55 protein-coding genes (2 of these 55 running past the window's edge) are annotated in these 56,343 nt (G+C 69.1%); 33 read left to right on the top strand and 22 right to left on the bottom strand.

The features are described from left to right. Positions 1-264, top strand: the 3' end of a protein-coding gene (locus tag F0P95_RS05810) for a LysR family transcriptional regulator (protein WP_182336030.1). 645 nt of this gene lie to the left of the window's left edge; the window shows 264 of its 909 coding nt (coding positions 646-909); the start codon falls outside the window, past its left edge; the stop codon is at positions 262-264. Here F0P95_RS05810 and F0P95_RS05805 read toward each other — a convergent pair. Further along, positions 256-3,189, bottom strand: a complete 2,934-nt coding sequence (locus tag F0P95_RS05805; RefSeq protein ID WP_232528837.1) for a bifunctional diguanylate cyclase/phosphodiesterase — start codon at positions 3,187-3,189, stop codon at positions 256-258. The two genes, F0P95_RS05810 and F0P95_RS05805, sit on opposite strands and share 9 nt — an antisense overlap. 305 nt (positions 3,190-3,494) lie before the next feature. Between F0P95_RS05805 and F0P95_RS05800 the strand changes: the two genes are divergently transcribed. Next, on the top strand, positions 3,495-5,594 hold the full coding sequence (locus tag F0P95_RS05800; protein WP_182336028.1) for a M13 family metallopeptidase: 2,100 nt from the start codon (positions 3,495-3,497) through the stop codon (positions 5,592-5,594). A gap of 84 nt (positions 5,595-5,678) precedes the next feature. On the opposite strand, the gene F0P95_RS05795 is transcribed toward F0P95_RS05800, so the two are convergent. Continuing rightward, entirely contained in the window at positions 5,679-6,602 is a 924-nt protein-coding gene (locus tag F0P95_RS05795) for an oxygenase MpaB family protein (protein WP_182336027.1), read from the bottom strand. A gap of 328 nt (positions 6,603-6,930) precedes the next feature. Between F0P95_RS05795 and F0P95_RS05790 the strand changes: the two genes are divergently transcribed. Continuing rightward, a complete protein-coding gene (locus F0P95_RS05790; RefSeq protein WP_054661868.1) occupies positions 6,931-7,533 on the top strand; it encodes a hypothetical protein in 603 nt (200 codons plus the stop codon). Between the two features lie 36 nt (positions 7,534-7,569). Here F0P95_RS05790 and F0P95_RS05785 read toward each other — a convergent pair whose 3' ends face one another. From F0P95_RS05785 to F0P95_RS05745, 9 genes are all read right to left on the bottom strand, one after another. Continuing rightward, entirely contained in the window at positions 7,570-7,914 is a 345-nt protein-coding gene (locus F0P95_RS05785; RefSeq protein ID WP_182336026.1) for a hypothetical protein, read from the bottom strand. Between the two features lie 33 nt (positions 7,915-7,947). Continuing rightward, the gene (locus tag F0P95_RS05780; protein ID WP_182336025.1) at positions 7,948-8,721 is read right to left on the bottom strand and encodes a LytR/AlgR family response regulator transcription factor; all 774 of its coding nucleotides are present in this window, start codon (positions 8,719-8,721) and stop codon (positions 7,948-7,950) included. Continuing rightward, positions 8,711-10,000: a sensor histidine kinase gene (locus F0P95_RS05775; RefSeq protein WP_182336024.1), complete on the bottom strand. Its 1,290-nt coding sequence runs from the start codon at positions 9,998-10,000 to the stop codon at positions 8,711-8,713. The genes F0P95_RS05780 and F0P95_RS05775 overlap by 11 nt, the downstream gene beginning before the upstream one ends. A 208-nt stretch (positions 10,001-10,208) precedes the next feature. Next, complete coding sequence (locus F0P95_RS05770; RefSeq protein WP_425515913.1) at positions 10,209-11,864, bottom strand: M28 family metallopeptidase; 1,656 nt, start codon at positions 11,862-11,864, stop codon at positions 10,209-10,211. Between the two features lie 126 nt (positions 11,865-11,990). After that, entirely contained in the window at positions 11,991-13,244 is a 1,254-nt protein-coding gene (locus F0P95_RS05765; RefSeq protein ID WP_232528835.1) for an RNA polymerase sigma factor, read from the bottom strand. A gap of 50 nt (positions 13,245-13,294) precedes the next feature. Continuing rightward, positions 13,295-13,651 (bottom strand): DUF1428 domain-containing protein, encoded by a 357-nt coding sequence (locus tag F0P95_RS05760; RefSeq protein WP_182336022.1) that lies wholly within the window; start codon positions 13,649-13,651, stop codon positions 13,295-13,297. Between the two features lie 61 nt (positions 13,652-13,712). After that, positions 13,713-14,117 (bottom strand): VOC family protein, encoded by a 405-nt coding sequence (locus tag F0P95_RS05755; RefSeq protein ID WP_425515912.1) that lies wholly within the window; start codon positions 14,115-14,117, stop codon positions 13,713-13,715. Positions 14,118-14,119: 2 nt separating this feature from the next. Continuing rightward, positions 14,120-14,557 carry a VOC family protein gene (locus F0P95_RS05750; RefSeq protein ID WP_182336021.1) on the bottom strand — a complete coding sequence of 146 codons (438 nt, stop codon included), beginning with the start codon at positions 14,555-14,557 and terminating at the stop codon, positions 14,120-14,122. A 22-nt stretch (positions 14,558-14,579) separates the two neighbouring features. Beyond that, the gene (locus F0P95_RS05745; RefSeq protein WP_182336820.1) at positions 14,580-15,011 is read right to left on the bottom strand and encodes a YciI family protein; all 432 of its coding nucleotides are present in this window, start codon (positions 15,009-15,011) and stop codon (positions 14,580-14,582) included. Between the two features lie 167 nt (positions 15,012-15,178). On the opposite strand from F0P95_RS05745, the gene F0P95_RS05740 reads away from it, so the two are divergent. Together F0P95_RS05740 and F0P95_RS05735 are read left to right on the top strand one after the other, a co-directional pair. Beyond that, positions 15,179-15,550 carry a YciI family protein gene (locus F0P95_RS05740; RefSeq protein ID WP_054661844.1) on the top strand — a complete coding sequence of 124 codons (372 nt, stop codon included), beginning with the start codon at positions 15,179-15,181 and terminating at the stop codon, positions 15,548-15,550. 295 nt (positions 15,551-15,845) lie between these two features. Then, positions 15,846-18,950, top strand: a complete 3,105-nt coding sequence (locus F0P95_RS05735) for a TonB-dependent receptor (protein ID WP_182336020.1) — start codon at positions 15,846-15,848, stop codon at positions 18,948-18,950. A 161-nt stretch (positions 18,951-19,111) separates the two neighbouring features. Here F0P95_RS05735 and F0P95_RS05730 read toward each other — a convergent pair whose 3' ends face one another. Then, positions 19,112-21,214: an NHL repeat-containing protein gene (locus F0P95_RS05730; protein WP_182336019.1), complete on the bottom strand. Its 2,103-nt coding sequence runs from the start codon at positions 21,212-21,214 to the stop codon at positions 19,112-19,114. Positions 21,215-21,307: 93 nt separating this feature from the next. On the opposite strand from F0P95_RS05730, the gene F0P95_RS05725 reads away from it, so the two are divergent. Further along, the gene (locus F0P95_RS05725) at positions 21,308-21,772 is read left to right on the top strand and encodes a hypothetical protein (RefSeq protein WP_182336018.1); all 465 of its coding nucleotides are present in this window, start codon (positions 21,308-21,310) and stop codon (positions 21,770-21,772) included. A 42-nt stretch (positions 21,773-21,814) separates the two neighbouring features. Here the strand turns inward: F0P95_RS05725 and F0P95_RS05720 are convergent, their stop codons facing one another. Then, positions 21,815-22,888, bottom strand: coding sequence for a chitinase (locus tag F0P95_RS05720; protein ID WP_182336017.1), 1,074 nt, complete (start codon positions 22,886-22,888; stop codon positions 21,815-21,817). Positions 22,889-23,133: 245 nt separating this feature from the next. Next, positions 23,134-24,030 (bottom strand): hypothetical protein, encoded by an 897-nt coding sequence (locus tag F0P95_RS05715; RefSeq protein ID WP_182336016.1) that lies wholly within the window; start codon positions 24,028-24,030, stop codon positions 23,134-23,136. Between the two features lie 219 nt (positions 24,031-24,249). Between F0P95_RS05715 and F0P95_RS05710 the strand changes: the two genes are divergently transcribed. Beyond that, positions 24,250-25,092, top strand: coding sequence for a class I SAM-dependent methyltransferase (locus F0P95_RS05710; protein WP_182336015.1), 843 nt, complete (start codon positions 24,250-24,252; stop codon positions 25,090-25,092). Between the two features lie 10 nt (positions 25,093-25,102). Here the strand turns inward: F0P95_RS05710 and F0P95_RS05705 are convergent, their stop codons facing one another. Continuing rightward, entirely contained in the window at positions 25,103-27,772 is a 2,670-nt protein-coding gene (locus tag F0P95_RS05705) for a bifunctional diguanylate cyclase/phosphodiesterase (RefSeq protein WP_182336014.1), read from the bottom strand. Positions 27,773-28,433: 661 nt separating this feature from the next. On the opposite strand from F0P95_RS05705, the gene F0P95_RS05700 reads away from it, so the two are divergent. After that, positions 28,434-28,679 carry a hypothetical protein gene (locus F0P95_RS05700; protein WP_182336013.1) on the top strand — a complete coding sequence of 82 codons (246 nt, stop codon included), beginning with the start codon at positions 28,434-28,436 and terminating at the stop codon, positions 28,677-28,679. Positions 28,680-28,934: 255 nt separating this feature from the next. Beyond that, positions 28,935-29,222, top strand: coding sequence for a hypothetical protein (locus F0P95_RS05695; protein WP_182336012.1), 288 nt, complete (start codon positions 28,935-28,937; stop codon positions 29,220-29,222). Positions 29,223-29,241: 19 nt separating this feature from the next. On the opposite strand, the gene F0P95_RS05690 is transcribed toward F0P95_RS05695, so the two are convergent. From F0P95_RS05690 to F0P95_RS05675, 4 genes are all read right to left on the bottom strand, one after another. Beyond that, the gene (locus tag F0P95_RS05690; RefSeq protein WP_198422025.1) at positions 29,242-30,525 is read right to left on the bottom strand and encodes a sensor domain-containing diguanylate cyclase; all 1,284 of its coding nucleotides are present in this window, start codon (positions 30,523-30,525) and stop codon (positions 29,242-29,244) included. Then, a complete protein-coding gene (locus F0P95_RS05685; RefSeq protein WP_182336011.1) occupies positions 30,522-31,286 on the bottom strand; it encodes an EAL domain-containing protein in 765 nt (254 codons plus the stop codon). The genes F0P95_RS05690 and F0P95_RS05685 overlap by 4 nt, the downstream gene beginning before the upstream one ends. An 84-nt stretch (positions 31,287-31,370) precedes the next feature. Then, positions 31,371-32,036 (bottom strand): Rossmann-fold NAD(P)-binding domain-containing protein, encoded by a 666-nt coding sequence (locus F0P95_RS05680; protein ID WP_182336010.1) that lies wholly within the window; start codon positions 32,034-32,036, stop codon positions 31,371-31,373. 11 nt (positions 32,037-32,047) lie between these two features. Then, entirely contained in the window at positions 32,048-32,179 is a 132-nt protein-coding gene (locus tag F0P95_RS05675; protein WP_198422024.1) for a DUF2256 domain-containing protein, read from the bottom strand. A 209-nt stretch (positions 32,180-32,388) separates the two neighbouring features. On the opposite strand from F0P95_RS05675, the gene F0P95_RS05670 reads away from it, so the two are divergent. The 4 genes from F0P95_RS05670 to folE all read left to right on the top strand — a co-directional run bounded on the left by F0P95_RS05670 (position 32,389) and on the right by folE (position 36,078). Then, entirely contained in the window at positions 32,389-32,976 is a 588-nt protein-coding gene (locus F0P95_RS05670; RefSeq protein ID WP_232528833.1) for a lipocalin family protein, read from the top strand. After that, positions 32,973-33,725 carry a hypothetical protein gene (locus F0P95_RS05665; RefSeq protein WP_182336009.1) on the top strand — a complete coding sequence of 251 codons (753 nt, stop codon included), beginning with the start codon at positions 32,973-32,975 and terminating at the stop codon, positions 33,723-33,725. Before F0P95_RS05670 ends, F0P95_RS05665 begins: the two co-directional genes overlap by 4 nt. Continuing rightward, positions 33,680-35,251, top strand: a complete 1,572-nt coding sequence (locus F0P95_RS05660) for a cryptochrome/photolyase family protein (protein WP_182336814.1) — start codon at positions 33,680-33,682, stop codon at positions 35,249-35,251. Before F0P95_RS05665 ends, F0P95_RS05660 begins: the two co-directional genes overlap by 46 nt. A gap of 107 nt (positions 35,252-35,358) precedes the next feature. Beyond that, positions 35,359-36,078 (top strand): GTP cyclohydrolase I, encoded by a 720-nt coding sequence (folE, locus tag F0P95_RS05655; RefSeq protein WP_182336008.1) that lies wholly within the window; start codon positions 35,359-35,361, stop codon positions 36,076-36,078. A gap of 62 nt (positions 36,079-36,140) precedes the next feature. Here the strand turns inward: folE and F0P95_RS05650 are convergent, their stop codons facing one another. Both F0P95_RS05650 and F0P95_RS05645 read right to left on the bottom strand, forming a co-directional pair. After that, positions 36,141-36,809 carry a ChrR family anti-sigma-E factor gene (locus tag F0P95_RS05650; RefSeq protein WP_182336007.1) on the bottom strand — a complete coding sequence of 223 codons (669 nt, stop codon included), beginning with the start codon at positions 36,807-36,809 and terminating at the stop codon, positions 36,141-36,143. After that, on the bottom strand, positions 36,806-37,444 hold the full coding sequence (locus tag F0P95_RS05645) for a sigma-70 family RNA polymerase sigma factor (protein WP_182336812.1): 639 nt from the start codon (positions 37,442-37,444) through the stop codon (positions 36,806-36,808). The genes F0P95_RS05650 and F0P95_RS05645 overlap by 4 nt, the downstream gene beginning before the upstream one ends. Before the next feature lie 141 nt (positions 37,445-37,585). On the opposite strand from F0P95_RS05645, the gene F0P95_RS05640 reads away from it, so the two are divergent. From F0P95_RS05640 to F0P95_RS05545, 20 genes are all read left to right on the top strand, one after another. Next, complete coding sequence (locus tag F0P95_RS05640; RefSeq protein WP_182336006.1) at positions 37,586-38,551, top strand: acyl-CoA desaturase; 966 nt, start codon at positions 37,586-37,588, stop codon at positions 38,549-38,551. Between the two features lies 1 nt (position 38,552). After that, complete coding sequence (locus F0P95_RS05635; RefSeq protein WP_182336005.1) at positions 38,553-39,800, top strand: NAD(P)/FAD-dependent oxidoreductase; 1,248 nt, start codon at positions 38,553-38,555, stop codon at positions 39,798-39,800. After that, a complete protein-coding gene (locus tag F0P95_RS05630; RefSeq protein WP_182336004.1) occupies positions 39,797-40,573 on the top strand; it encodes a DUF1365 domain-containing protein in 777 nt (258 codons plus the stop codon). The genes F0P95_RS05635 and F0P95_RS05630 overlap by 4 nt, the downstream gene beginning before the upstream one ends. Then, entirely contained in the window at positions 40,570-41,823 is a 1,254-nt protein-coding gene (locus F0P95_RS05625; RefSeq protein WP_425515911.1) for a class I SAM-dependent methyltransferase, read from the top strand. The genes F0P95_RS05630 and F0P95_RS05625 overlap by 4 nt, the downstream gene beginning before the upstream one ends. Then, a complete protein-coding gene (locus F0P95_RS05620) occupies positions 41,820-42,353 on the top strand; it encodes a DUF2878 domain-containing protein (protein WP_182336003.1) in 534 nt (177 codons plus the stop codon). Before F0P95_RS05625 ends, F0P95_RS05620 begins: the two co-directional genes overlap by 4 nt. Next, complete coding sequence (locus F0P95_RS05615) at positions 42,350-43,123, top strand: DUF1295 domain-containing protein (RefSeq protein ID WP_182336002.1); 774 nt, start codon at positions 42,350-42,352, stop codon at positions 43,121-43,123. Before F0P95_RS05620 ends, F0P95_RS05615 begins: the two co-directional genes overlap by 4 nt. A 22-nt stretch (positions 43,124-43,145) precedes the next feature. Then, on the top strand, positions 43,146-44,225 hold the full coding sequence (locus F0P95_RS05610; RefSeq protein ID WP_182336001.1) for an SAM-dependent methyltransferase: 1,080 nt from the start codon (positions 43,146-43,148) through the stop codon (positions 44,223-44,225). A 410-nt stretch (positions 44,226-44,635) separates the two neighbouring features. Beyond that, the gene (locus F0P95_RS05605; protein WP_182336000.1) at positions 44,636-45,424 is read left to right on the top strand and encodes a hypothetical protein; all 789 of its coding nucleotides are present in this window, start codon (positions 44,636-44,638) and stop codon (positions 45,422-45,424) included. Positions 45,425-45,563: 139 nt separating this feature from the next. Then, a complete protein-coding gene (locus F0P95_RS05600) occupies positions 45,564-46,127 on the top strand; it encodes a fasciclin domain-containing protein (RefSeq protein WP_182335999.1) in 564 nt (187 codons plus the stop codon). 293 nt (positions 46,128-46,420) lie between these two features. Further along, complete coding sequence (locus tag F0P95_RS05595) at positions 46,421-47,137, top strand: NAD(P)-dependent oxidoreductase (protein WP_182335998.1); 717 nt, start codon at positions 46,421-46,423, stop codon at positions 47,135-47,137. A 420-nt stretch (positions 47,138-47,557) separates the two neighbouring features. After that, positions 47,558-47,854 carry a hypothetical protein gene (locus F0P95_RS05590; RefSeq protein WP_054661773.1) on the top strand — a complete coding sequence of 99 codons (297 nt, stop codon included), beginning with the start codon at positions 47,558-47,560 and terminating at the stop codon, positions 47,852-47,854. A 245-nt stretch (positions 47,855-48,099) separates the two neighbouring features. Further along, positions 48,100-49,191 carry a sensor histidine kinase gene (locus tag F0P95_RS05585; RefSeq protein ID WP_182335997.1) on the top strand — a complete coding sequence of 364 codons (1,092 nt, stop codon included), beginning with the start codon at positions 48,100-48,102 and terminating at the stop codon, positions 49,189-49,191. After that, complete coding sequence (locus F0P95_RS05580; RefSeq protein WP_182335996.1) at positions 49,182-49,928, top strand: LytR/AlgR family response regulator transcription factor; 747 nt, start codon at positions 49,182-49,184, stop codon at positions 49,926-49,928. Before F0P95_RS05585 ends, F0P95_RS05580 begins: the two co-directional genes overlap by 10 nt. A 652-nt stretch (positions 49,929-50,580) precedes the next feature. Next, complete coding sequence (locus F0P95_RS05575; RefSeq protein ID WP_182335995.1) at positions 50,581-50,772, top strand: hypothetical protein; 192 nt, start codon at positions 50,581-50,583, stop codon at positions 50,770-50,772. A gap of 766 nt (positions 50,773-51,538) precedes the next feature. Continuing rightward, positions 51,539-52,384 carry an HNH endonuclease gene (locus tag F0P95_RS17480; protein ID WP_232528824.1) on the top strand — a complete coding sequence of 282 codons (846 nt, stop codon included), beginning with the start codon at positions 51,539-51,541 and terminating at the stop codon, positions 52,382-52,384. A gap of 4 nt (positions 52,385-52,388) precedes the next feature. After that, positions 52,389-53,210 carry a GIY-YIG nuclease family protein gene (locus F0P95_RS05565; protein ID WP_182335994.1) on the top strand — a complete coding sequence of 274 codons (822 nt, stop codon included), beginning with the start codon at positions 52,389-52,391 and terminating at the stop codon, positions 53,208-53,210. 95 nt (positions 53,211-53,305) lie between these two features. Then, positions 53,306-53,854: a hypothetical protein gene (locus F0P95_RS05560; RefSeq protein WP_182335993.1), complete on the top strand. Its 549-nt coding sequence runs from the start codon at positions 53,306-53,308 to the stop codon at positions 53,852-53,854. Positions 53,855-54,012: 158 nt separating this feature from the next. Next, positions 54,013-54,261, top strand: coding sequence for a helix-turn-helix transcriptional regulator (locus F0P95_RS05555; protein ID WP_182335992.1), 249 nt, complete (start codon positions 54,013-54,015; stop codon positions 54,259-54,261). A 117-nt stretch (positions 54,262-54,378) separates the two neighbouring features. After that, positions 54,379-54,672 carry a hypothetical protein gene (locus F0P95_RS05550; protein ID WP_182335991.1) on the top strand — a complete coding sequence of 98 codons (294 nt, stop codon included), beginning with the start codon at positions 54,379-54,381 and terminating at the stop codon, positions 54,670-54,672. Continuing rightward, positions 54,669-56,129, top strand: coding sequence for a YfjI family protein (locus F0P95_RS05545; RefSeq protein ID WP_182335990.1), 1,461 nt, complete (start codon positions 54,669-54,671; stop codon positions 56,127-56,129). Before F0P95_RS05550 ends, F0P95_RS05545 begins: the two co-directional genes overlap by 4 nt. Before the next feature lie 212 nt (positions 56,130-56,341). Here F0P95_RS05545 and F0P95_RS05540 read toward each other — a convergent pair whose 3' ends face one another. After that, on the bottom strand, positions 56,342-56,343 hold a 2-nt sliver of the coding sequence (locus F0P95_RS05540) for a MobA/MobL family protein (protein WP_182335989.1). Its footprint extends 721 nt past the window's final position; only 2 of the gene's 723 nt are visible here; its start codon lies beyond the right edge, outside the window; the stop codon is cut by the window's right edge — 2 of its three bases fall inside, at positions 56,342-56,343.

Here is a 56,343-nt window from a genome sequence, read left to right as displayed (position 1 = left end):
GCGCGCATGCGCGCCAACAACGGCGAGGTGCTGCGCGAAGCCGCCATCGCCGGCATGGGCATCATCGCGCAGCCGGATTTCATCGTCGCCCAGGCCCTGGCCGATGGCCGCCTGGTGCCGGTGCTGGCGGACTGGCGGCTGCCGCCGGTCGGCATCCATGCGCTCTACGCCAGCCGCAGCCACCTGGCGCCGAAGGTGCGCAGCTTCATCGACTACCTGGTGGAACGGCTCGGCGCGGACGCGGCCGGCCCCGGCTCAGGCTGAGTCGGGCGCCAGGGCCAGCAGCGCCAGCAGTTCGCGCAGCGGCATCGGCCGGCCCAGCAGGTAGCCCTGCACCTGGTCGCAGCCGTGCGCCACCAGCCAGTCGAGCTGGCCTTCGGTCTCCACGCCCTCGGCGATCACCACCAACCCCATGCTGTGCCCCAGCGACAACAGCGCGCGGCAGATGGCCGCGTTGCGCGGGTTGCGTTCCACGTCGGCGACGAACGCACGGTCGATCTTCAGCGAATCCAGCGCCAGGTGCTGCAGGTAGGACATGCTGGAAAAACCGGTACCGAAGTCGTCCAGGGCCACCGCGATGCCATTGGCGCTCAGGCTCTCGAGCACCTGCATCGCCTGCGCCGGGTTGCGCATCAGGCTGCTCTCGGTCAGCTCCATCTGCAGCGCGCCCGGCGGCAGCCCGTACTCGGCGGCGGCGTGGGTGAATTCGCCGACCAGGTCGCTGTTGAACAACTGCACCGCCGAGACGTTGACCGCGACCGGCAGCCCGGCCCAGCCATTGTCGGCCAGCACGCGGCCGGCGCGCGCGGCCGCGCGGATCACCCAGCGGCCCAGCGCGATGATCTGGCCGGTGTCCTCGCACAACTGGATGAAGTCCGACGGCGGGATGAAGCTGCCGTCGGGCTGAGGCCAGCGCAGCAGTGCCTCCAGCAGCGCCGGCGAGCCATCGGCGGCATGCCGGATCGGCTGGAAATACAGTTCGAATTCGTCGCGCTCGATGGCCAGGTGGATGCGTCCGGCCAGTTGCAGGCGGTCGGCGTGGCGCTGTGCCAGCGCGTGATCGAAACGCAGCACGACCACCCCGTTCTCGCGGGCGGCATGGGCCGCCTGCGCCGCGCGCCCGAGCACCAGGTCGGCGCTCGCGCCGTCGCCGGGGTTGCCGGCCACGCCGATGCGCGGCTCCAGCTGGTGGAAGGAATCGGGGCCGCGCACCGGTTCGGACACCGCCTCGCGCAGCGCCTCCAGCGCGCGTTGCGGATCGTGCCCGTCGGCCACCGCCAGCACGAAATCCTCGGCCGGCTGGTAGGCCAGCAGGCCGTAGCGCGCGCCCAGCGCATCGAGCCGGGCAACCATCGCCTGCAGGACCTCGTCGCCGGCTTCGCGGCCCAGCGTGTCGGTGACCATCTGCAGCCCGCGCAGTTGCGCATGCAGGATGGTGTAGCCGGCGCCTCCGGCGTCCAGCCGCTCGGCCAGCGCTTCGATCGTCAGCAGGCCGGTGCCGGGGTGGTGGCTGGCACGCCAGGCCAGGTCGCGCTCGTAGGCCAGCCGCTGACTGACGTCCTCGGCCAGCGCCAGGCAGGCCGGGCGACCATCGAACTCCAGCCGCGCCAGGTGCGCCAGTACCTCGAACCGACTGCCGTCGCGACGCCGGTGCACGCGTACCCGCGGCGGCGGCGAACTGCCGTCCCGGGACTCCTCCAGCGTGCGCTGGATTTCTTCCCTGGCTTCCTCCGGGCGTATGTCGAGGATGGTCATGGCGAGGAACTCCTCGCGGCTGTAGCCGTACTGCTCGATCGCGGCCTGGTTCACTTCCAGGAACTGCAGCGTGTCCAGGTCGAAGATCCAGAACGGCGCGGGATTGCGGTCGAACACCAGGCGGAACTGGTGCTCGGCACGCTGTACCCGGGCTTCGCTGCGGACCCGCTCGGTGATGTCGGTGACCGCGCCGGTCATGCGCGGATGCGGCCCCAGCCCCTGCACGCGCTCGCCACGCGCCGACAGCCAGCGCACCGAGCCGTCGTGCAGCACCAGGCGGAACAGCGCGTTCACCGCACGCCCGGCCTCCGTCGCCTGCTGGACCTGCTGGCGCAGCCACGGGCGGTCTTCCTCGTGCACGTGGTCGTAGAACTCTTCCAGCCGCGCCTGCCGTACCGGCAGCGCGAACATCCGCCGGGTCAGCGCCGACCAGTGCAGGGTGCCGTCCTTGCGGTCGATCGACCACGTCCCCACCCTGCCGACCTGGTGCGCCAACGCCAGCTCCGCCGCGCCGGCGCGTAGTTCGTCGGCCAGCCGCGCCTGGCGCAGCGCCCCCCGGCGCATGCTGGCGTACAGGTACGCGAACCCGCACAGGTACAGCAGGTAGATGCCGGAGGCGACGTAGAAATAGGTGCGCCACGGCGCCATGACCTCGTCGTAGGACAGGCCGGCGAACAGGATCAGCGGGTAATCGTGCGGCACGCTCACCGCGACGACCCGGCGCACGCCGTCCATCGGACTGGTCGCCACCCCCAGCGCCTGCACCTGGTCGGCGCCGGGCAGCGGGCGCAGCGGCCGTGGCAGCGGCCGCTCCACCGCCGACGGATCCAGGCTGTGCGCCAGCAGCGCGCCCTGGCGGCTGCTGATCGAGACAACGCCGCTGCGGCCGGTATCCAGGCCACTGACCACCCGCTGGAACACCGCCAGGCGCACCCGCGCCAGCAGCCACTGGCCGGGCTGCACCGGCACCGCGGTCAACAGCACCATGCCGCCGCCGGGTAGCGCCTCCAGTCCCCCTACGTACAGCTCGCCGGCCAGCACGCGGTTCTCCGGCACCACCCACTGCGCGAGCGTCGGATCGCCGCGGCCTTCGCCGACCGGCATGCCGGCGTCGTCGACAACGGTGATCGCGGCCAGGTCGGTATTGCGTTCGAGCGTGCCGCGCACGCTGGCCGCCAGCAGCGCCGGCGCCCGCTCCGGCACCTGCCGGTAGTACTCGCGGCCGTCGCGGGCGGCGCCACGCAGCGCACGTTCCATCGTGGTCAGTTCCGCCCGCAGCAGGCGGTCGCTGCCGGTCGCCAGTGCCATGCTCTGGCGCTGCGCGGCCTGCAGGCGGCTGCCGCGGTCGTTCCACAACATGATCGCCAGGGTCGCCGCCAGCAGCAGCGCGATCACGGCGCCGAACACGGCGACCTGGCGCAGGGGCTGGCTCATGCCCCGGGGCACCGGCATCTTCCCTGCGTCAGCATTCGCTCTGCGTGCATGGTCTCGTTCGTTGTCCGCCGTGCCATCGGAAACCGCCGGCCGCCCGCGGCCAGCCGCTTCACTGGCGCAGCGCCGCACGCACGCAATGCGACGACCGTCCTCCCACGGAAGCCGCTATCGATGTCCGTTCGACAGCATGCAGTACAAACGCCCCCGACGGGAAGACTTGGCATGCGACAAGTGCCGGAATCGGCAAGGCGCCACCGCAGGCGTGGCACTAGACTGCGCACTCCATCCCAGAATCCGGAGCCAACATGGCCCTGCAACGTTCGATCCTCGCACTCGCTCTCGGGTCCGCGCTGTCGCTGAGCGGCTGCGGCGGCGACAAGGCTCCCGCCGGACAGGCCACCAGCGCCGCCGCGCCGGCTGCCGTGGCCAAGGCGCAGTTGGGCAGCTTCGGCTTCGACGTCTCCGGCATGGACCGCAGCGTGGCCGCCGGCGACAACTTCTTCGACTTCGCCAACGGCCAGTGGGTGCAGCGCACCGAAATCCCCGCCGACCGTTCCAGCTTCGGCAGCTTCAACATCATCTACGAGAAGACCCTGGGCGATACCCGCGCGATCCTGGAAGAGGCGACCCGCGCCAGCGACGGCGAGGCGCGCAAGATCGGCGACTACTACGCCGCGTTCATGGACGAGGCCGGCATCGAAGCGCGTGGCGTGGCACCGCTGCAGCCGCAGCTGCAGGCCATCGCCGGCATCGCCGACCGGCAGGCGCTGGCGCGGACCCTGGGCGCCAGCCTGCGTGCCGACGTCGACCTGCTCAATGCCACCAATTTCTACACCCCGCACCTGTTCGGCGTCTGGGTGTCGGTGGACCTGCTGCAGCCGGACCGCAACGTGCCCTACCTGGTGCAGGGCGGACTGGGCATGCCCGACCGCGACTTCTACCTGGAAGGCGGGCGCATGGCCGCACTGCGCACGGCCTATGAGGGCTATGTCGCCCGGCTGCTGGAGTTGTCCGGCGACAGCGCCGCGGCGGCCAAGGCCGCGCGCATCGTCGCGCTGGAAACCAGGATCGCGCGCGCGCATGCCACCCAGGAAGAGACCAACGACGTGGAGAAGGGCGCCAATGCCTGGAAACAGTCCGACCTGGCGGCGAAGGCGCCGGGCATGGACTGGACGGCATTCCTGGACGCGGCCGGGCTGTCGGCGCAGCAGGACTTCATCGTCTGGCAGCCCCGGGCAGTGGCCGGGTTGTCGAAGCTGGTCGCCAGCGAGCCGCTGGACACGTGGAAGGAATACCTGGCGTTCCGCGCCCTGGACGAGGCCGCGCCGTACCTGCCCAAGGCGTTCGCCGATGCGCACTTCGCCTTCCACGGCACCGCCATGAGCGGCACCCCGCAGCAGAGCGAGCGCTGGAAGCGCGCGGTCAGCGAGACCAACACCGCCATCGGCGAGGCGGTCGGCAAGCTCTACGTCGAGCGCCATTTCGACGCTGCCACCAAGGCACGCGCGGACGAGATGGCCCGGAACATCATCGCCGCCTTCGCCAAGCGCATCGACGCGCTGGAATGGATGTCGCCGCAGACCAAGGCGCACGCCCAGGCCAAGGTGGCCGGGCTCAAGGTGGGCATGGGCTACCCGGACAAATGGCGCGACTACGGCGCGCTTGAGGTGAAGCGCGACGACGCGCTGGGCAACGCGCAGCGCGCGGCGCTGTTCGAGTACCGGCGCAACATCGCCAAGCTCGGCCAGCCGGTCGACCGCGGCGAATGGGCGATGCTGCCGCAGACCATCAATGCCATGAACGTGCCGCTGGAAAACCGCCTGGTGTTCCCGGCCGCGATCCTGCAGCCGCCGTTCTTCGACGCCGCGGCCGACGATGCGGTGAACTACGGCGCCATCGGCGCGGTGATCGGCCATGAGATCAGCCATGGCTTCGACAACGCCGGCGCGCTGTTCGACGAGACCGGCAGGCTGCACAACTGGTGGACGGCCGAAGACCTGAAGCAGTTCAACGCCGCCGGCGACGCGCTGGCCGCGCAGTTCAGCAGCTACGCGCCGTTCCCGGGCGTGCACGTCAATGGCCGCCTGACCCTGGGCGAGAACATCGCCGACGTGGCCGGGCTGGCGACCGCCCATGATGCCTACCGCATGGCGCAGCAGGGCAAGCCGGCGCAGGACCTGGAAGGCTTCACCCCGGACCAGCGCTTCTTCCTCGGCTTCGCCCAGGCCTGGCGCAGCAAGATGCGCGAGCAGGCGCTGCGCAATTCGCTGCTGACCAACGTGCATGCGCCGGGCCAGTTCCGCACGCTGACCGTGCGCAATCTCGATGCGTGGTATCCGGCATTCGGGGTCAAGGAAGGCCAGGCCCTGTACCTGGCGCCGGACAAGCGGGTCAAGGTCTGGTAACGCCACGCCGGTTGGCGGGCGCAGCGCGGGGTCGGAGCCGGGTCGTGCGGGTGGCGATCCGACCCTGACCCCGGTCTTCGCCGGTCACGCTGGCCAATGCAGCAGCGACTGCGGGTCGCGCCCCATGCGCTGGCAGGCGCGCGCGGCGATGCCGTCGCCCAGCGCGGCGCGGAACAAGGGCGCCGACCCGCGCAGCAGGCGTGCGGCGAGCGCCGCACGTACACGCCGGCCGCGGCGGTCACGGCCGAGCAGCGGCGCTGCCCAGTCCGGCAACAATGCCGCGCCGGCGGCCAGGAACAGGTCGCGCGAGACCCCGGGCAGCGGTACCGGCAGGCGCACGCCCTCGAGCACCGCCAGCACCTCGCGCGAACGCGCGTCCATGTGCAGTTGCGGCTGCCGTGCGGCGAAGTACGCGCGCACCTGTGCCTGGCTCGCCGGTACCGCGCGCGCGCCCAGCGCCTCGGCCACGCGCCGGTATTCGTCGTAGTAGCGGTCGGCGATGGCCTCGGGCACGTCGCGGCAATAGCGGCGGCAGCCCTCGAGGAAGCCATGGGCTTCGGTGACATGCACCCAGGTGAGCAGTTCCGGATCGTCGGCGGCATAGGCGCGGCCATCGGGCAGGGTGCCGGCCACGCGCGCGTGGATCCGCCGCACCCGCTCGACCAGTGCTTCCACCTCCGCCGCCGGCGCGTAGCTGGTGCCGGCCACGAACGCGGTGGTGCGGCGCAGGCGCCCGACCAGGTCCTGGCGGAAATTGGAATGGTCGTAGACGCCGGCCAGCGCGCGCGGGTGCAGCAGCTGCAGCATCAGCGCGCACAGGCCGCCGGCGAGCATGCCCGGGAATTCGGAGTGGATGCGCCAGGTCACGCTGTCGGGGCCGAACCAACCCGGGTCGCCCGGCGGCGCGTCGTAATCGATGCCGCTGCGGTCGCGCGGGAAGGCATCGAGCACCCAGCGCCGGATCTGCGCGGTGGCGGCCGATGCCACGGGGGCGGACAGGAACGACATGCGGACATCGTAGTGGAACGGCCGCGCACGCCGGCCGCGGCCGCGGCGGCGCGCAGCCGGGCACGGCGCCCCCGGGTTGGCCGTCGGCCACCGCGCAAGCCATGTGCACCCGCAGCATGCCGATGCGCTTTCGATTTCCGATTCCGCCACTTGCACGATGACGCGCCGCAAAAAGCCGGGGCCGCGCAGGCGCCCGGCCGCACCGCCGCCCGGCGTCATCGCATCGCGCCCATTGCCAAGCCGCATGAAAGTGCTAGAACTGGAACCGCCAGATCGTTCCACGCCGTATCCGTCGCTCGTTCCAGCCAGTATCTGCAAGGAGCTCCACATGATCGCGTTGTTCAAAGGTTTGGGTTTGTTGCTGCAGGACAATGAGCTGTACCGCAGTCCGTTCGAGAAGCAGGTCGCGCACTGGAAGAATCTCAGCGACGAACAGATACGCGACGAGGTGGCGGTACTGGCCAAGGCCAAGTGCCAGTGGCTGATGGCGTCCATCGTGCTCTGGCAGGCGGCGTCGCTGCTGATCCTCGGGCTGATCACCAACTACCTGTGGCGCGACGATTTCCATATCACCTTCACCCGCGTGGTGATCGTGTTCGGCTCGTGGGTGTCGATCCTGTTCGTGATCTGGTTCATGGCCAACATGTTCGACCATACCGCCGGCTTCGAGCGCTGGATGAAGGCTTTCAACAGCCGCGCGCGGATCAGCTCCGACGCCGACAGCGTGGAAACCGTGGCCGAAGCGCTGGAGATGGCCCGGCACTACCCCGAAGTGCTCGACTACAAGCAGGCGGTGGCGTCCCGGCGCGAACTGCGCCACGAGGACATCCGCATCATGCGCGAGCTGGGCCGCATGCGGCAGCATTCGGAACTGGTCGGCAAGCTCAACCACATCGGCGACGACGGGCTGCGCCTGCAACCGGCGTTCTGATCCCGCTGCCGCCGCATCGCTCCCGCAACGCCGCGCTCAGTCGCGGCGTTGCGCATTGCGCGCGCGCACCTGCTGGCCGAAGCCGGCCGGCAACCCCTGCACGTCGCGCACGCCGCCGACCACCAGGCTGAAATCGTCCAGCGCCTGGCGCTGGCATAGTTCGCCGCCGGGCTGGTCGCGGCAGTGCTCGCGGTAAAGCCGGTAGAAGCAGTTGCCGCTCTCGCTCTGCAGGCACTGGAAGCGGGCGCGGTCGCCGGACACCGTGGTGCGGCTGAGCACCGCCTGTTCGCCGCTGACGCGCACGATCGACGTCTGCCCCTGCGGTTCGCGGTAGCCCAGCATCGCCATCAGGCTGCCGAGCAGGAAAGTCAGGTACTGCATGGCACTTCTCCTTGTACGCCCGCAGGCAGGGACTCACATGCCGCGGAACAGGCTCATGAACGGTTGGCTGACCACCAGCGTCTCGCTGCGGTTCTTCAGCCGCAGTACGCCGCGGCCGCTGTCGTCGCGGCTCACCGCCGCGACCGCTTTCATGTTGACGATGCTGGAACGGTGCACCTGGCGGAAACACTGCGGGTCCAGCACCTGTGCCAGCTCGCGCAGCGAGCTGCGCAGCAGCAGCTCCTCGTCGGCGGTGACCACCGCGGTGTATTTGCTGTCGGCGCGGAAATACAGCACGTCCTCCAGCATCACCAGCCGGGTCTCGCGGCCGTTGCTGGCGGTGATCCAGGCCGGCGGCGGCGCGGCGCCGGCAACGGCCGGGCGCCGCGCCAGCTGGTCCAGCAGCTGGTCCAGCAACTGCCGGTCCGGCACCCCGGCCTGCAACCGCGCGAGCACGCGCTGGCGCGTGGCCAGCAGGCGTTCGTCGGCCACCGGCTTGAGCAGGTAATCGACCGCGCCGCGCTCGAACGCATCGATCGCGTACTGGTCGTAGGCGGTGATGAACACCACCTGGGTGCGCGGACTGAGCGTCTCCAGCGCGCGGGCGACATCGATACCGGTGACGCCGGGCATGCGGATGTCGAGGAAGGCCAGGTCCGGCCGCAGCGTTTCCAGCATCTCCAGCGCGGCGGCGCCATCCTCGCACTCGGCGACGATGCGCAGTTCCGGCCACAGCCGCTGCAACTGCGCGACCAGCGCCTGGCGCAGCAGCGGTTCGTCCTCGGCGACCAGGGCATCAAGTTGCATGGGGCAGCTCCGGTACCTGGGTGGTGGCCGCCGGCACGGCCTGCGCCACGGGCGGCGTGCGCGGCAGGGTGATCGTGGCCGCCGCGCCACTGGGGAAGTTGGAGACCAGGGCGAAGCCGGCCTGCGGCCCGCAGCTCAGGCGCAGGCGTTCGCGCAGGTTCTTCAGGCCGATGCCGGTACCGCCGCCGCTGCTGCCGCCCACGCCCTGGCCGTCGTCGGCGACGGTGAGGTGGACCTGGCCATCGCTCTCGCGCGCCAGCACCCAGATCGTGCCGCCGCCGGGCTTGGGCTCCAGCCCGTGCTTGATCGCGTTCTCCACCAGGGTCTGCAGCGCCATCGACGGCAGCGCGACGTCCTGCAGGGAGTCGGGCACGTCGATCCGCACCACCAGCCGCGCGCCCATGCGGATGCGCAGGATCTCCAGGTAGGCCTGCACCCGTTCCAGCTCCTGCCCGAGGGTCGACAACGACTGGTCGATGCCCGGCAGCGAGCTGCGCAGGTACTGGATGAGATGGCCGAGCATGCGCTCGGCGCGTTCGGGGTCGGTGCGGGTCAGCACCTGGGCGTTGGCCAGGGTGTTGTACAGGAAGTGCGGCTCGACCTGCGCGTGCAGCAGGTTCAGGCGCGCCACGCTCAGCGCCTTCTCGGCCTCGGCGCGCACGGCCGATTCGCGCTCGTCGCGGCGCTGCTGGGCCACGCGCTGGCTCATCGCGCGGCTGACCGCTTCGGCGTTCTCGCGGTTGCTGCCCTCGTCGGCCAGCAGCAGGTCCACCCAGGCACCGGCATCGGGCTCGAACAACAGCGTCACGCTGCTGGTGCCCTGCCCCGGGGTGACCGTGGCCGAGACCCGGTCGTGCCGCACCGCCAGCCATGCCAGCGGGTTCCAGCGCGACGGCGGCGGCGCCTTGCCCGGGTCCGAGCGCGCGATCCGGGCCCGCACCTGCAGGCTGGCGGGCGAGCTTTCCACGTCCACCACCCGCGGCAGCCCGGCGACCACCGATTCGACCAGGGCGAAGGCCTGCGCGGCATCGAACGGCAGTTCGATCCGGCGCTGCAGGCGGCTGGACAGGTTGTCGTGGTCCAGCCGCCCGGCCACCAGCTTGACCCGGCGCAGGTGGCTGGCGATGTTGACCGCGGCCATCGCCAGCGCGCCGATCACCAGCAGCGCGAACACCGTGCCCGGGCCACCGAACAGATGCCCCCAGACGATGGCCAGCGCCACCAGCGCCAGCACCCAGGCCAGCAGGATGCGGAGGCAGAACCACAGGCTGGCGATCATCGCGGCGTTCCCGGCTGGACAGTGCTGGCGAGCATAGGCGCTGGGCCGCGGCAGACAAGCGGCATGCGACGAAACCCGCGATCCGGGCGACGAAGGCCGCCGGCCGCGGCCGGAAACGGGCGCCGCAAACGACGGACGCCGCCCATCATGGGCGGCGTCCGCGGAGCCTCCGCGCCGTTCCCGGCACGAAGGGCGCTGCCGGCGATGCTCAGCGACGCTGGTCGGCGCTGGCGTCGCGGGTGGCGCGGAACGGCTCGCCCGCGCTCCAGTTCGGCCAGGCACGGGAGTTGGCCAGCTGTTCGCCGAGCGTGTACACCACTTCCAGGTCGCGCGCGGCGCCGGCGAAGGTCCAGTCGGGCTGCCATTCGTCGCCCTGCTGGTGGTAGCGCCTGGCGGTGTAGTCGTCGGCGGCCTTCTTGCCGGCCGCCACGCCGCCGTCGATCCAGTCCTGCCCGGCCGAATACGACAGCGCCGGCACGCCGCGCTTGGCGAACGGGAAGTGGTCGGAGCGGAAGAACAGCCCGGCCTCGGGCTTCGGGTCCGGGGTGTAGCGGATGTCCCAGCCCCTGGCCACGTCCTTGAGCTGGTCAAGCAGCTCGAAACGCGCCGAGCCGTAGATGCCGAAATCGCGCGACGGCCCGAACGGCGCCATGCCGTCCATGTTGATCAGCGCGACGGTCTTGCCCAGCGGATACAGCGGGTGGCTGGCGTAGTACTCGGAGCCCAGCAGGCCCTTCTCCTCGGCGGTGACCGCCAGGAACACCACCGAACGCTGCGGGCGCGGCGCCTTGGCGAAGCCGCGGGCCAGTTCCAGCAGCGCCGCGGTGCCGCTGGCGTTGTCCAGCGCGCCGTTGAAGATGCGGTCGCCGCGCGCGTCCGGCTCGCCGACGCCGATATGGTCCCAGTGCGCCGAATAGAGCACGGTCTCGTCCGGGTGGCTGCTGCCTTCCAGGCGCGCGACCACGTTGTGCGAGGTGATGACCTCGGTCTTGACCGCGTAGTCGGCCGAGAACGTCTCGCCCTTCAGTTCCACCGGGCGGAAGTCGCGCGACTGCGCCTGCTTCTTCAGCGCCTCGAAGTCCAGGCCGGCGCGCTTGAACAGGTCCACCGCCAGGTCGCGCTGGATCCAGCCTTCCAGCGGCGGGTGCGCCGCGGCCGGGTTGTCGCGCACCACGTCGAACATGGTGTTGGTGTTGGAACCGGCCACCGTCGCCCAGCCATAGGAGGCCGGTGCGGTCTCGTGCACGATCAGCACGCCCGCCGCACCCTGGCGCGCGCCTTCCTCGTACTTGTAGGTCCAGCGGCCGTAGTAGGTCATGCCCTTGCCATCGAAGTCGCCGGCGCCGCTCTCGAAGTCCGGGTCGTTGATCAGCACCACCGCGATCTTGCCCTTCAGGTCCACGCCCTTGAAGTCGTCCCAGTTGCGCTCCGGAGCCTTGACGCCATAGCCGACGAACACCAGCGGCGCGTCCTTGATCGCCACCGCGCTGTCGCCGTTCATGGCCGCGCGCACGGCGATCTCCCGGCCCTGGGCCAGCACCTGCGGCGTGCCCTTGCTGGACAGCGCCAGCTGCGGGGTACCGACGATGTCGCCCTTGAGCAGCGGCACCGCCTGGGTCCACAGGCGCTTGCCGTCCTTCAGGTCGCCGCCGGGCTGCAGGCCGGCGGCGGCGAACTGGCGGCTCAGGTAGGCGATGGTCTTCTCCTCGCCGGCGGTGGCCGGCGAACGGCCCTCATAGGCGTCGGAGGCCAGCTCCTTCACATCGGCGGAAATCCGCGCGCCGTCGAACTTGGGCGGGGCGGCCATCAATGCGGTGGATACCGACATCGCCAGCAGGCTGATCACGATTCGCTTCACATCCATCTCCAATGGGTCGAACAACCGGTGGAGTGTAGCCAGCGCCGCCGCCCCCCGGGCAGTGCCGTAACGCACGGGCAACGGCCGGTTCCGGCACAGCCGGCCACCGGTGGGCGCGGCACCGCACGGCGGCTACAGGTCTGCCGCGCGGGCGCGCAGCGCCTGGCGTTCGCGGGCGTTGCCGCTCAGCTCGGCGGCACGCTCGAATGCGCTGCGCGCCTCGTCGCGCCGGCCCAGGTGCTCGAGCAGGTCGCCGCGTACCGCCTGCAGCGGTGCATAGTCATCCAGCCTGCGGTCCTGCAGCAGGGCCTCGAGCAGCGGCCAGGCGGCCTGCGGCCCCTGCGCGCGGGCCACCGCCACGGCGCGGTTGAGCTCGACCACCGGCGACGGCATGACCCGCGCCAGCCGCGCATACAGCTGCGCGATGCCGGCCCAGTCGGTCCGGTCGGCGCGCCGCGCCCGCGCATGGCAGGCGGCAATGGCCGCCTGCAGCACATAGGCATCGTCTCCGCCGCCGAGCGCCTGGGCCTTCTCCAGCAACGCCTGGCCACGGTCGATCTGCAGCCAGTCCCAGCGGCTGCGGTCCTGCTCCATCAACAGCACCGCCGCGCCCTGCGCATCGGTGCGCGCCCCCATCCGCGACGCCTGCAGTTCCATCAGCGCCAGCAACCCCAGCACCGGCGCCGAGGCCGGCAGCAGTGCCGCCAGCACCCGGCCCAGGCGCAGCGCTTCCTCGCACAGCGCCGGGCGCATCCAGTCCTCGCCATGGCTGGCGGCGTAGCCTTCGTTGAAGACCAGGTAGACCACTTCCAGCACCGACCGCAGCCGCTGCGGCAGCGCCCGTCGCCGCGGCACCTCGAACGGGATGCCGCGCCCAGCCAGGGTGCGCTTGGCGCGGACGATGCGCTGGGCGATGGTCGGTTCCGGCAGCAGGAACGCACGCGCGATCTCGGCCGTGCTCAGGCCGCACAGCAGGCGCAGGGTCAGCGCCACCCGCGCATCGGCCGGCAGTACCGGGTGACAGGCGACGAACAACAGCCGCAGCAGGTCGTCGCCGATGGCATCTTCCGCTTCGCGCTCGTGGTCGCGCACGACGCTCCCCTGGTGGTCCGGCTCGCAGGCCAGCGCCGCCTGCTTGCCCGCGTGCAGGCGGCGCTGGCGCAGCAGGTCGATCGCCCGGCGCTGGGCGGTGGTCATCAGCCACGCGCCGGGGTTGTCGGGCACGCCCTGCCGCGGCCAGTGCTCGAGCGCGGCGACCAGTGCGTCCTGGGCCAGTTCCTCGGCACTGTCCAGGTCGCCCAGCATCCGCGCCAGGCGCGCGATCAGGCGCGGCGACTCCATGCGCCACACCGTATCGAGCCTGCGCTGGATCTCGCGGGTGTCCATCCGCCCGCGATCACACCATCGCGTCGGCGGGGGCGCAAGCGCGCCGCCCGTCACGCGTCGACGAAGGCCTTGAACCCGCCCCAGAACATGCGCTTGCCGTCGAACGGGACATTGCCGGCGTTCATGCCGGCCAGGCGCGGATCGGCCATCGCCCTGGCGTTGACCCGGTCGCGGTGCGCGCGCGAGCGGTAGACGATGCAGGCGAAGACCACCACTTCGCCGGGCTTGAGCCTGACCGCCTGCGGGAACGAGGTGTGCCTGCCCGGCTTGACGTCATCGGCCACCGCTTCCAGATAGGCCAGCGCGCCGTGCTCCTTCCACACCTTGCTGCCCAGGCGCGCCATGCGCCGGTATTCGGCGAGCCGCTCCTGCGGCACCGGCACCACGAAACCATCGACATAACGCATCGCTGTCTCCTGCATGCAATGAACGGGGGCGGGCGGCCGCGGGCCCGCGGCCGCCCCGGGTTCAGCCGGGTTCGCCGTCCATGTGGGCGATTTCCCACAGGTGGCCATCCAGGTCCTGGAAGCCGCGCTGGTACATGAAGCCGTAGTCGCGCGCCGGCATCGGCTCGTCCGCGCCGGCGGCCAGCGCCTTGTCCAGCAGCGCGTCCACCGCGGCGCGGCTGGGTGCCGACAGGCAGGTGATGACCTCGGTGTGGCTGCGCGCATCGCACAGCGGCCTGGGCGTGAAGCCGCGGAAGAACGGCTCCACCAGCAACATCACGTAGATGGTGTCGCTGATGACCATGCACGCCGCATCCTGGTTGGTGAAGCGCGGTTTGAAGGCATAGCCGAGCGCGGTGAAGAACGCCTTGGACGCGTCCAGGTCGCGTACCGGCAGGTTGACGAAGATCATCTGCGGCGCCGCCATCGTCAGTGGCCTCCGTCCATCGGCTTCATGCAGTTGACCATCCACGGCTTGCCGTAGCGGTCCACCAGCATGCCCCAGCGCCGGGCCCAGAACGTCTCGGCCAACGGCATCTGCACCTGGCCTCCTTCGGCCAGCGCGGCGAACACGCGCTCGGCTTCCTCGACGCTGTCCACGTCGACGTTGATGGTGGTGGCGCACGGCCCCTGGGCAGGCGGGCCGTCGGCGGCCATCAGGATCGCGCCACCGGCCTCCACCTGGCAGTGGGCGACGTGCTCCGGCCGCGGGCTGCATCCGCCGCAGGCGTCGCCCTCCATGTCGGGACCGGGGGGCATGTCGGCGTACTTCATCTCCGATACCACCTTGCCGCCCAGTGCCCTGGCGTAGAACGCCATCGCCTCGTGGGTGTCGCCGTTGAAGCCCAGGAAAGGAATCAGTTTCATCGCATGTGTCCTCGGGGTCGAATCAGTCGTTGCGTTCGATGCGGTCGCGCAGACGTTGCTCCTGCGCGCGCAGTTCCGGAGTGAAGGCCTCGCCGAAGTCCTCGGCCTCGAAGACGGGGCGGATCTCCACCTCCACCGGTGCGGTGCCGTCGGCATCGAACGGTGCGCGTGCGAGCCACTCCACCGCCTCGTCCATGGAACGGACCTGCCACAGCCAGAAGCCGGCGATCAGCTCCCTGGTTTCGGCGAACGGGCCATCGATGAGCTGGCGCCGCGCGCCGTCGAAGCGCACCCGCGCGCCGCGCCGGCTGGGGTGAAGGCCCTCGCCCGCCAGCATGATCCCGGCCTCCACCAGTCGCTCGTTGTAGGCGCCCATCGCCGCCAGCTCGACCTCGGTGGGCATCACCCCGGCCTCGGTATCCGCCGTCGCCTTCACGATCACCATCACTTTCATCGCACTGCCTTCCACGGTTGCGGACCGGACGATCCGCTTCACACCTGGTACGACGAACCGGCGCCGGCAGGATCGACGACGCCGCCGGCCTTTTTTATGAACGCGTTAATGATTGCCGCACCACCGCCCTGCGCCATCATGGGCCCTCATTCCATCCGGCCCCTTCCATGAAATTCCTGCTGCTGATCTACATCGACCCGGAGCTGCTGCAGTCGCTGCCGCAACAGGAGTACGACGCACAGATGCGCCACTGCCTGGTGCACGCCGACGCCCTGCAGGCGCAGGGCACCTTGCTGATGTCGCAGAAGCTGCAGCCACCGGCCAGCGCACGCACCCTGCGCACCCGCGGCGGCCAGGCGCGGGTCACCGACGGCCCCTTCGCCGAGACCCGCGAGATCCTGGCCGGCTTCAACCTGATCGAAGCCGCCGACGCCGGGGAGGCCATGCGCATCGCCCGGCAGTTCCCGTGGGCGGCCTACGGCAGCATCGAGGTGCGCGAAGTGGAGGACCTGCAGGCCGAGCGGGTACGGCTGGGGTAGCCGGGGCCAGAGGCCGCCGCCGACGGATGCCGGACACTGCCGGCGGCTCCCCGTCCTGACCTTCTGTCAAGCCTTTTGGGCAGGATTTCGAGAAAATGAACAGTGACGAAAGTCACATAAATTAAGATCGATACAAATTCAAGTAATTGAAAAACAAAGGAAAATTTTTACTTGCATTCGAAACGACTTCCAAGCCGTTAACTTTTGACCAACCGAGGGTTATTGTCAGTTCACTTGGCATTCGGCTCTTGTTCATCTTCTGGTTTCCCGCCAAGGACTTCCACTGGAGAGAGAAATGGTCAAACGCAAGACGATCCAACGCGCTGCATTGAGCGCGGCACTGAGTGTGTGCATTGCCGGCGGCGCCTATGCACAGAGCACCACCGGCAGTATCCACGGCACGGTTCCCTCGGCTTCGACGGGAACCACGATCGTTCAGATCACCAACAACAGCGGCTTCAACCGCACGGTGACGGCCGACGCCAACGGGCGCTACAACTTCAACGCCCTGCCGGTTGGCAACTACAAGGTCACCGTCCAGCACGACGGGCAGGTGGTCGGCACCCGTGAGGTGACCGTCATCGTCGGTGCCGGTACCGATGCCTCCTTCGCTGGCGCCGGCGGCACCACCTCCACCCTGGAGACGGTCAACGTCACCGCCACTGCGGCTTCCGCCATCGACCTGACCTCCGTCGATACGCGCACCGTGTTCACCGCCGAACAACTGCAGCGCCTGCCGATCAACCGTTCAGCCGAAGCCATCGCCCTGCTCGCGCCCGGCGCGGTAGCCGGTGCAGGCGGCTTCTCGGCACTGTCCGGCCTGGTGTCCTTCGGCGGCTCGGGCGTTTCGGAAAACGCCTATTACATCAACGGTTACTTCACCGGCGAACCGCTCTCCAACCTCGGTGGCTCGGGTCTTCCGTTCTTCGCGATCGCCCAGCAGGAAACCTACACCGGCGGCTACAGCGCCAAGTACGGTCGCTCGGACGGCGGCGTCATCAGCCAGATCGGCAAGCGCGGCACCAACGACTGGGAGTTTGGCGGCGAGATCCGCTGGGCACCCAAGGGGCTCCGCGAGAAGCGCAAGGACCTCTACCTGCCCAATCTCGATCTTCCGGATGGATACGACTACGAGGATCCGGAAATGGCCGGGACGATCTACTCCCGCGGCAAGGGCGAGGAGTCAAGTTCCACCACCTACAGCGCTTACGCCGGTGGCCCGATCGTACGTGACCGCCTGTTCTTCTTCGCCGGCGCGGAAGTCGAGGACAGCAAGACCCTCACCAACCCTGACGCACTGAGTTCGCCGCGATCCACGCATGGCAAGAGCGACGACCACAACATCTACGTCAAGCTGGACTGGAACATCAATGACAACCATATGCTGGAAGCCACCTGGCTGAAGCAGAAGGACGACTACAGCGGCAGCTATTACTCGTACGACATCGATACCGGTACAGAAGGCAACAGGCTGGCCATCGTGCCTACGCCCATCGTCAAGGAAAACGATTACCGCATCTTCAAGTACATCGGCTACCTGAGCGACAACCTGACCCTCAGCGCCACCTATGGCAACAACGAGTTCACCAACCAGCAGATCAATCCGGGCATCCTGCCGGGCATTCCGTATGTAGCCGGCGCCACCAACCAGGATCCGTCGATCACCGGCGGCACGCCGATCCCGAACCGGCAGGGTGGCTACCAGAGCCGTGATGGCAAGAACAAGACCAATGGCCTGCGCGCCGATCTGGAATGGGTGGTCGGCGATCACACCCTCAGCCTGGGCCTGGACAACATCAAGTTCGAAGCCTCCAACGAAGGCACCGCGCAGGTAGCCGATTACTGGGAATACGGTCGCACCAGCAATCCGAACGGCAACCTGTCCGCCGCGCTTGGCGTCGGCGCACCCGGCGGCAACGGTTACTTCGTACGCCAGCTGAAGTACTTCAACAACACCAGCATGTCGCTGGATCAGAAGGCCTGGTACCTCGAGGACCGCTGGCAGATCACCGACAACCTGCTGCTGTCGCTGGGCGTGCGCAACGACCAGTTCACCAACAAGAACGACGCCGGCGAAGTCTACATGGACGCCAAGAACCAGTGGGCCCCACGCCTGGGCTTCAGCTGGGACGTGTTTGGCGACTCCACGCTCAAGGTGTTCGGCAACGCTGGCCGCTACTTCCTGGCGATGCCCAACAACGTGGCCATCCGGGGTGCCTCGGCCTCGACCTACACCTGGGAGTACTTCACCTATACCGGCATCAACAGCGACGGCCTGCCCACCGGCCTGACCGCCGTGCCGGGGGTGAACGGCGGACCGGCGCCGGGTCCCGTATCGTCCAACGGCGAATACGGCACTCCGGTGGACGTGCTGGCGTTCGCGCCGAAGGATCTGAAGAACATGTACCAGGACGAGTACATCCTGGGCTTCGAAAAGCAGATCAGCGAGCGCTGGTTTGCCGGTGCCAAGTTCACCTACCGCGACCTGAAATCGTCGATCGACGACATCTGCGACCCGTACACCCTGCTCGACCACATCGGTGCGGTGGACTATGAAGGCCAGGGCTCGGGCTACAACGCCGAACTGGCCGACGGCCGCCGCGTGTTCGTGAACTACTGCTACATGTTCAACCCGGGTGGCAGCAACACGTTCAGCCTGGCATACCTTGACGCCAACGGCCTGCCGACCGGCGAGCGCACCGACGTCAGGATGACCAGCAAGGACTGGGGCTTCAGCGAAGGTGTCAAACGTACCTACAAGGCCATCGACCTGTTCATCGAGCATCCGTTCGACGGAACCTGGGAAGGCCGCGCGACCTACACCTACTCCAAGAGCCAGGGCAACAACGAAGGCCAGGTGAAGTCCGAATTCGGCCAGACCAACATCTCCAAGACCCAGGATTGGGATGCGTGGCAGATGATGGAGTTCGCCAATGGCTACCTCGCCAACGATCGACGCCATTCGTTGAAGCTGTACGGCAGCTACGCGCTTACCCCGGAGTGGACGGTCGCGGCCAACATGCGCGTGCAGTCGGGTACGCCGATCAGCTGCCTGGGGTGGTACAACCCGGATGGCACGATCGACGAGAATTCCGACGAAGCCGATCCGATCGGCTACGAGGCGGCTTATCACACCTGCTTCGGCAAGGTCGCCACGCCGGGCTCGCAGCGCACGCCGTGGACCCGCAACGTGGACATGAGCGTCACCTGGCGCCCAGAGTTCATGGACAAGCGGCTGGCGCTCAGTCTGCAGGTGTTCAACGTGCTCAACAGCCAGGACCCGACCCAGGTGGACGTGACCTCGGAAACCGGTCCCTACACCGTGTCCAACACCTACCTGCTGCCGATCGCCCGGCAGACGCCGCGCTACGTGATGTTCTCGGCGTCGTACAACTTCTGACGGCGCAGCCGTTGTAAAAGCGCTCTGCAACGTGGAGACGCACTGGACCCCGGCCCCATGGCCGGGGTCTTTTTTTGCCGCGGGCCGGCACCACGCCCGGACGGGAAACCGCCCGCCCGGGCGCGAGCCGGGGCAGGACCCACGCCCAGGACCGTCCTGCCCTATTCCGCGGCCGTTGCGCCGGGAAGAAGGCGCACGTGCAGGTCCCTGCCCGTGGTGGCCTCGTTGCCACTGTGGTCACGCGCCAGGATCCGCACGATGTAGTCGCCATCGGGCAGGTCGCCGACCTGCAGCCGGCCACGGGCAAGGCTGCCATCGCGCACCGTGTTGGTGAGCACGTAGCGGAACCGCGTCGTCGCGCTGCCGTGGACGGTGATGCCGCTGTCTTCGGCATAGGCGACCTTCACCGCCTCGGACTGCGGCGGCATGCGGTTGAACTCGATGTTCATGCGCGGCTGTTCGTGGCCGGGCAGCGGCCGGCCCGCGGCGTCCAGGATCTGGTAGCCCAGCGCATACAGGCCGAGGCGGCGGCGCGGCAGGTTGTCGTCCACCTGGTCCCAGGCCTCGACCACCAGGTGCAGATCGCCGCCGTCGCGCGGCACCAGCAGGCGACCGTCGCGGCGCTCACGCAGCCGCTGGCCCCCGGCATCGACCAGGGCGATGTCGTCGATGCGCGGCGGCACGTGGTCGGCGTAGTTGGCGAAACCCAGCCGCACGGCGTTGCGCTCGTAACCGGAAGGGCCGACCACCAGGTGCACGTGCGCCTGGCTGTTGATGCTGCCCAGCGCATCACCGGGATCGAAGCGGGTACCGCGGCGCACGCGCACCCGCACCAGCCGCCCGTCGTCGTCGCGCACCTGCTGGAAGCGCACCGGGTCCAGCGGGCGGTTGGACGGATCGCGGCCGACCTTCATGTGGATGTAGTCCACGGTATCCAGCGACAGGCCCTCGGCCTGCCCGCCCGGGCTCCAGCTCGCGGCCGGACTGCTGACCTTGGCCGCGGCGATCGCGAGCACGGTCTGGCCGACATCGCCGCGCACGTCGAAGCCTCCATGCAGGTGGTGGCGGCTCTCGCCGCTGAAGTTGCCGCGCACTTCGCCCAGCGTGCCCACGACTTCGTGCCAGCCGTGCTGCGGCGCCAGCGGCCAGCGCCCCTGGTTGCGCGGCAACGGGTTGTCCATGGACGGCCCGACCGGCGCGTCCGCCACCGCCGCGCCCGCCACCGGTGGCCGCAGGTGGTGGATGCGGTAGCCATCGGCATCGCCGAGCAGCAGGCTGCCATCGGGCGCCAGTGCGATGCCCGCCGGGCGCGCGAAACGCTGCGCGTCGCCGGCCACCGCCACCACATGCCCCGCCGGCGACACCTGCACCACGCGGCCGGTGATGCGCTCGCCGACGTAGGCCACGCCGTCGTGGGTGAGCGCCAGCGTCATCGGCCCCCACAGCACGCGCTGGCCATCGGGGCCGCCGATGCGGGTGGCGACCCGGCCCGAGGCATCCACGGTGCGCAGCGCATCGTTGTACAGGTCCGCCACCCACAGCGTGCCGTCGGCGGCCAGCTGGACGTCGGTCGGGGTGTCGAACCGCGCCGCGCCGCCCTGGCCGTCGGTCCAGCCGGGGCGGTCGCCGCCGGCCAGCGTCCACACCCGTCCGTCGGGCTCGATCACGCGGATGCGGTCGTTCCAGGTATCGGCCACGTAGACGCGCCCGGCCGCATCCACCGCCACCCCCATCGGCCCGTCGAAGCGCGCCTGGCGCCCGACCCCGTCGGCGAAGCCGGCCACGCCGTCGCCGGCCAGCGTGCTGACCTCGCCGCGCGGCGTGACCCTGCGGATCGCATGATTGCCGGTGTCGGCGACATACAGGTTGCCGTGCCGGTCCAGCGCCAGCCCGGAAGGCGTATGAAACGCGGCAGCCGCACCGCGGCCGTCGGCGAAGCCCTCACGGCCACCGGCCAACACATGGAAGTCACCGTCCAGCCAGCGATACAGGATGCGGTTGTTGGCGCCCGCGTCGGCCACGTACAGCGTGCCGCCGGTATCCAGTGCCACGCCCCAGGGATCGCTGAAGCGGGTGCGCCGGTCCGGGCCCATCGCATCGCCCTCGACGCCATCGCCCCCCAGCAGGTCGACCTGCGCGCGCCAACCCAGCGGCGTCGGCGTCGGCGCCTGCGCATCCGGCGCGCCGGGCGCCCACAGGTAGCTGGCCGCCAACGCGCCGCCCGTCAGTGCCGCCACGACCATCACCCAATGCCTGCGTTCCATGTATATCCCACCCGCTGCGGACCCGGCACCATAGACGCTCACCGGCCCGCGCGTAACCACCCGTTGCCGGCCATGCCACCCCGGGAGCAGCGCATGAACCTGCAACTGCATCTGCAAGAAGCGGCGATCCGCCTGCAGGCACCCCACGCCGCGGCGGTGCTGCTGCCGTTGTCGCTGGACGATCTGCTGGCTGCGGGACTGTCGCGCTTTCCACCGGGCGAGGTCGCACTGGAGCAGACGATCCAGCGGGTCGAGGACGCGCTGATGCCGGCCATTCCCGCCCTGCGCCAGCCCCGGGCGACAGGGCTGGAATGCGCGGACCCGGTGCTGGCGCCGCTGCTGGCGGCCAGCGGGCGCGCGCCGGGGACGGCGGCCACGGTGTCCATCGACGACGTCGAGGAGGTGTTCAACCGCCTGGCGCGGGTGGCGGCCGGCGTGCCCGCGCACAGCCTCGGCCTGCCCGCGCACCCCGGCTTCGCCGCGGCACTGGTGGTGGTGCGCGAACTGCTGCACCACGTCGGCCTGGCGGCGCTGCGGCTGCTGCCCGCGACGGCCTGAGGCCAAGACACCCCGACCCCAGGTGCCGCGGCGCACCCCCGGTCATTGCCCTGCGCGTGCCTGGCGCAGGTGGGTGCCGACGGGCACCGAGAACGCGCCCTGGTCGGCCACGTCCCAGTTGATCGACCAGGCCATCACGCCCCGGAAGTCCGGGTATGGCCGCGCCGGCTTCAGCGCATCGCAGCCGGTGGCGCGGGTCAGGCAGTCGAAGGCGCGGATGATGGCCGCCGGCGGGGCATGGCCGCTGCCGGCCGCGCGCGGACCCGAAGGCAGGGCCAGCGCCACCTGGTCCGGTCGCAAACCGTGGAAGCGGCCCTTGCCGCCCGCCAGCTCGAAGCCTTCGATCAGCATTCTGGCCGAGCCCACCATCATGTCCACGCTGCCGGCCGGCAGCGGGTCCGCGTGGTAGGGCGTAGGCAGGCCGCCGTTGTTGTAGAGCTGCACGTGCAGCAGGTCCAGTTCGTCGCGCAGCCCGTCGATCAACGGCAGGTAGGCACCCCAGATGCCCTCCATCGACACCCAGCCGCCCTGCACGTAGGGGTGCTCAGGCGCCATCGACACGTACAGGTTCGGATACATGGCGTGCAGGCGCTTGACCGCCGAGACCAGGCGCGCGGCGACCGGCGCGCCGTGCACGACGCCGGCGATCTTCTCCAGGTCGATGTCGATGCCGTCCAGCCCGTACGCATCAATGGCCTGCGCGGTGGTGCGCACGAAGTTGTCCTCGTCGCGCTGGGTGCGCAGCGTCACCGTCCCCAGTTCGCCGCCAAAGGACAGCACCACGATGCCGCCGGCGGCGCGGCGCGCGGCGATGTCGGCGACCAGCCGCGCCCGCTCCAGTCCCGGCGCCGGGTTGAACGCGATCCTGCCCTCGCCCATGTCGTCGGCGAACGCCAGCACGATCACGTCCCAGCTCCCGTCCACCTGCCCCAGCGGCAGCACCCCGGACCCGTTGTCGAAGTTGTGCAGGTAGCCGACCAGTGCATGCCGCGGCAGCGGGTGGCTGTAGCCGGGCGCCACCCCGACCCGCGGCGCGGCCGCCTGCCCGGGCTGCGCCTGGCAGCCGAACGTGGTGAAAAGGGCGAGGGCATACGACAACAGGCTGACCGGCTTCATCGCGATCCCATGCGGTGGTGGAACCCGATTCTAGGCAGCCCCCGGCACGGAAGAACCTTTCAGGAACATCATCCTGCACAGGTTGTCCGCTGATGGCCGGGGAAGTCCTGGCGGTGGCCGGTACAGGCGTGGAACAGGTCTCCGGCAGCTGTCCCGGGGTGGCCGTGGCGGTGGGGGCCGCGACAATGCGCGCCCGCCACCGGCGCCATGCACCGCGCAGCGTTGCCTGCCGCTGGCGCCACCGCTCAGCCGCAGGTCTTCATGCGTCGCTCCGCATCCCACAGCGCGCGACGTGCCAGGTCATAGGCGCTGTCGGCCGCCGACGGCAGCGTGTGTTCGGCTTCGACCGGGTCGGCGCCATGCCGGTAGCGGTACTCCAGCCGCTCCAGCGCGTCCAGGTGCTGCAGCGCGTTGCCGAACCAGCGGCGGCGCACCTCGTCGCCGCAGCGCGGGTAGCGCCGTTCCAGCTCGCCGATGGCGGTCCGGATGCGACGGCTGGCCTCGCCGTCCAGGCCGGGCAGCGGCTCATGGCGGATCGGCGCGGCCTTGTAGGCATCACCGGTGGCCTCGCTGCCGAGGTCGGCGGCGCGTGCGTGCAGCGACGGGTTGAACGCCACGTCCGGCGCGCGCCGTGCCTGTGCCGGCTGGATGTCCTCACCGTAGACCCACTTCTCCCTGCGTGACTGCCGGGTCCCGGCTGCACGCTTCGAGAACAGGCCGGCGGTGGCGCGCTCGCCGACGCCCGTCGCCAGTTCATCACGGTGCTCGAACACCCGCTCGTCGGTGCCGCGCGTGCGGCCGTCGCCGGCAAGTTCGCCGGGCAGGGTGATCCCGCCCTGGCCGTCGTACAGCCGCCGCGACCAGTCCGCGGCAGGGCCCGCAGTGGCCGGTGCGGCGGCGGCAGGCCGGGGCTCCGATGCGTGCGGCGGCGGCAGCGCGGCATGCGCCTGCCCTGCCGGCACCTCGGGTGTGTCCGCCGCCGCCGGCGGCAGCGCCGGCGCCTCGCCGTGGCGCGGCAGCCAGCGCACCTGCAACCGCTGCGCGCGGCCCTTCGGATCGGGCTCGGGCACCTGCCATAGCACGCGCGCGAACAGGCACAGGATCGCCGCGGTCGCCAGGCCGGCACCGACGCGGTGGGACAACGGTTCTCGACCACGTGAATCCTGCATGCCTCTCCATCGCCGGGTATCTGCGCAGGGCCACGCGCGGACCCGCGGTGGTGCGACCATGCCAGCAACAGACCGGTGGCGGCGCGGCAAGTTCCGTGCTCCGGTCCGGGCGCGGCGCCGGCGCGCGACCGGACCGGGTTACGATGGCGCCCCCTTCCGTCACCGGCGCTCGTTCGCGGGCCCGCTCCGCGCATGCCCCACTACTCCGGCCCCCTGCTTACCCGCCCGTTGCTGGACGCCATGCGCGAGGCGCAGCGCGGCGGCAGCGTGGTCTGGAACGGCTCGCTCGACCTGGGCCGCGGCACCGACGAGGTGCGGCTGGAGGCCGATCGCTGGCAGTGGCGCGGCCACGATTATCCCTGGCCGGAACGGCTCAAGGACCGCACCGTGTACTACTGGGACGGTGGGGATTTCGCGCCGGCCTCGCGCTTCGGCAATGGCCTGTACAAGCTGGTGCCGACCGACTGGGGCGTGCCCACCTTCGAGATCGACGGCATCAAGATGCTGGTCAGCGCGCAGTTGTCGCCGATGGAGGACGCGCGCCGCAAGGTCGCCCTGGTCGCGCCGCGCGGCAAGCAGGTGCTCGACACCTGCGGCGGCATGGGCTACTTCGCCGCCTGCTGCCTGGAGGCCGGGGTGACGGCGGTGCGTTCGTTCGAGAAGAGTCCGGAAGTGCTGTGGCTGCGCACCCTCAACCCCTGGTCGCCGGACCCCGGGTCGGACGCAGCGGGCGGACGCCTGACGCTGACGCACGGCGATATCTCGCTGGCCATCGCGTCCATCGCCGATGCCTCGGTGGACGCCGTGCTGCACGATCCGCCGCGCTTCGGCATCGCCGGCGAACTGTATTCGCAGGCGTTCTACGACCACCTGGCGCGGGTGCTGCGTCGTGGCGGCCAGCTGTTCCACTACACCGGCACGCCCAACAGGCTCACCAGCGGCCGCGATGTGCCGCGCGAGGTCGCCACCCGCCTGGCCAGGGCCGGCTTCCGCGCGCGCCCGGAACTGGACGGGGTGTTCGCGGTCCGCAACTGAGCGGCGCGCGTCACCGCACCGGCGGCTGCCCGGCGTTGTCGCGCTGGAACAGCACCCGCTCGGGGCGATGCAGGGCGAAACCCTGCGCGCTGTCCACGCCCAGCTCGCGCAGCAGGTCCAGCGCGCCCAGGTCGTCCACCCACTCGGCCACCACCTTGGCCCCGCGCTGGTGGCCGATGCGGGTGACGGCATCGATGATGGTCCGGCTCATCGGGTCGTGGCCCAGGTCGCGCACGAAACTGCCGTCGATCTTGATCACGTCCACCGGCAGGTTCTTCAGGTAGCCGAACGAGGCCATGCCGGCGCCGAAATCGTCCAGCGCGATGCGGCAGCCGGCCGCGCGCAGGCGCTCGATCACCCGCACCACGCGCAGCAGGTCGCGTACCGCCACGGTCTCGGTGATCTCCAGGCACAGGCGCTGCGGCGGCACGCCATTGCGGGCGATCGCGTCGAGGATGAAATCGGCCAGCCCTTCATCCTCGAGGCTGGCACCGGAAAGGTTGATGGCGCAGCTCTGCAGGCGCTCGCCGCAGGGGTGCAGGGCGTTGAAATTGGCCAGGGCGGTACGGATCACCCAGCGGTCCACCGCCGGCATCAGGCCATAGCGCTCGGCCGCCACCATGAACACGCCCGGCGCGATCACGCTGCCATCGTCGGCGCGCATGCGCAGCAGCAGCTCCACCCGCGTGACCGGCTCGGCGCCGGCCGACAGCGGCACGATCTCCTGGTAGTCCAGCAGCAGGCGGTCCTGCTCCAGCGCACGGCGCAGCTGGCTGGCCCATTCCATCTCGCCCATGCGCCGGGTGGCGTCGGCATCGTCGCGATACACCCGCACGCGGTTGCGGCCGTCTTCCTTGGCCTGGTAACAGGCGGTGTCGGCCCAGGCCAGCAGGTCCTTGAGGGTGCATCCGGGCTGGTCGACCAGCACCAGGCCGATGCTCGCGCTTACCGTGTAGCTGCGCCCCAGCCAGCAGAACGTCGAGCGCTCGATGCAGGCGCGCACCTGCTCGGCCAGCCGGTCGGCCTGCGCCTGGTCCACGCCGAACGCCAGCAGGCCGAACTCGTCGCCCCCCAGGCGCGCCAGCAGGTCGCCATCGCGGATGTGGCGCCGCATCGCCTGCGACAGCTGCACCAGCAACTGGTCGCCGGCGGTGTGCCCGGACAGGTCGTTGATCAGTTTGAACTGGTCCAGGTCGATGTACATCAATGCGAACGACGCGACGCCGGCGGCATCGCGGTCGAGCAGCGCCTGGCGCAGGCAGCGTTCGAACTCGCGGCGGTTGCACAGTCCGGTGAGCTCGTCGTGCGCGGCCTGGTAGCGCAGTCGCTCGGTCATCTCGCGCTGCGTGCTGGTATCGCTGGCCACCATGAGCAGGTGGGGCACATGGTCCATCTCCAGCATCGCGAGCGAGGCGTTTACCCACAGCGCCGCATCGGCGCCGCACACCACGAACGCCTCCTGGCTGCTCCACGTCCCCACCCCGAGCGTGGCAGCGACCGCCTCCCTGCCCTGCACGACATCGGCAAACAGGTCCTCCAGCGGCACCCCGGCGACATTGCCCAGTTGTGACCTGGCCGCGCGGTTGGCATAGGTGATGCGCCCGTCGCGGGCGTCGGCCACCAGCACCAGCGCCGGCAGCATTTCGTTCAGGGCCTGGAAACGGGCTTCGCTCTCGCCGAAGCGGGTACTCATCCGCCGCGCGAGTTCGAGCGCGCGGCGGTGCACGCTCGCCTGCGACCACAGGAACAGGGCCAGCAATACGCTGATCGAGCTGCCACCGATCACGATCAGGCGCAGTTGCGCCCATTCCCCCATCGCCGCACGCGGCCACAGCCGCAGCTCCCACGTGCGTCCGCCGAACTCCATGCGCCGCACCTGCAGCGCCGCCGGATCGGCCGGCAACGGCGCGCTGGCGAACACCCGCGCATGCGCGGGCAGGGCGCCAAGGTCGCGGATCTCCACGTCCATGTGGTCGAGGATGCGGCCGTACAGGGCCTGGCGGACCATCGGCTCCAGGCGCACGCTGACCGCCAGCGCACCCAGTTCGCGCGCACGCCGTTCCTCGACCGTGGTCGGCATGGCACCCGGCGTGTACGCCGGAAGGCGCACGGTGAGGCCCATGTCGCCGGCCTGGCGCTGCCCACGGAACTGCAGCAGCGGGAACGGCGCGGACATGGCCGCCGTGTCGGCGTCGCGCGCGCGCCGCAGTGCCTCCATGTTCTCCGGTTGCCGGGCCACGTCGAAGCCCACCAGGACCTCGTTGCCCTGCAGCGGCGCGACGTACTGGTAGCGGTAGGTGACCTGGCCGTCGACGCCGACTCCCCGCTGCGCGAACGCGATCAGCACGTAGCCATGGATCCACTCCTGCGAACGCAGGTTGCGCTGGTAGCTGTCGAAGGTGTGCTGGTCCAGCTGCGCGGTGCCGGCCAGCAGCACGGTCTGCATCGCCCGCAGGCCCAGCGCGGCACCGGCCAGCGGTTCGCGCAGGCGCGCAGGCGCGGCATCGGCCAGCGAGCGCTGCAGGGCCTGCACCCGGTCGCGCTCGCCCCTCCACTCGCCAAGCGCCATCCAGGCCGTCAGCGCCAGGCCCGTGACCAGCACCAGCAACGCCCACAGCGGCGTGGCGAAGATGTAGCGCGGCAGGTCGCCGCCAGGCGCTACCGGCGCGTCATCGCGCATGTGCGCCCCTGCCGGGAACCGCAAGGGCGCCGCACCGGCGGCCGGTGTCCACCGCACTGCCGTGGACCGTCATCGTCCCGCTGTCGTCCATATGCCCTGCCCCATGTCCGGACCGAATCCCAGTTCGCCGGCGGCAGCAAGCGCCCCCGGCAACGCGCACCACGAACGGCCTTCCCGCCGCACCGCCGGGCGCCAACGCCACCGGCAGGATCCTGAACAACACCCGGGCGATTCTACGCGTCACGGCGTGCACGCGGCCGTCATCGCGCACGCCGCTGGCGGCGAAGGAAAGCCCCATGGCCGCAACCGCGCCCGTGCACATCACTCCGGTACCTTCCGCTTGATGCAACGGCTCGCCGGGCCGTCCCTTTCTCTTAACACCGGCCCCTGTATATCTCGACGCCGGATCACCCCTCCCCACGACCGGCGCCGCCGCACAGGCAGGCCACCGGCCCTACATCCACTGCCGTTGCGGCATGCTGCAGCGCACGGCCGTCCACCTGCAGCGCATGGTCCCGCGCAAGGCAGGCACGTCCCACCAGAACCGAGGCAAGCCCCGTTCCCGTCGCCGGGATCCGGGAGCGTCGCCGCGCGCCCGCGCGACGGCCGAGCACTGCATCGCCACCCAGACCCGGGGCCCGTCGCCCCCAGGAGAGTGCCCTTGAAAGAAGTGAAAACGTTCCTGCTCGGACCGGGGGCGGAATGCCGCCCGGTCACCGTGCTGGCCACCGAGAAAGTGGCGCTGGATACGCTGCTGTGCCATGCCCCCAACGCGGGGGCCGGCGTGCTGGTCGACCTGCATGTGCTGGTGGACACCCAGGGCAACATCGCGCGCCAGATCGACCATGAGGGCCTGCGCTACCGGTTCAGCGGGTCGAACACGACGTGGGTGCTGGTGGTCAGCTGAAGTAGGCCGCAGCGGGCGTGAAATCGCCCTGGCAGCCGTCGACGTCCGGCTAACGAAGGGCATCGGTACCCTGACCCGTGGCGGCAACCGGCCGGCCCCTGCGATGGCGTCAGAGGCCCGGAACAACGTCGGGGGGCGGCGCCCGGGAGGTCCACGTCACCGGGCAGCGCACCGTCCCCCGCGCGATGGATGCCTGCACCTGGCACCGCACCCGTCCGGCCGGGCCGCCGCAAACGCCACGCCAGGACCCTGCCCATGACCAAAGCCGTTCCGAGCCGCCTGCCGCCCCCGTTCCACTGGGTCGAGGAACCCGACCGCAAACGCCTGTGCCTGGGCGGCATCAAGGTGCTTGAAATCTGCAGGCGCAACCTCTGCTGGATCGTCGAGGTATACCTGCACGAGCCCTCGCGCCCGTTGCCGATCATCGCCGTGCGCTCGGCCAGCGCCGGCATGCGCTGGGGCGCGCGCTGGGCCAAGCAGCACCTGCGCATGCTTACCCGGCTGGCGCGCGACCTGGGCGAGCCGGGTCATCCGGCCGGCTGAGCGACGGAAGCGGCGCGGGTCAGGACCTGACCGCGTTGCGGCCCTGGCGCTTTGCGCGGTACATCGCCAGGTCCGCACGCCGCAGCAACTCCGATGCGCTCTCGCCAGCGGCCATTTCGGCAACGCCTGCCGAGACCGAAAGCGAGAACAGGCCCATCTCGTTCACCCGTGCCGCGCCGACCTTCGAGCGCAGGCGCTCGGCAAGCTCCATCGCCTGGGCCAGCGCGACGCCGGGCAGGACGACCAGGAACTCCTCGCCGCCCCAGCGGATGGCGCGGTCCCCGGCGCGCACGCAGGATTTCAGTACCCGGCCCACGCACACCAGCGCATCGTCCCCGGCCTTGTGCCCGTGCACGTCGTTGATGGCCTTGAAATGATCGATGTCGGCCATGATCACGCTCAGCGGCCGCGCCGATGCCTGCGCCTGCCCGACCAGCCGGTAGAGCTGCTCGGCACCGGCGTGGCGGTTGAGCAGGCCGGTCAGCGAGTCGACGGTCGCCATCTCCATCAGCCTGGATTCGCGCTCGACCCGTTCGCTGACATCCTTGCCGGTGCTGATGTAATGCGAAATGCGGCCGCGGCCGTCGCCTACCGGCGCGATGCTCTGTTCGACGTGGATCGGGCGGCCGCTCTTGTGACGATAGGTGAAGGTGGCGCGGAACGGCTTGCCCTCGCGCAGGCACACGCGCAGGTTGCGGTAGAACAGCGGGTCCTGGTGCGACGGGTACAGCATCCGCGCCGACTGGCCGAGGATTTCCTCCTGGGTGTAGCCGGTAAGCCGGGCAAATGCCTCATTGACGAACACGACCCGGGTATCGCGCCCGGTGATCAGGATCGGATCGATCGCGGCATCCAGCGCCTGCAGCAACAGCCGGCGCTCCTGCTCGGCGGCGATCCGCGCGGTGATGTCGTTCTGTACCGAGACGAAATACTCGATCACCCCGGCGGCGTCGCGCACCGGCGAGATGCTCCACTCCACCGTGTAGGCGCGGCCATCGGCCGCATAGTTGACCGTGCTGCCGGTAAACGGCAGCCCCTGGCGCAGGTGCTCGCGCAGCTCACCGATCAGCGCGCGGTCGGTGAGCGGCCCCTGCAGCAGGCGCGGACTGCGGCCGACCAGCTGCTCCGGCCGGTAACCGCTCATCCGGCAGAACGCCGGGTTGGCATAGACGATCAGTGGGCCGCCGTCCTCGACATTGGCGTCGGTGATGAGCACCGCGCTGGTGCTCTGGCTGACCGCATGGACAAGCACCGCCGGACGGGTGGGGCCCAGCAGGTCCAGCATCGGACCGGCATCACTCACGCTGCCCACGGGATCTCGTCCTCATGCGTGATCCGCTCGAACTGCGGCCGTGCGAACCAGTAGCCCTGCATCAGCCCGATGCCCAGATCGGCCAGGCAGCGTGCCTCGTCCGCGGTCTCGATGCCTTCGGCGATCACCTCGATGTCCAGTTGCCGGCACATCGCCACCACACCGGCGACGATCGCGCGCCGCGGCCGGCTCTGGTCGATCGCGCGGATCAGCGCCATGTCCAGCTTGACGATGTCCGGCTGGAAATCGGCCAGCAGGTTGAGCCCGGCAAAGCCGGCGCCGAAGTCGTCGATGGCGGTCTTGAAGCCGATCCGCCGGTACTCGCTCAGGATCTCGGCCAGCCAGTTGCCATCGCTGACCTGCTCGCCCTCGACGGTCTCGAAGATGATCCGCTCGACCGGAAAGCCGTGGCGGCGCGCGGCGCGCAGCGTGGAACGGATGCACAGCTCGGGCCGGTAGATGGCGTTGGGCATGAAGTTGATCGACAGGTGCGAGGGCATCCGCAGCCGCGAAGCGGTCTGGATGACCTTGTCGCGGCAGGCCTGGTCGAACGCATAGCGGTTGGCCGGGGTGATCCGCGACAACACCGAGCCGGCCGGTTCGCCCGCGGTGCCCCGCACCAGGCCTTCATGCGCGAATATCCGCCGCGCATGCACATCCACGATCGGCTGGAACGCGTAGCTGAACTCGAAATCCAGCGGCGGGGCGTCGATGCACAGGGCGCAACCGGCGCGCTTGTCGGTGGAGTTCATGCAGGGTGTTCTTGGCGCCGGTAATCGGGGGAAAAGGATAGCGGCTGCGCGCGAAGCACGGCCAGCGGCGGCGGCAGGCGCCGGTCAGCCGCCACCCGCAGCGATGTCGGCATTGTCGATCACCGCCGGCCGCGGGCCAGTGGCCTGAACCAGGCGCAGCAGGCAATGGCCGATCGCCGCGGTGGTGGTGAATACCCGCGGGCCGGTGCCGCCCAGCAGCGCCAGCAGCGGGTCGCACAGCGCATACAGCCCACGCCGCAGCCGATGCGGCGACACCTCGCCAAGCACCGGGCGGACGATGCCCGGGCGCACGCAGGTGAAAGCCAGCCCACAGCGGGCCACCACCTGCTCGGCCTCGCCCTTGACCCGCAACGGCATCAGCGCGCTGCCGGGATCGGCGCCCTTGCCGGAAATGTAGGCCACGAAGCCGTCGGGATTGGCGCCGGCGTATGCCGCCAGCACCCGCTGCAGCGTGGCCACGGTCGCCTCGCGGTAAGCCGCCTCCGACATGCCCACGGGCAGCGGGCCGGCGCAGTACAGGCAGGCGTCGTGCCGGCGCAGATCGAGCGCGGCCAGCGCCTGCGTGGAAAAGCCGTCGGCCAGCAGCACCTGCACGCGGGGATCGGGCGCTGCCGGCGGGCGCCTGGCCAGCACGCTCACCGCTCCGACCAGGTCCGAGTCCAGCAGCACGCGCTGCACGCCCTGGCCGACCAGGCCGGTGGCGCCCACCAGCAGAATCCGCTTGCCCATGATTTCGTTCCTCAGTTGCGCCCGCGGCAACGCCGCGAACAGTAGCGCACGCTTTCCCAGTCGCGCGCCCACTTGCGCCGCCAGGCGAACGCACGCCCGCAGGTCGCGCACGTGCGCTGCGGCAGGTCGGCCTTCCTGCGCATCCGCGGCATCAGCGCCCCCTCGCTGGCAACGGCGGCCGGGCGGCTGGCGGCGCAGGATCGACCGTCGGTTCAACGACGGGCGGATGCGTGGACATGGAGGTTCACCCGGGGGCGGCGTGGCAGTCACGGTGTTGTACGCAGGCGGCCGGCACCTGGATGCATCCATGGCGGACGCTGCTGCGTAAACCATGGCATCTCCCCGATCGCAGATGCCCACCATGCGCCTTGCCCGGCCCTTCGTCCTGCCGCTGCTGATGGCCGCCCTGCTCGGCGGCTGCGCCCAGGCCAAGCCCGCCCCGATCACGCCGGTGACCTCCGTGGACCTGCCACGCTTCATGGGCCGCTGGTACGTGATCGGGATCATTCCCACGCGCCTGGAGCGCGACAGCCACAACCCGGTGGAAACCTACCGCCTGGACAGCAAGGGGCGGGTATGCACCTGGTACCGCTACCGCCCCGGCGGGTTCCAGGCACCGGTGAAGCTGCTGGCATCCACCGGGCTGGTGCAGCCGGGCACCGGCAATGCCGAATGGAAGGTGCGCTTCTTCGGGCTGTTCAAGGCGCAGTACCTGATCGGCTGGCTGGCGCCCGATTACAGCCAGGTCATGGTGGTGCGCGATGCGCGTGACTACCTGTGGTACATGGCGCGCACGCCCAGCGTGCCGGAGGCCGACTACCAGGCCATGCTGCAGCGCGCGGCGGCACTCGGCTACGACACCACGCGGATCGAACGGGTGCCGCAGCGCTGGCCCGAGACCGGCCAGGACAAGGACACCTTCCACGGAGAATGCCGATGAAATGGCTGGTACTGCTGCTGGCGCTGTCGATGCCGCTGGTGGGATGGCTGTCCAACAGCGGCCTGTTCGGCCCCACCAACGGCGAGATCTCCGCACGCTACCCGACCCTGATCGTCGCCGCCGGCTACGCGTTCGCGATCTGGGGCCCGATCTTCGCCCTGGACGTGGTGTTCGGGCTGGGGCAACTGGTCAGCGCCGAGGACAGCCGGCGCCTGCGCCTCATCCGCCGGTTCACCGCCGCCGGCTTCGCCCTGACCTCGCTGTGGATGGTGGTGTTCACGCGGCAATGGTTCTGGCTGGCGCTGGCGGTCATCTGGCTGAGCCTGGGCTGCCTGCTGGCGGCGGCATGGCTGGCCTCGCACACCCGCCGCCACGTCCGCCAGCCATGGTGGCAGTGGCTGCCGCTGTCGTTGCATGCGGGCTGGGTTTCACTGGCCGTGTTCCTCAACGTCGCCCAGGTGATCGTGGCGTTCGAACTGCTGCCGGTCGAGGACATGCTGCCGTGGACGCTGGCGCTGTTCGGCCTGGCCGCGGTGCTGCTGCTCGGCATGCTGGCCACCCTGCGCGGCAATCCGTGGTACGCCCTGCCCGCGGTGTGGGGGCTGATGGGCGTGTACGTGCGCCAGATCCAGTCGCCCCTGGCCGGTGCCACCGTGGCGGCGCTGGTCGCGCTGGCGCTGGCGGTGCTGCTGGTCGGCGTCGCATTGAAGTACGCACTCTCCGCGCCACTGCCACGGGACCCGGCGTGACCTGCGTGCGGCTGCTGCTGGGCGACCAGCTCAACCCGCGGCATCCGTGGTTCGCCCGCACCGATGCCGACGTGCTGTACGTGCTGATGGAGGTCCGCCAGGAAACCGACTACGTGCTGCACCACGCGCAGAAGATCCTGGCGATCTTCGCGGCGATGCGGCGCTTTGCCGCACAGCTGCGCGCGGCAGGCCACCGGGTCCGCTACCTGGCCATCGACGACGCCGCCAACCTCCAGTCCCTGACCGGCAACCTGGACCGGCTGCTGGCCGTGCACGCGGCCACCACGCTGGAGTACCAGCAACCCGACGAGTGGCGGCTGGATGCGCAGCTGCGCCACTACGCGGCCCGGCAGTCGATCCCGGTGCGCTGCGTGGACAGCGGCCATTTCCTGGCTGGACGCGAGGAGGCGGCATGCTTCTTCGGCAGCCGCGAACGCTGGACCATGGAGCCGTTCTACCGGCACATGCGGCGGCGCCACCACGTACTGCTGGAACCCGACGGCCGGCCCCTGGGAGGACGCTGGAACTTCGATGCGGAGAACCGCAAGCCCTGGCGCGGCGATCCGCCGGAACCGGCGGACACGCGCCCGCGGCACGACCTGCGCGCACTCTGGCAGTGCATCCAGTCCGCCGGCGTCGCCAGTTTCGGCGACCCGCAGGCGCAGGCGCTGCGCTGGCCGCTGGACCGCACCGAAGCGCTGCAGCAGCTGCAGGCCTTCCTCGACCACGGGCTGGCGCATTTCGGCGACTACCAGGATGCGATCAGCGCCCACGCGCCGCGGCTGTTCCATTCGCTGCTGTCGTTCGCGCTGAACGTGAAGATGCTCGACCCGGCCGAAGTGATCGCGGGCGCCGAAGCCGCCGCACGCGACGGCCGCGCGCCGCTGCCCGCGGTGGAAGGCTTCATCCGCCAGATCCTGGGCTGGCGCGAGTACGTGCGCGGGGTGTACTGGGCGCAGATGCCCGGGTACGCGCAGCGCAATGCCTTCGGCCACGACCTGCCGCTGCCGGCCTGGTTCTGGACCGGCGATACGCACATGGCCTGCGTGCGCGGCGCCATCGGCCAGTCGCTGGCCAACGCCCATGCCCACCACATCCAGCGGCTGATGGTGATCGGCAACTTCGCGCTGCTCGCCGGGCTCGACCCGCAGGCGCTGCACCGCTGGTACCTGGGGATCTACATCGACGCCTTCGAATGGGTCGAGCTGCCCAACACCCTGGGCATGAGCCAGTTCGCCGACGGCGGGCTGCTGGCCACCAAGCCGTACGTATCGGCGGCCGCCTACCTGCACCGGATGAGCGACCACTGCGGCCAATGCCGCTACCGGCGGGATCTGCGCACCGGCGCCCGCGCGTGTCCGTTCAACGCGCTGTACTGGGACTTCCTTGCCCGGCATGCGCCGCGCCTGCAGTACAACCCGCGCCTGGCCCTGCCCTACCGGCAACTGGCGCGGATGCCGGCCGGCGAGCGCCAGGCGCTGGCGATGCACGCCGGGCAACTGCGGGCGCGGCTGGACGCGCTGTGATCATCCGCACATCCAAAGCGCCGGCGCCCGCGTAAGCACGACCATGCCCCGGCCCCGGCGGTGTCTGCCGGACCGGGTCTCCCCCGCCCCGTTACCGAGCGCTCCCCATGTCCCAGCAACCGAACACCCCTGCCCTGCTCGACACGCTGCGGCCGCTGCCGGCGTCCGAGCGCGTCCGCCAGCGCCTGCTGCTAGCGGGCCAGCGCTTCCATGCCAACGACAACATCGCCGACTACCTGCATGACGGCGAGCTGGCCGCGATCGAGGACGAAGTCGCCGGCAGGGCGCAGGCGCTTCTGCGCGCGCTGGTGATCGATACCGACAACGACCACAACACCCGCGACACCGGCCGCCGGCTGGCGAAGATGTTCGTGCGCGAACTGTTCGCCGGCCGCTACCAGCCGGCACCGGCGGTGACCGAGTTCCCCAACGCCGAACGCCTGAACGAGCTGCTGATCGTCGGGCCGCTGCGGGTGCGCAGCGCCTGTTCGCATCACCTGTGCCCGATCATCGGCCACGTCTGGATCGGCGTGCTGCCCGATGCCGGCTCCAACCTGATCGGCCTGTCCAAGTACGCGCGGTTGATCGAGTGGATCATGAGCCGGCCGCAGATCCAGGAAGAGGCGGTGAGCCAGATCGCGCATCTGCTCGAACAGCGGCTCAAGCCCGACGGCCTGGCGGTGGTGATGGAAGCCGACCACTACTGCATGCACTGGCGCGGAGTGAAGGACGACGGCTCGAAGATGACCAACAGCGTGATGCGCGGCCGGTTCCTCGACGACCCGGCGCTGCGCCGCGAGTTCCTCTCGCTGCGCCACCGCGGCTGACGCTGCCCAGGGCGCACGCGATGCCGGGCCGGGCGCGGCCCGGCATCCACCCGGCTGCCCGGTTACAGGCCGACCATCGGCTGCATCTTGCGCGCCAGCCAGCCACGGAACCGCAGCGGGCCGTCGAGTGCCGCCACGCAGATGCACGGCACCCCCGGCGAGGTGATCGGCCGGTGCTCGATGTCGCTGTCCAGGTCGGCCATGTCGCCCGGGCCGAAATGACCCAGTTCATCGTCGTAGGCGCCCTGCAGGATCTGGGTCAGCTCGCTGCCGTGATGGCTGTGCAGGGGAATGCTCTTGCCCGGCGCGATCTTGAGCATGACCAGGGTGTCGCCGCTGCTTCCGGCGGCCCGGATCAGATGCACGCCGGGGGCGACCCAGCGCCAGCGCAGCGCTTTCCAGGTCCGCCCGAAGTAGGGGTGCAGTGCCCGCGGCAACAGTTCGGCAGGGCGATGCAGCGGCGTCGGTGCCGGTTCGGCCGCAGCCGCCGGCAGCGGCTGCTGCAGCCGGGCCAGGATGTCCCCGCGCAGCTGCGCCTCGCGCGCCGAGGCCACGGCCGGCTGCTGCTGCTGCAGCAGCGCGCCGCCGACGTGCTCGGCCTGCGCCAGTTGCCGCCGGCAGTGCGGGCAGGCTTCCAGGTGGGTGGCCGCCACCGCCGCCATGGCCGGCGACAGGGCGCCGGCGGCATGGCTGACCAGGGTCGCCGGGTCCAGGTGATGGCGCGGGCTCATGCGGCCCCCTGCACGCTGGACTGCAGTTGCTGGAAGGCACGCCGGATGTACGACTTGACCGTTCCCAGCGGCATGCCCAGCTCGTCGGAGATCTGCTGGTGGGACTTGGCTTCGAAGTAGGACATGCGGATCAGGCGTGCTTGGATGGCGGACAGGCGTTCGATGCGTTCGTTCAGATCGGCGTGGGCCGCATAGCTCTCGGCCGAGGAAAAGCCCGGATCCTCCGTCTCCTCGCACAGCTCCAGGCCGTCATCGGCCTCGATATCCACCGCCGTCCAGTGGTTTTCGCGGCGCAGGCGGTCGATATGCAGGTTGCGCGCAACCCGGAACAGCCAGGTCGACAGGGTACTGCGCGCCGGGTCATAGCTGTCGGCGCGCTGCCACAGGCGCAGCAGCGCCTCCTGCGCCAGCTCCTCGGCCACCATCTCCGGCGCGCCCAGCCCGCGCAGGTACAGCCGCACCCGCGGCGCGAAGTGATCGTAGATGCGCATGAAGCAGCGCTGGTCGCGCTGCACGGCGACGGCCTGCATCTGCGCGGACCAGTAACCGGGATTGCCCTGGTTTGTTTCGGCGATCGACATGACTCTGGCCGCCTCGAAGGGCGACAGGTCTCCAGGGGGGGCGTCCGGGCACATGGTAGGGCAGTTGGCAGGCGGTGCGGGCATCTGCCTGCTTGTACGCGGGCGGCCCCGGTTTGGATGCACGCCGGCCGCCGCCACTGCATCCAATGGACCGGCGATACCGTATAGACAGGCATACCCCGCGGACCCCCGGCAATGCCCCTGCACCAAGCTCCTCCCCCCGCACCGCCCGTCCCCCCCGCACCCGCACGCGTCCTGCGCAGCCTGCGCCTGTGGTTCGACAGCGCCGCCGTGGCGCCGGCCAACGATGCCGATGCCGACCGCATCGACTGGCTGCGCGTGCTGCCGTTCGTGCTGCTGCACCTGGGCTGCGCCGGGGTGATCTGGGTCGGAGTCTCGCCGGTGGCATTGCTGGTGGCCGGGGTGCTGTACGTGGTGCGGATGTTCGCGATCACCGGCTTCTACCACCGCTATTTCTCGCACCGCAGCTTCCGCACCTCGCGCGGGCTGCAGTTCGTGTTCGCGCTGATCGGCGCGGCCAGCGTGCAGCGCGGCCCGTTGTGGTGGGCCGCCCACCACCGCCACCACCACCGCCATGCCGACCAGGCGCAGGACCCGCACTCGCCGCGGCACGGCTTCTGGCGCAGCCACATGGGCTGGTTCATGACCCCACGCGCGTTCGCCACCGACCTGAGCCGGGTGCCGGACCTGGCACGCTACCCGGAACTGCGCTGGCTGGACCGCTACGACGTGGCAGTGCCCGTGACCATGGCCATCGCCCTGTACGCCACCGGCGCGCTGCTGCAGCACCTGTGGCCGGCGCTGGACACCAGCGGCGCGCAGCTGCTGGTGTGGGGGTTCTTCATCTCCACCGTCGTGCTGTTCCATGCCACGGTGACCATCAACTCGCTGTCGCACCGCTTCGGCAGCCGCCGCTTCGCGACCGCCGACGACAGCCGCAACAACTTCCTGCTGGCGCTGCTCACCTTCGGCGAAGGCTGGCACAACAACCACCATTTCTATTCCAGCAGCGCCCGCCAGGGGTTCCGCTGGTGGGAGGTGGACCTGACCTGGTACGGGCTGCGCCTGCTCGCGCTGCTGGGCCTGGTGCGCGACCTCAAGCCGGTACCCGCGTGGGTGCTGGAACGGCGGGAGCGCTGACATGCGCATCGCCGTCGTCGGTTCCGGCATCGCCGGCCTGGCCAGCGCCTGGCTGCTGTCGCAGGCGCACGAGGTGGTGCTGTTCGAGGCCGCCGACTACCTGGGCGGGCACACGCACACCCACGACGTCAGCGTGGACGGCCGCCAGTACGCGGTGGACACCGGCTTCATCGTCCACAACCCGGCCCACTACCCGCTGCTGACCCGGCTGTTGCAGACGCTGGACGTACCCACCCAGCCCACCACCATGAGCTTCTCGGTGCACAACGGGCGCAGCGGACTGGAGTACAACGCCACCTCGCTGGACGCGCTGTTCTGCCAGCGCCGCAACCTGCTCTCGCCGCGCTTCCTGGGCATGGTGCGCGACCTGTTCCGCTTCTACCGCCAGGCGCCGGCGCTGCTCGACGGCGAGGGCCCCGGCCCCGGGCTGGGCGATTGGCTGCAGGCCAACGGCTACGGCGCGGCCTTCCGCGACGAACACCTGGTGCCGATGGCCTCGGCGCTGTGGTCCTCGCCACCGCGGCAGATCCTGCAGTTCCCGGCCCGCTATCTGGTCCAGTTCATGGCCAACCACCAGATGCTGCAGGTCAGCGGGCGCCCGCAGTGGCGGGTGGTGCGCGGCGGCTCGGCGCGGTATGTCGACGCGCTGCGCGCGCGCTGGACGGTGCAGGAGCGGCTGGCGTGCCCAGTGCGGGCCATACACCGCCATGGCGACCGGGTGAGCGTGGACAGCGCCGCCGGCAGTGAGGCGTTCGACCACGTGGTGCTGGCCTGCCACAGCGACCAGGCGCTGGCGCTGCTGGCCGACGCCAGCGACAACGAACAGGCGATCCTCGGCGCGATCGGCTACCAGCCCAACGAAGTGGTGCTGCACACCGACGCGTCGCTGCTGCCGCGCCGGCGCAAGGCATGGGCGGCCTGGAACGCGTTCGTCCCGGGCGATGCCGACGCGCCGTGCACCGTCAGCTACTGCATGAACCTGCTGCAGGGCCTGGATGCCCCCGAGCCGCTGGTGGTCACCCTGAACCGCAGCGAGGCGATCGACCCGGCCCGGGTGCTGCGCCGGCTCGCCTACCAGCACCCGGTGTACACCCCGCAATCGGTGGCCGCGCAGCAGCGCCGTGCCGTCATCCAGGGGCAGAACCGGACCTGGTTCGCCGGCGCCTACTGGGGCTGGGGGTTCCATGAGGACGGCATGCGCAGCGCGGTGGACGTGGCCGCCGGCCTGGGTGTGCGCTGGCCGTCATGAAACCGTCCCTGCACAGCGCGGTTTACGAGGGCGTGGTGCACCACCGCCGCCATCATCCGCGCACGCATGCCTTCAGCTACGCCATCGCCCAGCTGTACCTGGACCTGGACGAACTGGACCAGGTGTTCGCCGGGCGCTGGCTGTGGTCGGTGGGCCGCCGCAACCTGGCCGCGTTCCACCGCGGCGACTTCCTCGGCCCGCCCGCGCGGCCGCTCAAGGAGGCGGTCAAGGACCGGGTGCAGGCGGCCACCGGGCAGCGCCCGGACGGGCCGGTACGGCTGCTCACCCACCTGCGCTATGCCGGTCTGAGCTTCAATCCGGTCAGCTTCTACTACTGCTTCCAGGCCGACGGCCTGACCCTGCACAGCATCGTGGCCGAGATCACCAACACCCCGTGGCGCGAGCGCCATGCCCATGTGCTGCCGCTGGCGCAGGCACGGCAATCCGGACGGCTGGCGGCATGGACGTTCGACAAGACCTTCCACGTGTCCCCGTTCATGGGCATGCAGCGGAACTACGACTGGCGTTTCAGCCTGCCCGAGGCACGGCTGCTGGTGCGGATGGACGTGTCCGACGGCACCCGCCGCGAGTTCGACGCCCACCTGTCGCTGCGCCGCCTGCCACTGGACGGCCGCTCATTGGCCCACGTGCTGTGGCGCTACCCGCTGATGACCGCGCAGGTACTCGGCGCGATCTATTGGCAGGCGCTGCGCCTGTGGCTCAAGCGCACGCCCTTCCACCCCCACCCCAGCGTTTCCGGAGATCCCCCTTGAACAGCATCGTGCAGACCGGTACCGCATCCGGCTTCGGCGTCCTCGACCGCTTCCTGCGCCAGCGCATGCACCAGCAGCTGGCCGGCTTCGGCCACGGCCAGCTGGTCGTCGAAGACCCGCTGGGCACGCTGCGGATCGGCCAGGCCGGCAGCGGCCCGGCCGTCACCCTGCGGGTCCTCGATCCGGGCTTCTACCGCGCACTGGCCACCCATGGCAGTGTCGGTGCCGGCCAGGCCTACATGGACGGGCTGTGGCAATGCAGCGACCTGGTCGGGCTGATCCGCCTGCTGGCGCGCAACCGCGACCTGCTCGACGGCATGGAGACCGGCAGCGCGCGCCTGGGCGGGCTGGCGATGAAGGCGCTGCACGCACTGCGCCGCAATACGCGCGAGGGCAGCCGCCGCAACATCGCCGCCCACTACGACCTGGGCAACGCGTTCTTCGGCCTGTTCCTGTCACCGGACCTGATGTACTCCTCGGCGTGCTGGAGCGGGGCCGACGACACCCTGGAAGCGGCATCGACCCGCAAGCTGGAGCTGATCTGCCGCAAGCTCGCGCTCGGCCCGGACGACCACGTGCTGGAAATCGGCACCGGCTGGGGCGGCTTCGCGCTGCATGCGGCACGCCACCATGGCTGCCGTGTCACCACCACCACCATCTCCCGCGAGCAGCACGACCTGGCCGCCGCGCGCATCGCCGAAGCCGGGCTCGGCGACCGCATCACCCTGCTGCAGTCGGACTACCGCGACCTGCACGGGCAGTACGACAAGCTGGTTTCGATCGAGATGATCGAAGCGGTGGGCGCCGATTTCCAGGACAGCTACTTCGGCCAGATCGGGCGCCTGCTCAAGCCCGACGGGCTGGCGCTGGTGCAGGCGATCACCATCGAGGACCACCGCTACGCGCAGGCGCTGAAGTCGGTCGATTTCATCAAGCGCCACGTGTTCCCCGGCTGCTTCATCCCGTCGATCAGCGCGATGCTGGCCTCCAAGACCCGCAGCAGCAACCTGGCGCTGATCGCGCTGGAGGACTTCGGGCTGTCCTACGCCCGCACACTGCAGGCGTGGCGCGAGCGCTTCCTGGCGCAGTTGCCGGCGGTGCGCGCGCAGGGCTTCGACGAGCGCTTCATCCGCCTGTGGGAGTTCTACCTGGCCTACTGCGAAGGCGGCTTCCGCGAACGTTCGATCGGCGTGGCCCACCTGCTGCTGGCCAAGCCCGGCTGGCGCCCGGCCGACGCGGAGCCGGCATGAACGCGCTGGCGATCGCGCTGGCCTACCAGGCGACCTGGTTCGCAGCGGTGATCGGCGCCGGACGCGGGCTGTGGTGGCCCGGCGTGCTGGCGGCCACGCTGTTCGCGCTGTGGCGGCTGGCGGTCTCGCCGGCGCGTGCACTGGAGCTGCGCCTGCTGCTGGCGGCGCTGGGTATCGGCCTGCTGCTCGAATCCCTGTGGGTGGGCAGCGGGCTGCTGGGCTACGCCGCCTGGCCGTGGGCCGGTCCGCCGGCGTGGATCCTGGCGCTGTGGTGCGCGTTCGCGCTGGTGGTCGTGCCGCTGCTGGGCTACCTGCACCGGCGCCCGTGGCTGGCCGCCGCATTCGGCGCGATAGGCGGGCCGCTGGCGTACCTGGGCGCTGCCAGCGGCTGGCATGCGCTGCGCTTCTCCGAACCGCGCTGGCACGCGCTGCTGGCACTCGGCGCCGGCTGGGCGCTGGCGATGCCGGCGCTGGCCACGCTGGCTTCGCGCGGTCTGCACGGCCATCTACCGGGAGTACACCGCTCATGAACCTTGGCAGCCAACTGCTGGTGATCGGCGCATCCGCCGGCGTGCTGATGGTGTGTGGTTGGCACTGGCAGCGCCGCCACGACAACGCCGGCATCGTCGACGTGTTGTGGGCCGCGGGCCTGGCGGGCGCGGCGCTGTGGCTGGCATTCACCGGCAGCGGCGCCATGTCGGCACGCGTGCTGGTCGGCGTGCTCGGCGCGGTCTGGGCCCTGCGCCTGGCGCTGCATCTGTGGCGGCGCGTGCGCAGCGAGGCCGAGGACGGCCGCTACCGGGCGCTGCGCCGGCACTGGGACGGCGACCAGCGCAGGTTCCTGGCTTTCTTCCTGTTCCAGGCCCTGCTGGTGGTGCTGTTCTCGCTGCCGCTGGCGGCGGTGGTCGCGCATCCGCAGCCTGCGCCGCTGCAGCTCGGCGCCGCGGCGCTGGTATGGGCGGTGTCGGTATTGGGCGAATCGCTGGCCGACGCGCAGTTGGCACGGTTCCGTGCCGACCCCGGCAATCGCGGCCGCACCTGTGACCGCGGCCTGTGGCGCTATTCGCGCCATCCCAACTACTTCTTCGAGTGGCTGCACTGGTGCGCCTGGGCGATCGCCGCGGTCGGCGCCCCGCAGGCCTGGCTGGGCGTGCTCGGGCCGGTGCTGATGTACCTGTTCCTGCGTTTCATCAGCGGCATTCCGTTCACCGAGCAACAGGCCCTGCGCACGCGGGGCGACGACTACCGCGCGTACCAGCGGCGCACGTCGATGTTCTTTCCCTGGTTCCCCAGATCCTGACCGCATTGCCGAGGACCACGCCATGACCACCACCGCCCTGGATCGCAACGAACTGCCGCACGACCAGCCCGCCCCCGGCCTGCTCGGCCTGGCCGAACGCGGCTGGGTACCGGACACCGTCCTGCGTGCCGGCATCCGCCGCCTGTGCGCGCAGCGCCTGCGCGAAGAGCTGGCCGGCGGCGTGGAGGCGCAGTCGCAACGCCAGCGCGAGCGCCTGGCGCAGCTGCGCCATAGCCCACTGGCGATCGAGACCGATGCCGCCAACCGCCAGCACTACGAACTGCCGCCGGCATTCTTCGACCACTGCCTCGGGCCGCGGCTGAAGTACTCCTCCTGCTATTACCCCAATGGCGACGAGACCCTGGAGCAGGCCGAGGAGGCGATGCTGGCGCTGTACGGCGAACGCGCCGGGCTGGCCGACGGCCAGGACATCCTCGAGCTGGGCTGCGGCTGGGGCTCGCTGACCCTGTGGATGGCCGCGCGCTATCCGAACGCGCGGATCACCGCCGTATCCAACTCCAACGGCCAGCGCGCCTTCATCGAGGCCCGGTGCCGGGAGCGCGGACTGCACAACGTGCGCGTGCTCACCCGCGACGTGAACACCCTCGCGCTGCCCGCGGCGGCTTACGACCGCTGCGTCTCGATCGAGATGTTCGAGCACATGCGCAACTACGACAGCCTGCTCGCCCGCATCGGCAGCTGGCTGCGCCCGGGTGGCCGGCTGTTCGTGCACATCTTCGTGCACCGCACCCTGCTGTACCCGTTCGAGACCGAGGGTGCCGACAACTGGATGGGCCGGCATTTCTTCACCGGCGGGCTGATGCCGGCTGCCGACACCCTGCTGCATTTCCAGGGCCCGCTGTCGATCGTGCAGCAGTGGCTGGTGGATGGCACTCACTACCAGCGCACCGCCAACCACTGGCTGCAGCGCCAGGACGAACAGCGCGACGCGGTGATGGCGATCCTGCGCCAGGCCTATGGCGACGCCGCCGGGCTGTGGTTCCAGCGCTGGCGGATGTTCTGGATGGCCTGCGCCGAACTGTTCGGCTACGCCGGCGGGCAACAGTGGATGGTGTCGCACTACCTGTTCGAACGGCGCTGAGCGATACACGCGGATGACGCCGCGAAGATCGGCGTCATCCGCGCACATACTGCGGCCACGCGACATCGATGCGCGCCCGCAGGCCGCCATTCCGCACGCCGTCGCTGCGGCCCGCCTATCGCGGCCGAGCCGTGCCGCACGGCGCCTGGCAATGGCACTCGCACTCGCACTCGCACTCGCACTCGCACTCGTGACGGAGCATGCGCCTGCACATTCCGTATCGCGTGAAGCGCTCGTTGCCGCGCCCACGTGCGCGCAGTCGTCGCGTGTGTACGCCGCGTCAACGCCATCCTCGATTTTCATCGGATTTTCCAGACAGAATCGCGATCTGCGTGCATCCAGGCGCAGGCGTTCTGCGTATCTGAAAACGCATGACCCCGTGCGTTTCCCACTCAGCCTGGAGAGCCCCAATGAAGTCTGCTGCCCTTGTCGTTCTCGCTGCCGGTCTGGCTGCAACCACCACCGTCCACGCGTCCGGCGTCGAAGCCGGCAAATGGAGTTTCTCCGCCTTCGGTGGCGTCGACATGCCGACCAGCGGCGACGTGCACGGTGGTGCCATCGCCCCCGTGCCCGACCTCGGCCCGCTCAACCCCGCGCTGGCCGGCGTCAATGCCGAGCTGCGCATCCAGTCGCGCAGCCATGACCGCATCTACGGCCTGGCCGATACCTATGGCCTGGAAATGGGCTATGGCCTGAGCGACCGCGCCGAACTGTTCGGGCAGGTGCGCTACAGCCACGCCTCGCCCGGTCGCGTGCAGGTCGGCGGCGCGTTCGTGCCGGCACTGGACACCGAACTGCCGGTGTACGGCCGCTTCAGCGCCTACAAGAGCTACGGCGCGGAGTTCGGCTACCGCCGCTTCTTCATGCAGCCAGGCGCGGTGCGTCCGTTCGTCGCCGCGCGCATCGGCGCGACGCATACCGACGCGATCAAGGCCTCCTTCGACATTCCGGCCGCGGCCATCTCCATTCCGGATGCGCGCTTCACCAAGAAGACCTGGTCAGCCTCCGGCGGCATGGACGTGGGCGTGATCATCCCGGTCGGCGAGACCTTCAGCGTCACCGCGCAGGCCGGCGTGCGCTACGTGGACAAGCTCAGTGGCGACGACGCCGACATCGGCGGGCTCGGCCTGGGCGGCATCAACAACGATGCCAAGCGCATCTCGGTGCCGATGAGCGTCGCCGCGCGCTGGGATTTCTGAGCGGCACCGTGTTCCGACCGCCGTGCCATCCACGCCGCCGCGGTGGCGTGGGCGGCACGGCACTGATCGACGAAAACCGCAGCCGACACTGCGTTCACCCCTGCCTCCACGCGGAGGCGATACCCATGAGGACATGACCATGCGTACCCAGATCCAGCGTCTTGCCATTGCCGCCGGCCTCGCGCTTGCCAGTGCCGCCGCCTCTTCCGCCTTCGCCGCGAGCAATCCCGCGGTGGGCGGCGCCGCCATGGATGCGAAGAAGACCATCGTCGAGAACGCTGCAAACGCCAGCGACCTGAGCACCCTGGTGACCGCGCTGAAGGCCGCGGGGCTGGTGGACACGCTCGCCGGCAAGGGCCCCTTCACCGTGTTCGCCCCCACCAACCAGGCGTTCGCCAAGCTGCCCAAGGGTACGGTCGAGACGCTGCTCGAGCCGGAAAACAAGGCCACGCTGACCGGCATCCTGACCTATCACGTGGTCCCCGGCACCCACCCCTCCAGCCAGCTGGTCGCGGCCGCGCGCAGCCATGGCGGCCACAGCACGCTGAAGACGGTGCAGGGTGAGGAGCTGACCGTCGAGCTGAAGGACGGCAAGGTGTGGGTGGTCGACGCCAAGGGCGGCAAGTCCGCGGTCACCACCGCCGACGTCATGCAGTCCAACGGCGTGGTGCACGTGATCGACAGCGTGCTGATGCCCAGGTAAGGCCGTGTGCGGCCGGGCCTGCGGATGCGCAGGCCCGCGCCGCGGGCGGTGCACGCTTCGCCCGGCCGCCGCCCGACACCGGTCTGTGCGCGCACGGACAGGGACGATCAACCAATGCCCCCTCCGGACGACGCTCACCCCCTGTCCGGTGCGCTTCGTCACCGCCGGCTTGAGCACACCGGGATGAGGGATGAATCATCCCGGTATCGCGGACACGGCGGCCAGCCCGTTGCACCCATGCCCAGTCGAAGAACCGAATCGGCCTGCATGACAACCGGCCCAGGGATCGCGTGGTGAGGCTGCTGGTGGTCGGTGCCAGTGGTGCTACCGGGCGTCGCGTAGTGCGGCTGATGCTCAGGCACGGACATCACGTCATCGCGATGCTGAGGCCGGGCGCGACTCCGCCGCCGGAGCAGTTCCATCCCCGGCTCACCGTGGAGTGCGCGAGCCTGCTCGACCTCGGTCCGTCGCAGCTCGCCGGATACGTGCGGGACTGCGACACGGTGGTTTCCTGCCTGGGCCATACGCCCACCTTCGCCGGCATCTTCGGCCAGCCCCGCAGACTGGTCACCACGGCGACGGCACGACCGTGCGCGGCGATCGCGCAGAGCGGACAGGGCCAGCACACCCGATTGATCCTGATGAACTCGGCGGGGACTCTCGACCCCGGCGAAGGGGAGGTGCATACGCTCATGGAGCGCGGCCTGGCCGGCGCGCTGCGACTGCTGCTTCCGCCTTACCTGGACAACGTCACGGCGGCATCCTACCTGCGCAATGAAGCATCGGGGAACGACGCCGGGATCGAATGGGCCGTGGTCAGGCCCGACGGCCTGCACGATGGCGACAGGGCTGGCGAATATTCGGTTCATGCATCTCCGGTCCGCAGTGCGTTCTTCAATCCAGGCAAGGTGAGCCGCATCAACGTGGCCCGCTTCATCTGCGCCCTCGCATCCGATGAGCAGGCGTGGCGCCGGTGGCGGAGAAGAATGCCGGTCGTCTATGACCGGTGATGCCCGGTGCGGGCGTGGGCGCGACCGCAGTCCAGGGCATCGGCAGTCTGCGATGTCGTACCTGATCACGCGTGCCCACCTGCGGTACGCGCCACCGTGCCATCGGCTGGCGCACCGCATCCCGCTATCCGATGGGCTGTCAGGCCCCGCCGGCTGCACCAGCGATCCAGCAGGGCGCGGCATGTGGCCCATGCCCCCGCGCCACATGCCGGCACCGACCGGCTGATGTCCACGGAACGCATGGGCCCCGCCCGCTGCCATGCGCACCGATGTCGTTGGTCACCGCATCGGTGCGGTCCATCCCCATTGCCTTGAGCGGTGACGACGCCCGACCCGAAGATCGGGCGTGCCCCGCCTTTCGATCGATGCTTCCGCCCGGCGGGGCGCATCCGGAGTTTTCCACCTCTTCAAGGAGTTCCCATGAAGTTCAAGCCCGCCCTGCTGGCTGCGTCGCTGCTCGTCCCCTTCATGCTCGCGGGTTGTTCGGCCGTGGCCAGCAAGACCAACACCCTGTCCGACGAACGCATTCTCTCGGAGACCAGCGGCGTGCTGGGGATGTCGCCGTCCGACCTGACGCTGCTTGAGCGCCGCACCGAGGGTGTGAACACCTACGTGACACTCAAGGCCAAGAGCGGCAAGACGTACGCCTGCACCGTCAATGGCGGCAACCTGCTCTCCTTCGGGATGACCAACCCGCCGGTCTGCAACGCGCGTTGAAGCAGCGCACCGGACGCCACGGATACCGGGAACGCGCTCCCCCCGCGCACCGGTGACGGCCTGCGAGCCGTCACCGAGGCGGGAAACGCGCCGGCGGCAACGAAGCGCCCCGCGTGCATGCGCGGCCCAGCCAAGCAACAATGCGGCTCTGACCGGTGAACGGGGAGCCGAAGCACCCGATGCAGGACCGCGCTGCGACCTACCGATCCTCCCCACCCGGCCAACCACGGTGGCGGCACCGGCGCATGGCGCTGCTGATCGTGGCCATCGCGGCCTGGTGGCTGCTGTATGGGCTGATGCTGGCAGGCCAGCTGGTGGACATGCGCTCGGCCGACGGCGAAGTGTTCACCTGGCGGCGCGCCCTGCTCCATGCCACCGGCAGCACCGTACCGTGGGTGCCGATGACGCTGCTGGCCTACCTGGTCGTGTCGCGCTTCCCGGTGGGGCGCGCGCATTTCTGGCGGCACACGGCCATCCACCTGGCCCTCGTCGCCGGCTTCATCGTCTTCAAGGCCGTCTACGCGCTGGCGACCAACCCGATCTTCGACTGGTATCCGGTGCTGCCGCCACTGGGCGAGGTCCTGCTCACCAGCATCGGCAACAATCTGATCCTGGGCATCACCGTCATGGCGATGCTCCACGGCATCGTCTACTTCGAACATGTGGAGCAGCGCGAGCAGCAACTGGATGCGCTGGAGAAGAACCTGGCGATGGCACGGCTGGAAGCGGTGAAGGCGCGGCTGAATCCGCACTTCCTGTTCAACGCGCTCAACTCCGTGGCCGAGCTCATGCAGGTGGACGTGGAACAGGCCGACCGCATGCTGATCGCCATCTGCGACATGCTCCGCGACGGCCTGCGCGCCGACCAGCTGCAGGAACGGCCGCTGCGCGACGAGCTCAGGCACGTCACCAACTACCTGATGATCGAACGGATCCGGCTGGGCCGGCGGATGAGTTCCGACGTCCGCGTCGACGAAGCCTGCATGGACATCCCCGTGCCCACCCTTTCACTGCAGCCGCTGGTCGAGAACGCGGTCATCCACGCCATCGCGCGATCACGGGTGCCCGGGTGGCTTGCCATCCGCGCCTGGACGCAGGGCCAGCACCTGCACCTGTCGATCGAGAACTCGCGTGCCGCGGAAGGCGCACGCAGGGACGGCAACGGCATGGGGCAGCGATCGGTCAGGGAGCGCCTGCACCTGCTGTACGGGGACCGCGCCCGGCTGGAAGCCCTCGATGCCGAGCCCGATGTCTACCGCGTGCGCCTGCAGGTGCCGCTGCCCGGCACCGCGGTCCCGCCTGCAGCGCTCGTACAAGGCCCAGGCGCATGCCGTTGAATGCCGTCATCCTCGACGACGAGCCGCTGGCGCGGCAGCGCCTGCGGCGGCTGCTGGGCAAGGTCGCCGGCGCCGGCGTGCAGGTTGTCGCCGAATGCACCGACGTCGACGAACTGATGCGCCTGGCCCGGCGCACCCGGGTCGATGTCCTGTTCCTGGACATCGAGCTGCCCGGCGGCGACGGCTTCACCGCGCTGCGGCGCTGGAACGGACCGCCGCCGAGCGTCGTGTTCGTGAGCGCCTACGACCAGCACGGCGTGCGCGCCTTCGAAGACCGCGCGGTCGACTACCTGCTCAAGCCGGTGTCCGCCGAACGCCTGCGCGAAACGCTCTCGCGCCTGCTGCCGGCTTATCCACCCGCGGGCGCACCCCAGCCCGATGCCCATCGCCGCAGGCTGCCGCTGCAGCTGGGCCGCCGCACCGTGATGGTGGACGAGGCCGACATCCAGGCCATCCGTGCACGCGGCAACTACGTGGACATCGAGACGAAGCGGGGGACGTTCACCTTCCGCTGCGCCCTTGGCGAGTTCATCCGGGAACTCGACGCGGATACCTTCCTGCGCGTGCATCGCTCGTGCGTGATCCGGATCGCCGCCGCCATCGAAGTCATCATCCTGGGCTCGGGCCGGTACCGCCTCACCCTTGATTGCGGACGGCAGGTGGTGACCGGGCGCCAGTACCGCGAGCATGTCCAGCGCAACCTGATCGGCAGGCCTTTCGGCTCGGCATGCCCATGACGCCCGCATGGCCCGGCGCGTTCGCGTCCGCATGGACATATCTGCCCGGGTTTCAGCCAGTGTGACCAGGCGCACCGGCGAGGTGACGGGCGTCATTCGCGCGGCCGTCACTTTGGCACTCCCTCCACACAGGAGGTGACCCCACTCCTCCTGCAAGTGCGCCTGCACCCACTGGATCACTTTCATCAAGCGGCCGGACAGCCCGCAAGACGCGCGCGATGCGTAATGTGGCTTCTCCCCTGGCTCCATCCATAGGCCCGCAGCCGGTGTGCGAAAGCACACCGGCAACCCTTTCACCTCGTGCAGCTCCATTACCCTGTCGGCGGCCCGCACCGCGAAGTCCGGAATACAGAACGTGTTGTCGGCGAGCCACAGCGTGATGCCCTGGAACCGATGCCACGGGATTCCCCTGCGTGCTGCAGCGCGCGCACCCCTTCCGCATACGCCGCCGCGGTCTTGTTCATTACGCCACTCTCGAGCCTGCCCAGGGTCAGATGACCCTGGCTCCCCCCACATGGAGCCACCGATTCCTCTCCTGCAGATCACACGACATCGCCTGCGCTCACCTCATGCGGCACCGCATATTGAGCGGTGGCGATTCCACGTGTAGCGTCAGGCACGCCCTGTTCCGGGCAGACAAAGGACTGACGTGATGATCAAGAAGACCTTGAAGACCGTGCTGTTCTTGTTCGTTGCTGCATCTGGCCTCGCCTCCGCGCAGGTCACTCCATGCTCCATGTGCGACGTGAGTCTCCATCGCTGCCTGACAAATGGCGTGATGAGTGAAGCGCAGTGCTACCAGATCTATGCAAACTGCCGTGCCGAGGCCTGTCCGGCGCCGTAACACTTCAACATTGGCCTTCCCGCACCAGTGGGCAGGCCTCTCCGGCCACGATCCGCGCACACCGATCACTGCCTGGCATACGTGGATCTGGTCGTCGGCGTCCCGTCCGACTCGAACGCTATCGCCCCGATCCGTTGCTCGTAGTTCGACGAGCGCATCACGTTCGGCGGCGCTGGCTGCGGATCCGGGCACGCGGTTGGCTTCATGCGCTGCCCATTCCCGGCGCAACCGGACATTGCCAGCATGCAGGTCAGCACCAACAGCAGCAGGGACTGCCTTGGCTGCTTCCCGGTCTTCTCCCTGTGTCGCTCCGATCCTTGCCAGTTCTTGGCCCCTAGCCTGTTCCAGCGCGCGGGCGCCCTGCTCTACCTGCACCTGGCTGATGAGCTGTTTCACTTCCGGCTTGCCGGCGGCAACGTCCGCACTGCGCACCATGTAGGCACCGCACCGGGCCGCCTTCGAGGAGAACAGAAAAGGGCCTGCATCGCTGCAAGCCCTTGTTTCATCTGGTGGCCCACCAGCAATCACATTCGTCACCCAAGAGATTGCTGGGGAAGAACTTCTCTCTGACGGCCCGCCGCGGTTACTCGCAGCGTTACTCACATTCGCCAGAAGGGGACTGGATTCGAAGCCTGACGATCGCTGTGAGCCGTGGAGCAATGGTCCCACGCTGTACAGGAAAGTACTATTCCAGTCTTCTTCATCGTGCCGCGCTTGGGGCTCACCCCCATGGGCCGTGGGGACAATTGGACAGGGGACGTAGCCGATGGCCGCCACACAGAAGCCGGGACGCGATGGCGTCAAGTATTGGCGAGCCGTCGACGCCATTGAGGCGTTGGGCAGCGCGTCGCTGGCCGAGGTTGAGGAGTGGGACCTGTCGCACCACCCTCACGACCCGTTGGGCAACGCCCGCGCCGACCTGGAGCTGTTCACGGTCAACTCGCCCAGTCGAGTGCACTACAACTACTCGCGCACGAACTGGCGAAGTGACCAGGATCACCCGCACGACCGCTTGTTCAAACTGGTCGATCCCGGCCCGCCGCGGCGCACCCGCTACGTGCTGTTCAATCCAGCGGATCACGGGCACGTAGCCCTGCAAAAGGGTGGCGACGGAAAGTGGAAGGTCCTGCCCCTGGTCATCCATGACCAGGGGCAGGTGGAGGCAGATGCGCAAGCGGGGGCGTTCGCCGCTCCAGTGGATAGCGACCACGACGCCCGCGTTTGGGCGATGCGCGCCGTGGCCCAGCGCCGCGGCCAGCCGTTGTTCCGCGCGAAGCTGCTGGACGCCTACGGCGGTCGCTGCGCCATCACCGGGTGCTCGGCGCTTGAGGTGCTGGAAGCCGCGCACGTGCTGCCCTACAAGGGCACACATAGCAACCGGGTAGATAACGGCCTTCTGCTGCGCGCCGACCTCCACACGCTCTTCGATTGCCAACTACTGTGGATCACCCCCGTGCATACGGTGGCCTTGGCGCCGTCCCTACTCACCACCGACTACGCCGGCTTGCAGGGCAAGGCACTGGCCTTGCCCGCTTCACGGGCCCACCGCCCCAACGCGGCTCATCTGGCCGATCACGCGGCACGGTGCCAGGCTCGCCACTCGGGGCTATAAGCCGATGCGACTCTTCGACCTGCTCAAGGTGTGGCAGCCCGTGTTTGACGCGTCAAAGGCCAAGGTCCACCTGGCGCGTTACAACGGCAACGAGCGGCCGCTGGACGTGTACCTGGAAGGGAAATTCGACTGGTGGCAGCGCTGGCAGACCAAGCGCAACTTCCAGCGGGAGTTTGTCGTGTCGCTGGTCAACACGGGCTCCCCTACGCGCTGGCTCTTCGCTGGACTATTCCGATCCATCGACTATGTGGAAGAAGCCGACCCCAAGCCCCACTACTTCTACACCCTTGAGCGGGTGCCCTCCTGCGAAGAGTGGGTCGGTCGCCTCTATCTGGAAAGCGTCTACACGGGACGGCCTTCCTACCTCCGCGGCGAGACTTTGGCAAACGATCTCACTGTGGTCGAACTGCTACCCGAGCGACTTTCGATCGCAGGCTTTCCAGGCTTCAAGGCGGTGAACCTCACCAAGGCGCAGCTGGACATTGTGGTGCGCAACCAGTCCGCCGCCTGGAGCGCGGCCCTGTCGTCGGTGAAGGGGGTCTACGTCATCACCGACACGGCCACTGGTCGGCTCTATGTTGGCAAGGCATCGGGCGCCGACGGCATCTGGGGGCGCTGGTGCGCGTATGCGGCCAACGGGCACGGGGGCAACGTCGCCCTGCGCCAGGAGTTCGGCATCGAGGCACCCGAGGAACGCCGGCACGCCTTGCGCTTTGCCGTCCTGGAAATCGCTGACCTGTCGGCAACCGAGGCCGATCTCTCCGAAAGGGAGAGCCACTGGAAGTCCGTTCTGCTATCACGGAACCACGGCCTCAACCGGAACTAAAAATGACCCTTTGGGTTACTCGGGGAGATTCAAAAACCGCGTCGAGCGCACCAGCTCACAGGCTGCCGCGCTAAGCTTCTCAGGTACATGAGTCGATGTCGAAGGTAGTACGTGTGGAACAAAAGAGCATAGACGAAACCCTGGCAGGACTCGCGGCCAAGTTCGACAGGACACCCGAGACATCCAACCGCAGCAACGTCATCTTCTTCAACGGAATAAAGCGCGAAGCGGTGATCGAGCTGCTGGATGCAGCCCACTCCGCCATCCAAGAGAACCAAGAATCTGCTGCCTGGTCCTATCTCGTCCAAGCATCGGAACACTTGGGGTACCTCATTGGCATCAATGAAGCCGAGTCCCTGACTACGCCAGAACAGGCCATCAATGCGAAGTTAGAACAATATGGCCGCAGAGGTGGATTGAAGAAGGGCGAGAACGCTAAGCAGCTTCAAGACGCTGTCGCCCGCAAACTCATTGCCGCGACACCCAAGAACGGATGGAAGAATCGCCAAGAGATCCATCGGAAGTTCTTTGAAATGGCCGACGAAGTTCCCGGATTCAGTGCAACTGACTATCAGTGGCGTGCGCTTCTCAAGCGAAGCGACGTTAAAAACATTCTGCCGGCCACCAGCAGACGAACCCGCTGAACACCGTGATCAATGCAGATTCGTAGGGATGCAAGCCGTGAGCGGCAGCGTTGACGCCACGCATTCGTTGAATAGCGGCTATTAGCTATCATCATAGCTGCTATAAAAACGTATAGCACCTGCTAGGGATCGGCACTTTCTCTTCGAATTTTTAGGGTGTGTCCAAGCATCAGCTTGCCGACACACTCATGAATTCGCAGCGACTCCAAATCATTTCCCTGCTCGAGACGACGAAGCGCCTGAACCTCGCGCGCTCCACGCTTTACACGCGTCTCGATCGGAAATCACCCCATTTCGACCCTGACCTGCCGAAGCCCGTGCGCTACGGCTCAAGCGTCGGATTCATCGAGCACGAGATTGACGACTACATCCTTGGCCTGATGCAGGCCAGAGGGGGTGTGGACTGACAGTAGATGCGCGACTGGTTCGCGACTGTCCTGCGGGGCGTTGCTCTAGACGCTACCTGCCACACCCCGCCACACACAACGTGGCGGATCACCTCACAAGAATCTTGGTACAGAAAAATGCAGCACAACATCAACGATGACCTTCAGTTCGAAGCCGACGACATCATGGGAGCGCTTCGTGAACTGCGATCCAACCCTCAGCACCGAAAGGGCCAGCTCTTCTCGCTGCTCTATCCAACGATCGTCGAGATGCTGGAGAAGAACGTCACACAAAAGGCGATCCTGGCCACCCTCGCGGAAAAAGGGCTGAAGCTCCATCCTGCCCGCTTCAAGGAGATGATGGCGACGGAGGCCCAGAAGATCCACGGCATGCCGGGTTCCGGCGGTGACGACGGGGAGGGTACGGAATGAACACTCCCTATCTGCCTCGCGCCTACCCCATCCACGCCATGTACAGCGCCATCCGGGACGCGATCCTGGAAGTCCAGCACAACCTGAAAGCGCCCGACGCGCTGATCGCCGGCTCGTTCCTCACGGCGATGTCCATCGCCTCGCAGGGAGATGTGGATGTCGAACTCCCCACTGGCCAGCTCCGCCCGGTTTCGTTGGATGTCTTGGTCATTGCCGATTCTGGCGAACGCAAGTCTGCCACGGACAGTATTGTTGGCGCGCCCATCTACGAGCACGACGAGAAGGTGGCAAGGGATCACGTCCAGGCCCTGCTCGCCTACAAGGCAGACCGGCGCCTTTGGGATGCCAAGGAAGCGGCCCTGCAACGCAAGGTAGCCAAGGCACTGGACAGCGGCACAGACGACGACATCGAACACCTGCGCGAAAAACTCATCAGCCATGGCGCGTGTGAGCCCGCAAAGCCTGTCCTCAGTCGCATCGTGCACCAGAACATCACCGAACGCCCCCTGATGGAGAGCATGCAGGGCGATGGCAAGTCGATCGCAATCCTGAGTGATGAAGGCGAAATCGTGCTCAAGGGAGGTGCCATGAACAAGCTTGGCACGCTCAACAAGGCTTGGGACGGTGCCAAGACGCTGACGCTGGACCGCGCAGACGACAGCATCGTGGTCACCAATCCTCGCCTGACCATCAGCATGATGGTGCAGGAAAGGGTGTTCAGGGAGTTCATGAACAAGCGGGGCGAGGTGGCTCGCGGGTCCGGTCACCTCGCGCGATACCTCGTCGCGTGGCCCGCGTCCACGCAGGGCTTTCGTTTCATGTCACTAGAAGAACCTGTCTGGGAGCAGCTGCCCCGATTCCATCAGCGTGTGAGCGAGCTTCTCACGGCCGCACAGACACGTCGTATCGCCGGTGATAGCACCCGCAAAACACTCGCGTTCACGCAAGAGGCGAAAGAACTTTGGGTGCAAACTCAGAACGCGATCGAACCGCGTCTGCGCCAGGATGGTGATCTGGCCAGCATTCGGGACTTCGCATCCAAATCGATGGAGATCACGGGGCGGGTCGCCGCAATCTTGCACCACTTCAGCGCACAGGAGGGCAACCTGATCAGCAAGGAAACTCTAGAGCGGGCGCTGGAAGTCGTGGGCTGGCACTTCCAAGAGTTCCTCGATGTATTCGGAGACAGGAATCACGAGCCTGAGCAGGCCAGGGATGTTCGTACTCTGGCTATGTACCTGTGGAGGCGCTACTGGTGTGCTGGATATGGGGCGGCGGTACGCAACGAAGTACGAAAAAGCGGCCCGATCCGGAATCAGGGACGCTTCGAAGCGGCGCTCCACCAACTGCAGATGGAGGACTCTGTCCGCGTGATGCATCAGGACGCCGCCCGAGGGAAAGGCAGGCTCTGGATCCACTTGAACGGGGCAGTCTTCAGCCAGATCACCACCCAGTAGGAGACCCTGCCAACTACAGCGACCGAGGCCGCCCCGTTAACGGGGCGGCCTCGCTCCTTATCCCCCTGCCGACAGGCCGACTTGAGGGAGCAACCGATTGCACGACGTGCGATTCTGCTACAAGTGCCGCAAATCGCCCCCAGCGCAGGCCTACCGGCACGCCGCGAGGGTCATGGCACTGACCCGCCAGCTCACCGTAGCCCCACGGCCGATC

It is taken from the genome of Stenotrophomonas acidaminiphila (assembly GCF_014109845.1).
Taxonomy (GTDB): domain Bacteria; phylum Pseudomonadota; class Gammaproteobacteria; order Xanthomonadales; family Xanthomonadaceae; genus Stenotrophomonas; species Stenotrophomonas acidaminiphila.
The sequence above is the reverse complement of the archived record's forward strand: the minus strand, read 5'-3'. Positions and strand labels throughout refer to the sequence as shown.

Bases quoted from the DNA above. Each gene is read 5' to 3' on its own strand.
- F0P95_RS05805 (WP_232528837.1), bottom strand. From the start codon at position 3,189: ATGAGCCAGCCCCTGCGCCAGGTCGCCGTGTTCGGCGCCGTGATCGCG.
- F0P95_RS05800 (WP_182336028.1), top strand. From the start codon at position 3,495: ATGGCCCTGCAACGTTCGATCCTCGCACTCGCTCTCGGGTCCGCGCTG.
- F0P95_RS05795 (WP_182336027.1), bottom strand. From the start codon at position 6,602: ATGTCGTTCCTGTCCGCCCCCGTGGCATCGGCCGCCACCGCGCAGATC.
- F0P95_RS05790 (WP_054661868.1), top strand. From the start codon at position 6,931: ATGATCGCGTTGTTCAAAGGTTTGGGTTTGTTGCTGCAGGACAATGAG.
- F0P95_RS05785 (WP_182336026.1), bottom strand. From the start codon at position 7,914: ATGCAGTACCTGACTTTCCTGCTCGGCAGCCTGATGGCGATGCTGGGC.
- F0P95_RS05780 (WP_182336025.1), bottom strand. From the start codon at position 8,721: ATGCAACTTGATGCCCTGGTCGCCGAGGACGAACCGCTGCTGCGCCAG.
- F0P95_RS05775 (WP_182336024.1), bottom strand. From the start codon at position 10,000: ATGATCGCCAGCCTGTGGTTCTGCCTCCGCATCCTGCTGGCCTGGGTG.
- F0P95_RS05770 (WP_425515913.1), bottom strand. From the start codon at position 11,864: ATGGATGTGAAGCGAATCGTGATCAGCCTGCTGGCGATGTCGGTATCC.
- F0P95_RS05765 (WP_232528835.1), bottom strand. From the start codon at position 13,244: ATGGACACCCGCGAGATCCAGCGCAGGCTCGATACGGTGTGGCGCATG.
- F0P95_RS05760 (WP_182336022.1), bottom strand. From the start codon at position 13,651: ATGCGTTATGTCGATGGTTTCGTGGTGCCGGTGCCGCAGGAGCGGCTC.
- F0P95_RS05755 (WP_425515912.1), bottom strand. From the start codon at position 14,117: ATGGCGGCGCCGCAGATGATCTTCGTCAACCTGCCGGTACGCGACCTG.
- F0P95_RS05750 (WP_182336021.1), bottom strand. From the start codon at position 14,557: ATGAAACTGATTCCTTTCCTGGGCTTCAACGGCGACACCCACGAGGCG.
- F0P95_RS05745 (WP_182336820.1), bottom strand. From the start codon at position 15,011: ATGAAAGTGATGGTGATCGTGAAGGCGACGGCGGATACCGAGGCCGGG.
- F0P95_RS05740 (WP_054661844.1), top strand. From the start codon at position 15,179: ATGAAATTCCTGCTGCTGATCTACATCGACCCGGAGCTGCTGCAGTCG.
- F0P95_RS05735 (WP_182336020.1), top strand. From the start codon at position 15,846: ATGGTCAAACGCAAGACGATCCAACGCGCTGCATTGAGCGCGGCACTG.
- F0P95_RS05730 (WP_182336019.1), bottom strand. From the start codon at position 21,214: ATGGAACGCAGGCATTGGGTGATGGTCGTGGCGGCACTGACGGGCGGC.
- F0P95_RS05725 (WP_182336018.1), top strand. From the start codon at position 21,308: ATGAACCTGCAACTGCATCTGCAAGAAGCGGCGATCCGCCTGCAGGCA.
- F0P95_RS05720 (WP_182336017.1), bottom strand. From the start codon at position 22,888: ATGAAGCCGGTCAGCCTGTTGTCGTATGCCCTCGCCCTTTTCACCACG.
- F0P95_RS05710 (WP_182336015.1), top strand. From the start codon at position 24,250: ATGCCCCACTACTCCGGCCCCCTGCTTACCCGCCCGTTGCTGGACGCC.
- F0P95_RS05705 (WP_182336014.1), bottom strand. From the start codon at position 27,772: ATGCGCGATGACGCGCCGGTAGCGCCTGGCGGCGACCTGCCGCGCTAC.
- F0P95_RS05695 (WP_182336012.1), top strand. From the start codon at position 28,935: ATGACCAAAGCCGTTCCGAGCCGCCTGCCGCCCCCGTTCCACTGGGTC.
- F0P95_RS05685 (WP_182336011.1), bottom strand. From the start codon at position 31,286: ATGAACTCCACCGACAAGCGCGCCGGTTGCGCCCTGTGCATCGACGCC.
- F0P95_RS05680 (WP_182336010.1), bottom strand. From the start codon at position 32,036: ATGGGCAAGCGGATTCTGCTGGTGGGCGCCACCGGCCTGGTCGGCCAG.
- F0P95_RS05675 (WP_198422024.1), bottom strand. From the start codon at position 32,179: ATGCGCAGGAAGGCCGACCTGCCGCAGCGCACGTGCGCGACCTGCGGG.
- F0P95_RS05670 (WP_232528833.1), top strand. From the start codon at position 32,389: ATGCCCACCATGCGCCTTGCCCGGCCCTTCGTCCTGCCGCTGCTGATG.
- F0P95_RS05665 (WP_182336009.1), top strand. From the start codon at position 32,973: ATGAAATGGCTGGTACTGCTGCTGGCGCTGTCGATGCCGCTGGTGGGA.
- folE (WP_182336008.1), top strand. From the start codon at position 35,359: ATGTCCCAGCAACCGAACACCCCTGCCCTGCTCGACACGCTGCGGCCG.
- F0P95_RS05650 (WP_182336007.1), bottom strand. From the start codon at position 36,809: ATGAGCCCGCGCCATCACCTGGACCCGGCGACCCTGGTCAGCCATGCC.
- F0P95_RS05645 (WP_182336812.1), bottom strand. From the start codon at position 37,444: ATGTGCCCGGACGCCCCCCCTGGAGACCTGTCGCCCTTCGAGGCGGCC.
- F0P95_RS05640 (WP_182336006.1), top strand. From the start codon at position 37,586: ATGCCCCTGCACCAAGCTCCTCCCCCCGCACCGCCCGTCCCCCCCGCA.
- F0P95_RS05635 (WP_182336005.1), top strand. From the start codon at position 38,553: ATGCGCATCGCCGTCGTCGGTTCCGGCATCGCCGGCCTGGCCAGCGCC.
- F0P95_RS05630 (WP_182336004.1), top strand. From the start codon at position 39,797: ATGAAACCGTCCCTGCACAGCGCGGTTTACGAGGGCGTGGTGCACCAC.
- F0P95_RS05620 (WP_182336003.1), top strand. From the start codon at position 41,820: ATGAACGCGCTGGCGATCGCGCTGGCCTACCAGGCGACCTGGTTCGCA.
- F0P95_RS05615 (WP_182336002.1), top strand. From the start codon at position 42,350: ATGAACCTTGGCAGCCAACTGCTGGTGATCGGCGCATCCGCCGGCGTG.
- F0P95_RS05610 (WP_182336001.1), top strand. From the start codon at position 43,146: ATGACCACCACCGCCCTGGATCGCAACGAACTGCCGCACGACCAGCCC.
- F0P95_RS05605 (WP_182336000.1), top strand. From the start codon at position 44,636: ATGAAGTCTGCTGCCCTTGTCGTTCTCGCTGCCGGTCTGGCTGCAACC.
- F0P95_RS05600 (WP_182335999.1), top strand. From the start codon at position 45,564: ATGCGTACCCAGATCCAGCGTCTTGCCATTGCCGCCGGCCTCGCGCTT.
- F0P95_RS05590 (WP_054661773.1), top strand. From the start codon at position 47,558: ATGAAGTTCAAGCCCGCCCTGCTGGCTGCGTCGCTGCTCGTCCCCTTC.
- F0P95_RS05585 (WP_182335997.1), top strand. From the start codon at position 48,100: ATGGCGCTGCTGATCGTGGCCATCGCGGCCTGGTGGCTGCTGTATGGG.
- F0P95_RS05580 (WP_182335996.1), top strand. From the start codon at position 49,182: ATGCCGTTGAATGCCGTCATCCTCGACGACGAGCCGCTGGCGCGGCAG.
- F0P95_RS05575 (WP_182335995.1), top strand. From the start codon at position 50,581: ATGATCAAGAAGACCTTGAAGACCGTGCTGTTCTTGTTCGTTGCTGCA.
- F0P95_RS17480 (WP_232528824.1), top strand. From the start codon at position 51,539: ATGGCCGCCACACAGAAGCCGGGACGCGATGGCGTCAAGTATTGGCGA.
- F0P95_RS05565 (WP_182335994.1), top strand. From the start codon at position 52,389: ATGCGACTCTTCGACCTGCTCAAGGTGTGGCAGCCCGTGTTTGACGCG.
- F0P95_RS05560 (WP_182335993.1), top strand. From the start codon at position 53,306: ATGTCGAAGGTAGTACGTGTGGAACAAAAGAGCATAGACGAAACCCTG.
- F0P95_RS05550 (WP_182335991.1), top strand. From the start codon at position 54,379: ATGCAGCACAACATCAACGATGACCTTCAGTTCGAAGCCGACGACATC.
- F0P95_RS05545 (WP_182335990.1), top strand. From the start codon at position 54,669: ATGAACACTCCCTATCTGCCTCGCGCCTACCCCATCCACGCCATGTAC.